General features: G+C 74.0%; 40 protein-coding genes and 3 pseudogenes. 23 read left to right on the top strand and 20 right to left on the bottom strand.

Annotated elements, in window-relative coordinates; genetic code table 11:
* Positions 1-119: 119 nt before the first annotated feature.
* Positions 120-1,778 (bottom strand): catalase, encoded by a 1,659-nt coding sequence (locus AB0G56_RS38365; protein ID WP_360979731.1) that lies wholly within the window; start codon positions 1,776-1,778, stop codon positions 120-122.
* A gap of 338 nt (positions 1,779-2,116) precedes the next feature.
* On the bottom strand, positions 2,117-3,040 hold the full coding sequence (locus tag AB0G56_RS38360) for a DMT family transporter (protein ID WP_360979728.1): 924 nt from the start codon (positions 3,038-3,040) through the stop codon (positions 2,117-2,119).
* A gap of 189 nt (positions 3,041-3,229) precedes the next feature.
* Here AB0G56_RS38360 and AB0G56_RS38355 point away from each other — a divergent pair, with 189 nt between their 5' ends.
* Complete coding sequence (locus tag AB0G56_RS38355) at positions 3,230-4,594, top strand: FAD-dependent oxidoreductase (protein WP_360979726.1); 1,365 nt, start codon at positions 3,230-3,232, stop codon at positions 4,592-4,594.
* A 107-nt stretch (positions 4,595-4,701) separates the two neighbouring features.
* On the opposite strand, the gene AB0G56_RS38350 is transcribed toward AB0G56_RS38355, so the two are convergent.
* Entirely contained in the window at positions 4,702-4,935 is a 234-nt protein-coding gene (locus AB0G56_RS38350) for a chaplin (RefSeq protein WP_360979723.1), read from the bottom strand.
* A 433-nt stretch (positions 4,936-5,368) separates the two neighbouring features.
* On the opposite strand from AB0G56_RS38350, the gene AB0G56_RS38345 reads away from it, so the two are divergent.
* From AB0G56_RS38345 to AB0G56_RS38330, 4 genes are all read left to right on the top strand, one after another.
* Positions 5,369-6,574: a hypothetical protein gene (locus AB0G56_RS38345; RefSeq protein ID WP_360979720.1), complete on the top strand. Its 1,206-nt coding sequence runs from the start codon at positions 5,369-5,371 to the stop codon at positions 6,572-6,574.
* Between the two features lie 184 nt (positions 6,575-6,758).
* The gene (locus tag AB0G56_RS38340; protein ID WP_360979717.1) at positions 6,759-7,298 is read left to right on the top strand and encodes a 2Fe-2S iron-sulfur cluster-binding protein; all 540 of its coding nucleotides are present in this window, start codon (positions 6,759-6,761) and stop codon (positions 7,296-7,298) included.
* The gene (locus AB0G56_RS38335; RefSeq protein WP_360979714.1) at positions 7,295-8,287 is read left to right on the top strand and encodes a xanthine dehydrogenase family protein subunit M; all 993 of its coding nucleotides are present in this window, start codon (positions 7,295-7,297) and stop codon (positions 8,285-8,287) included. Before AB0G56_RS38340 ends, AB0G56_RS38335 begins: the two co-directional genes overlap by 4 nt.
* A gap of 108 nt (positions 8,288-8,395) precedes the next feature.
* Entirely contained in the window at positions 8,396-10,495 is a 2,100-nt protein-coding gene (locus AB0G56_RS38330; RefSeq protein WP_360979711.1) for a xanthine dehydrogenase family protein molybdopterin-binding subunit, read from the top strand.
* A 100-nt stretch (positions 10,496-10,595) separates the two neighbouring features.
* On the opposite strand, the gene AB0G56_RS38325 is transcribed toward AB0G56_RS38330, so the two are convergent.
* Positions 10,596-11,726 (bottom strand): hypothetical protein, encoded by a 1,131-nt coding sequence (locus AB0G56_RS38325; protein WP_360979708.1) that lies wholly within the window; start codon positions 11,724-11,726, stop codon positions 10,596-10,598.
* A gap of 170 nt (positions 11,727-11,896) precedes the next feature.
* Here AB0G56_RS38325 and AB0G56_RS38320 point away from each other — a divergent pair, with 170 nt between their 5' ends.
* The 3 genes from AB0G56_RS38320 to tgmB all read left to right on the top strand — a co-directional run bounded on the left by AB0G56_RS38320 (position 11,897) and on the right by tgmB (position 13,532).
* A complete protein-coding gene (locus AB0G56_RS38320) occupies positions 11,897-12,247 on the top strand; it encodes a YkvA family protein (RefSeq protein WP_360979705.1) in 351 nt (116 codons plus the stop codon).
* Between the two features lie 121 nt (positions 12,248-12,368).
* The gene (tgmA, locus tag AB0G56_RS38315) at positions 12,369-12,560 is read left to right on the top strand and encodes a putative ATP-grasp-modified RiPP (RefSeq protein WP_360979702.1); all 192 of its coding nucleotides are present in this window, start codon (positions 12,369-12,371) and stop codon (positions 12,558-12,560) included.
* A 15-nt stretch (positions 12,561-12,575) separates the two neighbouring features.
* The gene (gene tgmB / locus AB0G56_RS38310; protein ID WP_360979699.1) at positions 12,576-13,532 is read left to right on the top strand and encodes an ATP-grasp ribosomal peptide maturase; all 957 of its coding nucleotides are present in this window, start codon (positions 12,576-12,578) and stop codon (positions 13,530-13,532) included.
* A 77-nt stretch (positions 13,533-13,609) separates the two neighbouring features.
* On the opposite strand, the gene AB0G56_RS38305 is transcribed toward tgmB, so the two are convergent.
* The 4 genes and pseudogenes from AB0G56_RS38305 to AB0G56_RS38290 all read right to left on the bottom strand — a co-directional run bounded on the left by AB0G56_RS38305 (position 13,610) and on the right by AB0G56_RS38290 (position 15,481).
* Positions 13,610-13,867 (bottom strand): DUF5133 domain-containing protein, encoded by a 258-nt coding sequence (locus tag AB0G56_RS38305; protein ID WP_360979696.1) that lies wholly within the window; start codon positions 13,865-13,867, stop codon positions 13,610-13,612.
* Positions 13,868-14,425: 558 nt separating this feature from the next.
* The gene (locus AB0G56_RS38300) at positions 14,426-14,590 is read right to left on the bottom strand and encodes a hypothetical protein (protein ID WP_360979734.1); all 165 of its coding nucleotides are present in this window, start codon (positions 14,588-14,590) and stop codon (positions 14,426-14,428) included.
* A 25-nt stretch (positions 14,591-14,615) separates the two neighbouring features.
* Positions 14,616-14,864, bottom strand: a pseudogene (locus AB0G56_RS38295) (ATP-binding cassette domain-containing protein); the annotation flags it as partial.
* Positions 14,865-14,935: 71 nt separating this feature from the next.
* Positions 14,936-15,481 carry a hypothetical protein gene (locus tag AB0G56_RS38290; protein WP_360979693.1) on the bottom strand — a complete coding sequence of 182 codons (546 nt, stop codon included), beginning with the start codon at positions 15,479-15,481 and terminating at the stop codon, positions 14,936-14,938.
* Between the two features lie 351 nt (positions 15,482-15,832).
* On the opposite strand from AB0G56_RS38290, the gene AB0G56_RS38285 reads away from it, so the two are divergent.
* Both AB0G56_RS38285 and AB0G56_RS38280 read left to right on the top strand, forming a co-directional pair.
* Positions 15,833-16,066, top strand: a complete 234-nt coding sequence (locus AB0G56_RS38285) for a DUF397 domain-containing protein (protein WP_360979689.1) — start codon at positions 15,833-15,835, stop codon at positions 16,064-16,066.
* 129 nt (positions 16,067-16,195) lie between these two features.
* Positions 16,196-17,116, top strand: a complete 921-nt coding sequence (locus tag AB0G56_RS38280; RefSeq protein WP_360979686.1) for a helix-turn-helix transcriptional regulator — start codon at positions 16,196-16,198, stop codon at positions 17,114-17,116.
* Between the two features lie 54 nt (positions 17,117-17,170).
* Here AB0G56_RS38280 and AB0G56_RS38275 read toward each other — a convergent pair whose 3' ends face one another.
* Positions 17,171-17,989: an SAM-dependent methyltransferase gene (locus AB0G56_RS38275; RefSeq protein ID WP_360979683.1), complete on the bottom strand. Its 819-nt coding sequence runs from the start codon at positions 17,987-17,989 to the stop codon at positions 17,171-17,173.
* 230 nt (positions 17,990-18,219) lie between these two features.
* On the opposite strand from AB0G56_RS38275, the gene AB0G56_RS38270 reads away from it, so the two are divergent.
* From AB0G56_RS38270 to AB0G56_RS38260, 3 genes are all read left to right on the top strand, one after another.
* The gene (locus AB0G56_RS38270) at positions 18,220-18,429 is read left to right on the top strand and encodes a hypothetical protein (RefSeq protein WP_360979680.1); all 210 of its coding nucleotides are present in this window, start codon (positions 18,220-18,222) and stop codon (positions 18,427-18,429) included.
* A 184-nt stretch (positions 18,430-18,613) separates the two neighbouring features.
* A complete protein-coding gene (locus tag AB0G56_RS38265; protein ID WP_360979678.1) occupies positions 18,614-19,501 on the top strand; it encodes a Gfo/Idh/MocA family oxidoreductase in 888 nt (295 codons plus the stop codon).
* Positions 19,502-19,591: 90 nt separating this feature from the next.
* Positions 19,592-20,713: a PP2C family protein-serine/threonine phosphatase gene (locus tag AB0G56_RS38260; protein WP_360979675.1), complete on the top strand. Its 1,122-nt coding sequence runs from the start codon at positions 19,592-19,594 to the stop codon at positions 20,711-20,713.
* A 644-nt stretch (positions 20,714-21,357) separates the two neighbouring features.
* Here AB0G56_RS38260 and AB0G56_RS38255 read toward each other — a convergent pair.
* Both AB0G56_RS38255 and AB0G56_RS38250 read right to left on the bottom strand, forming a co-directional pair.
* Positions 21,358-22,707 (bottom strand): annotated as a pseudogene (locus AB0G56_RS38255) (MFS transporter); the annotation flags it as partial.
* Positions 22,708-23,285: 578 nt separating this feature from the next.
* Entirely contained in the window at positions 23,286-24,794 is a 1,509-nt protein-coding gene (locus AB0G56_RS38250) for a helix-turn-helix domain-containing protein (RefSeq protein WP_360979672.1), read from the bottom strand.
* Positions 24,795-25,179: 385 nt separating this feature from the next.
* Between AB0G56_RS38250 and AB0G56_RS38245 the strand changes: the two genes are divergently transcribed.
* From AB0G56_RS38245 to AB0G56_RS38235, 3 genes are all read left to right on the top strand, one after another.
* Positions 25,180-25,800 (top strand): L-threonylcarbamoyladenylate synthase, encoded by a 621-nt coding sequence (locus tag AB0G56_RS38245; RefSeq protein ID WP_360979669.1) that lies wholly within the window; start codon positions 25,180-25,182, stop codon positions 25,798-25,800.
* A 274-nt stretch (positions 25,801-26,074) separates the two neighbouring features.
* Positions 26,075-26,833, top strand: coding sequence for a dienelactone hydrolase family protein (locus AB0G56_RS38240; protein ID WP_360979666.1), 759 nt, complete (start codon positions 26,075-26,077; stop codon positions 26,831-26,833).
* A 99-nt stretch (positions 26,834-26,932) separates the two neighbouring features.
* Positions 26,933-28,444, top strand: coding sequence for a metallophosphoesterase (locus AB0G56_RS38235; protein ID WP_360979663.1), 1,512 nt, complete (start codon positions 26,933-26,935; stop codon positions 28,442-28,444).
* Positions 28,445-28,515: 71 nt separating this feature from the next.
* Here AB0G56_RS38235 and AB0G56_RS38230 read toward each other — a convergent pair.
* A pseudogene (locus tag AB0G56_RS38230) lies at positions 28,516-28,749 on the bottom strand (TauD/TfdA family dioxygenase); the annotation flags it as partial.
* Between the two features lie 218 nt (positions 28,750-28,967).
* Here AB0G56_RS38230 and AB0G56_RS38225 point away from each other — a divergent pair.
* Positions 28,968-29,585, top strand: coding sequence for a DNA polymerase ligase N-terminal domain-containing protein (locus AB0G56_RS38225; protein WP_360979660.1), 618 nt, complete (start codon positions 28,968-28,970; stop codon positions 29,583-29,585).
* Between the two features lie 51 nt (positions 29,586-29,636).
* On the opposite strand, the gene AB0G56_RS38220 is transcribed toward AB0G56_RS38225, so the two are convergent.
* On the bottom strand, positions 29,637-30,110 hold the full coding sequence (locus tag AB0G56_RS38220) for a peroxiredoxin (RefSeq protein WP_360979657.1): 474 nt from the start codon (positions 30,108-30,110) through the stop codon (positions 29,637-29,639).
* Positions 30,107-30,487, bottom strand: a complete 381-nt coding sequence (locus AB0G56_RS38215; RefSeq protein WP_360979654.1) for a hypothetical protein — start codon at positions 30,485-30,487, stop codon at positions 30,107-30,109. The genes AB0G56_RS38220 and AB0G56_RS38215 overlap by 4 nt, the downstream gene beginning before the upstream one ends.
* Positions 30,488-30,656: 169 nt before the next feature.
* On the opposite strand from AB0G56_RS38215, the gene AB0G56_RS38210 reads away from it, so the two are divergent.
* Both AB0G56_RS38210 and hemC read left to right on the top strand, forming a co-directional pair.
* The gene (locus AB0G56_RS38210; RefSeq protein WP_360979651.1) at positions 30,657-31,640 is read left to right on the top strand and encodes an ATP-dependent DNA ligase; all 984 of its coding nucleotides are present in this window, start codon (positions 30,657-30,659) and stop codon (positions 31,638-31,640) included.
* Between the two features lie 54 nt (positions 31,641-31,694).
* A complete protein-coding gene (gene hemC / locus AB0G56_RS38205; protein ID WP_360979648.1) occupies positions 31,695-32,630 on the top strand; it encodes a hydroxymethylbilane synthase in 936 nt (311 codons plus the stop codon).
* 111 nt (positions 32,631-32,741) lie between these two features.
* Here hemC and AB0G56_RS38200 read toward each other — a convergent pair whose 3' ends face one another.
* The 4 genes from AB0G56_RS38200 to AB0G56_RS38185 all read right to left on the bottom strand — a co-directional run bounded on the left by AB0G56_RS38200 (position 32,742) and on the right by AB0G56_RS38185 (position 35,769).
* Positions 32,742-33,272, bottom strand: coding sequence for a hypothetical protein (locus AB0G56_RS38200; RefSeq protein ID WP_360979646.1), 531 nt, complete (start codon positions 33,270-33,272; stop codon positions 32,742-32,744).
* Positions 33,273-33,468: 196 nt separating this feature from the next.
* On the bottom strand, positions 33,469-34,329 hold the full coding sequence (locus tag AB0G56_RS38195; RefSeq protein ID WP_360979643.1) for an ABC transporter permease: 861 nt from the start codon (positions 34,327-34,329) through the stop codon (positions 33,469-33,471).
* Positions 34,289-35,170, bottom strand: a complete 882-nt coding sequence (locus tag AB0G56_RS38190) for an ATP-binding cassette domain-containing protein (RefSeq protein ID WP_360979639.1) — start codon at positions 35,168-35,170, stop codon at positions 34,289-34,291. Before AB0G56_RS38190 ends, AB0G56_RS38195 begins: the two co-directional genes overlap by 41 nt.
* A 107-nt stretch (positions 35,171-35,277) precedes the next feature.
* Positions 35,278-35,769: a MarR family winged helix-turn-helix transcriptional regulator gene (locus tag AB0G56_RS38185; protein WP_360979636.1), complete on the bottom strand. Its 492-nt coding sequence runs from the start codon at positions 35,767-35,769 to the stop codon at positions 35,278-35,280.
* Positions 35,770-36,144: 375 nt separating this feature from the next.
* Between AB0G56_RS38185 and AB0G56_RS38180 the strand changes: the two genes are divergently transcribed.
* Together AB0G56_RS38180 and AB0G56_RS38175 are read left to right on the top strand one after the other, a co-directional pair.
* Positions 36,145-36,936 carry a SigB/SigF/SigG family RNA polymerase sigma factor gene (locus AB0G56_RS38180; RefSeq protein WP_360979633.1) on the top strand — a complete coding sequence of 264 codons (792 nt, stop codon included), beginning with the start codon at positions 36,145-36,147 and terminating at the stop codon, positions 36,934-36,936.
* A gap of 130 nt (positions 36,937-37,066) precedes the next feature.
* On the top strand, positions 37,067-37,870 hold the full coding sequence (locus tag AB0G56_RS38175; RefSeq protein ID WP_360979630.1) for a VOC family protein: 804 nt from the start codon (positions 37,067-37,069) through the stop codon (positions 37,868-37,870).
* A 96-nt stretch (positions 37,871-37,966) separates the two neighbouring features.
* Here AB0G56_RS38175 and glgX read toward each other — a convergent pair whose 3' ends face one another.
* A complete protein-coding gene (gene glgX / locus AB0G56_RS38170; protein ID WP_360979627.1) occupies positions 37,967-40,084 on the bottom strand; it encodes a glycogen debranching protein GlgX in 2,118 nt (705 codons plus the stop codon).
* Positions 40,085-40,125: 41 nt separating this feature from the next.
* A complete protein-coding gene (locus AB0G56_RS38165) occupies positions 40,126-40,638 on the bottom strand; it encodes a pep a2 (protein WP_360979624.1) in 513 nt (170 codons plus the stop codon).
* A gap of 343 nt (positions 40,639-40,981) precedes the next feature.
* Between AB0G56_RS38165 and AB0G56_RS38160 the strand changes: the two genes are divergently transcribed.
* Both AB0G56_RS38160 and AB0G56_RS38155 read left to right on the top strand, forming a co-directional pair.
* Positions 40,982-41,323: a DUF5133 domain-containing protein gene (locus tag AB0G56_RS38160; protein ID WP_360979621.1), complete on the top strand. Its 342-nt coding sequence runs from the start codon at positions 40,982-40,984 to the stop codon at positions 41,321-41,323.
* Positions 41,324-41,496: 173 nt separating this feature from the next.
* The coding region (locus AB0G56_RS38155) for a maltotransferase domain-containing protein (RefSeq protein WP_360979618.1) at positions 41,497-42,088 on the top strand (592 nt) is incomplete at its 3' end.

Here is a 42,088-nt window from a genome sequence, read left to right as displayed (position 1 = left end):
CGGGGGCTTGGTGCGGGTGCCCGGCCCCGGGGGGGCCGGGGCGCCCCCCCCCGCCCGGGGGGCGGGGCCCGGCCCCCCCGGGGGGGGGGGGGGGCCCCCCCCCCCGGCCCCTGGTCGTGTCAGCGGGTCACGGCGTGCCGCTCGTCGGGGACGCAGTGGGTCATGGTCAGGCCCTCGACGTCGCGCGGCGGGTTCTTGCCCAGGTCGGACAGCCGCTTGCGGTCCTCATCCGTGAGGTCCTGGCCCGCCAGCGGCCCCAGGGCCGCCACGTCCTGCGGCGAGATGCCCAGCCCCTCGCCGACCTTCAGCCCCAGCTCGTTCTCGACCAGCAGGAAGTGCCACACCATGCGCTCCTGCACCGGCCGGTCGCACTGGGACAGCTGGCCGACGAAGTTCTTCACGAGGTCGTCGCGCTCCCACTGCTCCATCAGCAGGTAGCGCTGACCGGCCTGAAGGTAGTCGTTGGCGCGCGGGATGCGCGCGCGGGTCAGCCGGCCGCGGATCTCCGGCCCCTGTTCCTCGTGCGCGGGATAGGTCGCCTCGGGCAGGCCGCCGGTGATCGACGGCTCGTAGGTGACGATGGGGTTCACCCCGCCGCCGTCGATGTGGTACGTCATCTGGCCGTCGCGCTGGTTGGTGCGCACGGGGGCGTTCTTCGGCTGGTTGACCGGGAGCTGGAGGTAGTTCGGGCCGACCCGGTAGCGCTGGGTGTCGCTGTAGGAGAAGGTGCGCCCGACGAGCATCTTGTCGTCGGAGAAGTCCAGGCCGTCGACGAGGACGCCGGTGCCGAAGGAGATCTGCTCGTTCTCGGCGAAGAAGTCCTGGGGCATCCGGTCGAGCACCATCCGGCCCACGGCCCGGGGCGGGAAGTCCTGCTCGGGCCAGGTCTTGGTGTCGTCCAGCGGATCGAAGTCCAGCTCCGGGTGGTCGTGGTCGTCCATCATCTGGACCAGCAACTCCCACTCGGGGTACTCGCCGCGCCCGACCGCCTCGTACAGGTCCTTGGTCGCGTGGCCGAGGGAGTCCGCCTGGACGTTGGCCGCGTCCTCCTCGGTCATGCTGCGCACGCCCTGCTTGGGCATCCAGTGGTACTTCACCAGGACCGTGCGGCCGTCGTCGTTGACCCACTTGTAGGTGTTGACGCCGAAGCCCTGCATGTGGCGGTAGTCGGCGGGGATGCCGCGCGGGCTGAAGACGTTGACCAGCATGTGCATGGACTCGGGGGTCTGCGACATGAAGTCGAAGATCCGCCGGGGCTGCTGCTCGAAGGTCACCGGGTCGGGCTTGAGGGCGTGGATGACGTCGGGGAACTTGATGGCGTCCCGGATGAAGAAGACGCCGAGGTTGTTGCCGACGAGGTCCCAGTTGCCGTCCTCGGTGTAGAACTTGACCGCGAAGCCGCGCGGGTCGCGGGCGGTCTCGGAGGAGTCCCGGCCGCCGATCACGGTGGAGAAGCGCACGGCGACGTCGGTGCGCTTGCCGCGCTCCTGGAAGAGTCGGGCCCGCGTGTAGCGGCCGATGGGCTCGTCGCCCCAGGCGCCGTACGCCTCGAAGTAGCCGTACGCGGTCACGCCCCGCGCGTGCACGACCCGCTCCGGGATGCGCTCGCGGTCGAAGTGGCTGATCTTCTCCAGGAACTGGTAGTTCTCCAGCGTCGCCGGGCCCCGGGCACCGACGGTCCGCTGGTTCTGGTTGTCGTAGACCGGATGGCCCTGCCGGTTGGTGAGGACCTTCCGGTCGTCGCCCGGGGCGGGCCCCGCGCTGGCTGCGTCCGTCATGCCCGTGGACTCCTTCGACGTCGACTCGGCCCCGCGTCGCTCGGCGGGCTGTGCCCGGGATCGCCGTCCGGCACAGCGGGCGGCGGCCCGGCCGCACGCCGGCGCGTGCCCGGCCCGGCCCGCACCCACGCGGGTACGCCCACCTTCGCACCGTTGTGTCCACCTCACGGCCGGGGTTAGCCCGTTCGACGCGGCGCGGCCCGTTGGAGGCGGCGCGGCCCGTCGGAGGCGGCACGCCCCGTCGGAGGCGGCCCCGGCAGGCCTGCGCGGCTCCGGCCCGTTCAGCCGCATGCGGCGCCGCCTCCGTTCGAGGCCGGCCGTCGGTGTTCCTTGCGGCGTCAGCCGTCCGCGTGGCCCGGGGCGCCGCGGCCGGCCGTGCCGACGGTGTCGCCGGAGCGGGTCTCGCCGGCCAGGGTCTGCTGGGCGTGCGGGACGACGCGGATCAGCCGCAGGACGCCCCAGACGATGAGCCCGGCCCCCGCGAGTTCCGGCAGGAGCCACACCCCCGTGCGGATGTGCTCGCCGAACAGGGTGACGCCCAGCAGCAGGCTCACCGTCGCGTCGCCGATGGTCAGCGCCGGCTGCGAGGCCGCCAGCGAACCGGCCTGCAGCGCGTTCTCCAGGAGCAGCAGCGAACTGACTCCGACGACGGCGAACCCGTAGGTCTGCCAGGTGGTCAGGAAGGCGACGAAGCCGTCGGCGTCCAGGATGCCGCTGGCCGACTTGAGCATGGCGGCGGTCAGCGCGTTGCCGATGGCCGCGGCGGCGGCCAGGACGGCGGCCCGCAGCAGCGGGGAGCGCCGGGCCCGGGCCAGGACCACCGCCCCCGCCATCGCGCCGAGGCAGACGATCAAGGCGGGGACCCAGCGCACCATGGGTGCCTGGTCGTGGGAGCCGGAGGGCGAGGCCGAGACGAGGACGAGCGCGAGACCCCCGACCACTGCCGCGACGGCCCACCAGCCCGCGGCGGGCAGGCGCCGGTGCATGAGAGTGCCGGCGATGAGCAGGGCGAAGGGCAGTTCCATGATGAACAGCGGCTGGACGAGCGCCATCGGCCCGTTGACGAGCGCGAGCGCCTGGAACATGGCGGAGGCGATGACTCCGCAGATGCCCGCGAGCCACACCGGCCGCCGCGCCAGGGCGAGCACCAGGCGCAGACCGCCGCCGGTGGGCACGGTGGAGGCGGCCTTCCGCTGGAAGGCGGTGCCCACGGCGTTGCTCGCGGCGCCCAGGACGGCGAAGAACACGGCCAGCCCGATCACAGGTCCACCATGCCCGACGGACGGCGTCCCGTCCTGCCGCGGCACCCGACGCGCGGTCATCACGACCTCTTGGACTTGTCATAAGAGCGCCTTATGACCTCATAGGCCGGACCCGCGTACCCACTTAGGCTTGCCTTAGCTTAGGGTTGCCGACGAGTCGTACGTTCACCGCTCGAAGGGAACCTGATCATGCCGCGCCCCCTGCGGGTAGCCATCGTCGGAGCCGGCCCCGCCGGTATCTACGCCGCCGACGCCCTGCTCAAGTCCGGCGTGGCCGCCGAGCCGGGCGTGTCCATCGACCTCTTCGAGCGGATGCCGGCGCCGTTCGGCCTGATCCGCTACGGCGTCGCCCCCGACCACCCCCGGATCAAGGGCATCGTCACGGCCCTCCACCAGGTGCTGGACAAGCCGCAGATACGCCTGTTCGGCAACGTCGACTACCCCGGCGACATCAGCCTGGACGACCTGCGCGCCTTCTACGACGCGGTGATCTTCTCCACCGGCGCCACGGCCGACCGGGCGCTGTCCGTGCCCGGCATCGAACTGGACGGCTCTTACGGCGCGGCCGACTTCGTCTCCTGGTACGACGGGCACCCGGACGTGCCGCGCACCTGGCCCCTGGAGGCGGAGAAGGTCGCCGTCCTCGGCGTCGGCAACGTGGCCCTCGACGTGGCGCGGATCCTGGCCAAGACCGCCGACGAACTGCTGCCCACGGAGATCCCGCCGAACGTGTACGAGGGCCTGAAGGCCAACAAGGCGCTGGAGATCCACGTGTTCGGCCGCCGTGGCCCGGCGCAGGCGAAGTTCAGCCCGATGGAGCTGCGCGAGCTGGACCACTCCCCCAACATCGAGGTCGTCGTCGACCCCGAGGACATCGACTACGACGAGGGCTCCATCGCCACCCGGCGCGGCAACAAGCAGGCCGACATGGTCGCCAAGACGCTGGAGAACTGGGCGATCCGCGACGTCGGCGACCGGCCGCACAAGCTGTTCCTGCACTTCTTCGAGTCCCCGGCGGAGATCCTCGGCGAGGACGGCAGGGTGACCGGCCTGCGCACCGAGCGCACCGAGCTGGACGGCACCGGCAACGTCAAGGGCACCGGCACCTTCAAGGACTGGAACGTCACGGCCGTCTACCGGGCCGTGGGCTACCTCTCCGACCGGCTGCCGAAGCTGCCCTGGGACGACGACTCGGGCACCGTCCCCGACGAGGGCGGCCGGATCATCGGCGAGACGGGCGAGCACGTGCAGTCGGCGTACGTCACCGGCTGGATCCGGCGTGGCCCGGTGGGGCTGATCGGCCACACCAAGGGCGACGCCAACGAGACGGTCGCCAACCTGCTGGCCGACCACGCGGCCGGCCGGCTGCACACCCCGGCCTCCCCCGACCCTGAGGCCGTCGACGCCTTCCTCGCCGAGCGCGAGGTCCGGTTCACCACCTGGGAGGGCTGGTACCGCCTCGACGCCGCGGAGAAGGCCCTGGGCGAGCCGCAGGGCCGGGAGCGCGTGAAGATCGTCGAGCGTGAGGACATGCTGAAGGCGAGCGGCGCGTAAGGACCGCGGGCCCGCGGACAGAGGACACGCACGAGCCGTGCCGCCTTCGCGGTGGCACGGCTCGTGCGTCGTTCGCCGCCCGGAGGGGCCCGTTGCCGCAGGCGCCCCTACTTGTTCGCGCAGGCGTTCCCGGCGGCGGGGTTGAGCAGGCCGACCACGTTGATCGAGTTGCCGCACACGTTCAGGTCGAGGTCGATGGGGACCTGGATGACATTGCCCGAGAGCACACCCGGGCTGTTGGCCGCGACGCCTTCCGCGCCGGCGTCGGCGGCGGCGGTGCCCGCGCACGTCATCAGGGCCGCGCCCGCCAGGACCGCGGCAGCCGTCATTCGGATCCTCATGGAGAACTCCTGTCGTTCGAAGTGGTACGTGCCCTCCACAGTGAGGGCCTCCGGCGGCCCGGGGCAGGAGGCGGCGGCCGAACGGAGTAGCCATGTCAGCCTCCCCGGGTGCGGGTTGAGCCGAACGGGGCGCGGCGCCACCGCCGTACGGGGGGCGCCTCATGGCGCTCGTAGGGACGTCTCACTGTCCTACCGGCGCGTCAACGAGGCTTCGCCGCCCGCCGCGGGCACCGCGGCCGTCCCCGGCGCCGCCGGGCGGCAGCGGGGCCGGCCGCGCGCGGTCGCGCTGACCTCCCGCGAAGCCGGTCGCGGAGGGCGCAGCGGGGGCGGGCAGGCCGTCCGCGCCGCGCCGGTGGCGGGACCCCCCGCACCGATCATGATCCGGAGCGGTGATACTGGGGGACGAACGCCGTCCCCGCCCGCAGATTGGCCCATGTCGAACTCTCCCGCCTCCCGCCCCGCGGCACCGGCCACCGTGTGGACCGCCCGCGGCCGCCATCCCGGTCCTGCCGCGGCGGACGCCGTCCGGCGCCGCCTGGAGAAGCTCAAGGCCGACGACGTCCTGCACAGCCACGCCGAGCCGGACGACGTCGACCGCTCCCGCGAGCACGTCTTCGAGGCCCGCTGGCTCGCCCCCGGCGAGGTGACCGTGCGGGCGCGCCTCGCGCTCACGCCGCTGCGCGGCGCCGCCGAGGGACAGCAGTGGGTGCTGGTGGCGGAGGCGGAGCAGCCGTGGGAACCGCGCTGGCCCTCCCCCGTGTCCATGTTCTGGCCGAGCGAGCCCGGCCCCGGCGGCTGGGACCACGAGGCCGTCACCGGGCTGCGGCTCGGGAACGTCAACCCGCTGCCCGAGGACGACAAGGAGCTGCGACGCGTCCTGCGGCACGCGGTGCGCGACACCTGGTGCGTCCACGTCGTCGTGCACGAGGCCATGACCCCGGACGAGCGCGGCCGGTCGGCGCTGGTGCGCCTGCTGCCCGAGGGGCTGCGGCACCGGGTCGTCGAGCACCGCGCCGCCCCGCAGCGACTGCGGGCCGTCAACTGGGTGCTGGACGACTACGGGGCGCGGGTGCCGCGCGGCGGCGCCGTCGTCCTGCCCGGCTCTGCGGAGCCCCCCGGTTACGACGCGGAGCGGTTCTCCGTGCGCAGCGTCTTCCTGGACGGCAACGAACCGACGGAGGTGCTGGACGCCGTCCGGCGTTTCGACGCGCTGCCCAGGCCGCTGCCGGACGGCGGCGACCAGGCGCTGGCCGCGCTGCGTGAGCAGTGGCACCTGATGACTCTGGAGGAGCAGCTCGCCCACGCGCGCGAGCTGGTGGCCATGTACGCGGAGGCCCTGGACGCGATGACGAAGTCCCGGGACCTGTACCGGGACGCGGCCGAGCGTGCCAACGAGGCTCTTGCGGTCTACCGCGAGTCGGCCGGGCAGGGTGCGCTGCCCGGCCGCAAGCCGTCCGGTCCGTCGGGCCGCTCACCCTTCCAGCACCTGGCGCGCGGCCTCGAACGGCTCCGGGGCAGCGCCGTGACGCGCCGCCCGGACGCCACGGCGGAGTCCGCGCGGGAGTCCGCGCCCGCGCCGGAGAGCGGACCGGAGAACGGACCGGAGAACGGACCGCCCTCGGATCCGGCCGGAAGCTGATCCCCCGCCCTGCCCGGCTCGGGAGGGGAGGGCGGTCGGTCGAGCGCGGCCGGTCGGGCGCCGCGCCGGGCGCGGCCCGGGGTGCCGGGACGTGTCAGGTGCCGCAGTCTGGATACGCGGGGTGCACGGCATCACGGCCGTCCGCACCGCGCGCCCGCGCCACGCCCGTCCGGAAGGTCACGTCATGGGCAGCGACCAACACACCGGGCACCGTTCCGGAACGACGCTCCGGGTCAACGGCAAGCCCCACACCCTCGAACTGGACCACCGCCGGGTCCTGCTGGACGTCCTGCGCGAGGATCTCGACCTCACCGGGGCGAAGAAGGGCTGCGACCACGGCCAGTGCGGGGCCTGCACGGTCCTCGTCGACGGGCGCCGGACGAACAGCTGCCTGCTGCTCGCCGTCGCCCTGGACGGCTGCGAGGTGACGACCGTCGAAGGGCTGGCGGGCGACGGCGAGGAACTGCACCCGCTGCAACGGGCGTTCCTGGACCGGGACGCCTTCCAGTGCGGGTACTGCACGCCGGGGCAGCTCTGCTCCGCCGTCGGTGCCCTGGCCGAGGCCGCGGCGGGCCATCCGTCCCACGTCACCGACCCTGCCGCGCCCTCCGGCCGCCCCGTCGCGCTGGACGCGCGGGAGATCCGGGAGCGGATGAGCGGCAACCTGTGCCGTTGCGGCGCCTATCCGCGCATCGTCGAGGCCGTGGAGGACATCGCCCCGTGAAACCCTTCGGCTACGTACGCGCGGGCAGTGTGGACGAGGCGGCGGAGGCGTTCGCCGCGCACCCCGGCGCCCGCTATCTCGGCGGCGGCACCAACCTGGTCGACCTGATGAAGCTGGGCGTGGAGCGGCCGGACTTCCTGGTCGACGTCTCCCGGCTGCCGCTGGACGCGGTCGAGGAGCTGCCCGACGGTTCGCTGCGGGTGGGCGCCACCGTGCGCAACAGCGACCTGGCGGCGCACCCCCTGGTCCGGGACCGCTGGCCGGCGCTGTCCCAGGCGCTGCTCGCGGGCGCCTCCGGCCAGCTGCGCAACGCGGCCACGACCGGCGGCAACCTGTTGCAGCGCACCCGCTGCCCGTACTTCCAGGACCTGTCCAAGCCCTGCAACAAGCGGGAGCCCGGCAGCGGCTGCGGGGCCCTGGAGAGCGTGCACCGCGACCACGCGGTGCTCGGGTACTCCGAGCGGTGCATCGCCACCAACCCGTCGGACATGGCCGTGGCGCTGGCCGCCCTGGACGCGACGGTGGAACTGTACGGGCGGGAGGGCGCTCGCAGTGTCCCGGCGTCGGAGTTCCACCGGCTGCCCGGGGAGCATCCGGAGCGGGACACCGAGATCCGCCCCGGCGAGCTGATCACCTCCGTGGTGCTCCCGGCGGCCACCGCCGGGCTGCCCTCGGCGTACCGCAAGGCCCGCGACCGGGCGTCGTACGCGTTCGCCCTGGCGTCGGTCGCGGTGGTGCTGCGGGTGTCGGAGGGCACCGTGGCGTACGCGGGGATCGCCTTCGGGGCGCTGGCCCACCGGCCCTGGCGGGCCACCCGCGCCGAGGAGGCGCTGCGGGGCGGCCCGGCCACCGCCGGGGCGTTCGCGGACGCGGTGGACCGGGAACTCGCCGCGGCCCGGCCCCTGCGCGACAACGCCTACAAGGTGCCGCTGGCCCGCAACCTCGCCGTGGACGTCCTGACCCGGCTCGCCGCACCCGCCGCGGTCTGACTCCGCCGGGACGGGCACCCGCCGCCCGTCAGCCGTCAGCCGTCAGCCCAGCCATCACCCGTCACCTGTCACCCATCAGCCCCGACCGTCTTGTCACAGGAGGACTCCATGGCCGGCACCGGTACCGCGCTGGGCGCTCCCGTCGAGCGCCGCGAAGGGCGCCTGAAGGTCACCGGCGGTGCCCGCTACGCCGCCGAGCACCCGCTGCCGGGGCGTGTCCACGCCTGGCCCGTGCCGGCGGCGGTCGCCCGGGGCCGGGTGACGTCGGTCGACGCCGCGGCCGCCCTGGCCCTGCCCGGCGTCCTGGCGGTCCTCACCCCCGAGAACGCGCCCAAGATCGCCGAACCGGAGGACGCCGCGCTCGCCGTGCTGCAAGGACCCGGGGTGCCGCACCGCGGCTGGTTCGTCGCGCTCGCCGTGGCCGAGTCGCCGGAGGCGGCCCGCGCCGCCGCGGCGGCGGTCCGTGTCGGCTACGAGGCGGAGGACCCCGACGTCAGGCTGACGGAGAACCACCCGGGGGTCTACGAGCCGGAGACCGCGAACGGCGGCTTCCCGGGCCGCCGCGAACACGGCCACCCCGAGAGCGCGTTCGCCTCCTCCTCCGTCCGGATCGACGTCACCTACCGCGTGCCGCCGCTGCACAACCACCCGATGGAGCCGCACAGCAGCACGGCCCACTGGGACGGCGACCGTCTGATCGTGTACACATCCAGCCAGGGCGGCACGGCCGTACGTGACACGCTCGCCCAGCTGTTCGAGATGTCCGAGGAGCGGATCACCGTCGTCGCCGACCACGTGGGCGGGGGCTTCGGCTCCAAGGGCACCGCGCGCCCCGACGTGGTGCTCGCCGTGATGGCCGCGCAGGTGACCGGACGGCCGGTCACCGTGGCGCTGCCGCGCCGGTTCATGCCCGCTGTCGTCGGCCACCGCGCGCCCACCCTGAACCGGCTTCGCCTGGGGGCCGACTCCGACGGCCGCCTGACGTCCCTCACCCATGTGGCCACCACCTGGACCTCGCGCATCACGGAGTTCGTGGAGCAGGCCGCGGTGCCCGCCCGCGTCATGTACGCCGCGCCGCAGAGCCTCACCACACACCGGGTGGTGCCCCTGGACGTGCCCTCCCCCTCCTGGATGCGCGCGCCCGGCGAGGCGCCCGGCATGTACGCGCTGGAGTCCGCCATGGACGAACTGGCCGACGCGCTCGGCATGGACCCGGTGGAACTGCGGGTGCGCAACGAGCCGGACCGGGAGCCGGACAGCGGCAGACCGTTCAGCAGCAGGCACCTCGTGGAGTGCCTGCGCGAGGGCGCCCGGCGCTTCGGCTGGCAGCGGCGCGACCCGCGGCCCGGGTCGCGCCGGGAAGGCCCCCTGCTGGTCGGCACGGGCGTGGCCGCGGCCACCTACCCGGTGTACGTGCAGCCCTCCGCCGCGCAGGCGCGGACACTGCCCGACGGGACGTTCGTGGTGGGGATCAACGCCACCGACATCGGCACCGGGGCCCGGACGGTCCTCGCGCAGGTGGCGGCGGACGCGCTCGGCGTGCCGCTGGAGTCGGTGCGCATGGAGGTGGGCGACAGCGACCTGCCGCCCGCGTCCCTGGCCGGCGGATCCTCGGGGACCGCGTCGTGGGGCTGGGCCGTGCACGAGGCGTGCACCCGGCTGGCGGCGCGCCTGGCCGACCACGCGGGGCCCCCGCCCGGGTCGGGGCTCAGCGTCCGCGCGGACACCACCGGGCAGGCCGACGCGGAGAGCTCCTACGCGCGCCACGCCTTCGGGGCGCACTTCGCCGAGGTCACCGTCGACACCGTGACGGGCGAGGTCCGGGTGCGCCGGCTGCTCGGCGTCTTCGCGGCGGGCCGGATCCTCAACGCCCGTACCGCGCGCTCGCAGTTCATCGGCGGGATGACCATGGGGCTCGGCATGGCGCTGACCGAGGGCAGCACCATGGACCCGGTGTTCGGCGATTTCGTCGAGTCGGACCTGGCGTCCTACCACGTTCCGGCGCACGCCGACGTGCCCGCGGTGGAGGCGCACTGGATCGAGGAGACCGACACCCGGCTCAACCCGATGGGGAGCAAGGGGATCGGCGAGATCGGCATCGTGGGCACCGCCGCCGCCGTCGGCAACGCCGTCCACCACGCGACCGGGGTGCGTTTCCGTGAACTGCCGCTGACCCCGGACAAGGTGCTCGGCGGCCTGGCGGGCTGACGCACGGCCCTTCCGGGACACCCCGTGCGGAGTGCCCCGGTTCGTCCCGCAGGCGCCGGTATAGCCGGGTTCCTCCCACGGGCGCCGGTGCGGCCGGTGGTCAGGCCTCGGGCTGGGGTGCCGATGCCTCGGGCAGCGACGCCGGTGCCTCGGGGCCTGGCCCCGGGTGCCGTTCGGCCACCTGCACCATCAGCAGCAGGGCCAGGGCCGCGAGCGAGGCCAGCGCGGCGCACACGGCGGTGAGCCCGGCGCTCGACGGCGGAGCCACCGTGACGGCGAGGGCCCGGGACAGGGCGGCCGGGGCGAACCTGCCCTCGACGTAGCCGAGCGCGGCCAGCGCCGCCGGCACCACCGAACCCGCGACCAGGACCGCCACCCCGGCGCGCAGGACCAGCGCGAGCGCCAGGGCGCCGCACAGGCCCGACACCGCGAGGGCGGCGCCGTGGGCGAGGGCGGACGTGCCGTCGCGGCGCAGCGGGAAGTGGGCCGCGCCGCACACCACGAGAGCCGCCGCCGCGACCCAGCCGGGCCAGAACACGAGCCGCGGGTGGGCTCGTTCGCCGTCGTCGTCCCGTGGGACCGGCAGGCCGGCCGCCTCGAAGCCGACGGGGCACTCGGCAGCGGCGTCGAGGGGGCCGCCCGGGCGGCCGGGCGGTGCTTCCGCGTCGGTGGCGGCGGCTTCCGCGTACGGCTGTTCGAAGGCGAGGGCGGGCGCGAGGGCGCTCTTGCGGGTCAGGCCGCCGATGAGGTCCGCCAGTTCCTCTGCGGTGCGGGCGCCGACCGCCGCCCGGACGGCCTCCCGGGCGCAGTGCGGCTGCTGCGGTGCCTCGTGCAGCAGCGCCACCAGGCGGGTGACCTCGTCGAGGTCGCGGTGCTCGACGGCGGCGCGGATCGTGGCGTCGGCGCTCTCGGCCGGCCGCGGTGGCCGGGTCAGCTCGGCGACCAGCCGGGCGACGTCCTCCACCGGGCGGTCCAGGGCGGCGGCGCGCAGCACCCGCCCGGCCGTGTCGGCGTAGTGCGGGGACTTCTCCAGGAGGGTGACGAGCCGGACGACCTCCTCCAGGGGCCGGCCGCCCACGGCGTAGCGGACCGGGCGATGGGCGGGCTCGCCGTCCGCACCGTCCGTCCCACCGCCGCCGGGAATCCCGCCGGGCGGAGCGGCCCGGTGGATCTCCTCGGTGAAGGCGATGACGGACGGGTTCGGCTGGGGTGGTGAAGAGCGGGTGGTCATCTGGGCTCCATGGCAGGCATGCGGCCGCTCCTGTGCCCCCGAGGTGCGGCACGCGACTTACCCTGACCATTACTAGAGCGGACTGCGAAGCGGCGCCACCCGGGCGCGGCACGGGAGTGACGGCGTCCCGGGACGCGCGCCCCGGGACGAGGAGGAGGGAGACAGGAACGGTGGACTCCACCACGACGGTGATCCTGGTCACCGCCGTCCTCGCGGGCGCCGTGCTCGCCGGGGCCGTCGCCGTGCTCGTACGCCTGGTGCGCGCCCGGCGCGCGCTGCGCCGCGCCGGACTGCCGACGGGCCCTCGCTGGGTTTTCTGGGGCGCCGTCCTCTACCTGGTGCTGCCGGTCGACCTGGTGCCCGATCCGGTGTACCTCGACGACATCGGTGTCCTGCTCCTGGCGCTGCGCACGCTGCACGGCGCGGCCGGCGGTGCCGATCTGCGCGGGGTCCTGCCGGGGCGCCGAGCGGGGCGTTCGGGCTCGCGGGGGCTGCCGGACGCCCATGATTACGGTCCGTAAGGAAACCATTCACCCGTTCGATTCGTATAAGTCTCCGGAACCCGAAACAAAGTCAGCGGGCCAAGCGACACCGCAAGGATGACCACCGCTTGATCGCGGCTGCACCGACAGGGGAGAGACGATGCAACCGTTCGCGCTCAACTACGCACGTCCGGCCGTGGAGTGGGAGGCCGGTACGCCGTACGTCTACGACTCCGGACTCCAGTTGAACGTGCTGCCCGACGGCAGGATCGCCGCGTGCGACCAGGCACTGCTGAGGGAGCTGGGCACCACCACCTCGACGGCGGGCTCCAAGACGCATTTCGACGACTGAACACGGTCGGCGACGATGACCGTTCTGATCCTCACGGGCGAGGAGGATGTGACGGCGGACATGGTGGTGGTCCACCTGAACGCCTCCTCGGTCCCGGTGGTCCGGCTCGATCCGGCCGACCTGACCGCGGGCGCCGCGCTCTCGGGCGAGTACGTGCACGGCTCCTTCCACGGCCATCTGTCGTGCGCGGGACGGCTGGTGGGCCTGAGCGGGCTGCGCTCCGTCTGGGTGCGCAGGCCCGGCGCGCCGGCGGCCCGTGCGCCGCAGCCGTCGGCCTGGCTCACCGAGGAGGCGGCCCAGGCGCTGTACGGCATGCTGCGCGGCAGCGGGGCGCGGTGGATGAACCACCCCGACGCGGCGCGCCGTGCCCGGGTGAAGCCCTGGCAGTTGCGGCTCGCCCAGCGCTGCGGGCTGCCGGTGCCCGCGACGCTGATCACCACCTTCCCACAGGCCGCCCGGGAGTTCGCCGCGCGCTTCCCGGACCTGGTGGTCAAGCCGGTCTCCGGCGCGCATCCGCAGGAGCCGCCGCGAGCGGTGCCGACCAGCCGGGTGGCCCCGGACGCGGACTTCGCGGCGGTCGCCTTCGGCCCCACCCTGCTGCAGCGGCGCGTCGCCAAGCGGGCCGACATCCGCCTCACCGCCGTAGGGGACGCGCTGCTGGCCGCGCGCAAGGCGACCCCCGCGGACGCGGACCCGGACGAGGTCGACGTCCGCTTCGCCTCGGCCAGGACGCCCTGGCGGCCGGTCGAGGTGCCCGCGCGTACGGCCGCGGCCGTTCGGCGCTATCTCCAGGAGGCGGAACTGGCCTACGGCGCTTTCGACTTCGCGGAGGACGCCGACGGCGTGTGGTGGTTCCTGGAGTGCAACCAGTCCGGGCAGTTCGGGTTCGTCGAGGTGGAGACCGACCAGCCGATCGCCCGTGCGATCGCCGAGTGGCTGGCCCGCCCGGGGACGTCCGTGGCCGAATCGTGACCTACGTGACCGCCTCGCGTGTCGGCACGCAGTGCCAGGACGTACCGCAGGCGTCCCCACCCCCGTGTCCGGGGAGTTCAGACGGCCAGGGACAGCCCGCTGTCGCCGTCCGCGTCCGTGGCGACGTCCGCCGCCCGGCCGGTGGCCAGCAGCAGCGCGTCCGCCCGGACGATCGCGTCGTGGACGCTGGTGGTGCCCATCATGACGCACAGCGTGTAGCTCACGTCCTCCAGCTCCCGAGCCGTCTCGGCCCGCTCCCTCTCCGCCTGCGCGATCTTCAGTGATGCGTACCGAGTCAGCAACGTCCTGACGATCTTCGGGTCCGGAACCAGCACGGAGCGCCCCTCTCTCGATTTTTGCTGCGTATGCCCCAGGCACGCCGTGCCATGCATGCCGACCACCTCGCGAGACATGATTGACCAGATTCAGTCGATTTCCGGTGGATCACCCGTGGATCGACGGCGGGGCCCGCTGGCCGTCACCGGCCACCGTCCCCGGCCCTGGGGCGCGCACGGGCGCCGGTGGCACACCGCGCGGGCCCCGCGTATCCGGCGCAGTGACAGGACGCCTTCCCCGAGGGGGAAGAACGATTCGGGATCCTCGAAGCGGCACGTGCCGCGCTCGATTCGCTGGGTGACGCTCACCGGGGCCTCCGCCGCACACTCGGCCGCACCTGCGCGGACAGCCCCCGTCCACGGCGACACGGCGCCGCACGGCCCGGCAAGGTAGAGGCAATATAGGTGCTTTTCCGGCCTACGGCCAAGATTGGGCGAGCGGCGCGCACCGGACACACCGGAGAACAGGGCGTCAGGAGCGGTTCCGGGCGGAGGGCTTGCGGCCTCGAGGGGGGACCGGTAGCGGATCCTTCGGGCGCGTGGCGTGATTCGGGCCGATCAGATCCGGCCGTACGCGGCGGAGGCAGGGGCAACCAGGGCGGACACCCGGTTCCCGCACGCCTCGCGTCGGGCGGCCTGGCCGCTGTCCGGCACCGTGTGATCCCCGCCGTGGGGCAGGAGTTCGCCGTGGGTGCCGATCTCCTCGATCCGGCCGTCCGCCATGGCCAACCGCTGCGGCTGACCTCCGGAGAGCCAAGGCGACGTTCTCCCGGATCGCGCCGTCGAACAGGACCGGCCCCCGGGGCACGACGGAGACGAAGCGGCGATAGGTGCGCAGGTCGAGCGTGCTCATCTCGGCGCCGTCGAGCAGCAGTCGGCCCGTGGCGGGACGTGACAAGCCGATGACCGGGTCGAGCAGGGTGGACCTGCCGGCGCCCGAGGCGCAGACGAGGGCGAGGGTCTCCCCCGGTGCGACGGCGAGGGTGAAGTCGCGCACCGCCGGGCGCCCGTCGTCGTGGGCGAGGCCGGCGCGGTCGAAGGTGAGGGCGCCGTGTCAGGAGACACCCTTCATTCGGCGAGCGCGTCGGCCAGTTCCGTGGTGGCCCGGGTGATCTCCCCGTCCTGGTCCGCGAGCAGCGTGCTCAGGGCACCGGACCGGGCGCGGACCGCCTGCCGCGCCCGCCGCTCCCACACCACCGGGTTCTCCCGGTGGTTGAGGAGTTTGGGGTAGACGGCCGCCACGCTCTCCCACTGGCGGGCGCCGGCGATGTTCCTGAGCAGCTGGATGATCTGCGGCCGGCAGGTCACCTGCGGGGTCTGGGCCAGCTCCCACAGGAACGGAACGGCGGCGGCGGTCGCCTGCTCCACCACGAAGCCGTACTGGCAGATACGCCTGCGCAGGTCGTCCAGGGCGGCGCGGGCGGCGTCGGCGTCGCCCCCGGCCATCCTGCGGAGCAGCTGGGGGACGCCGGCCGCGGAGCCGGTGGAGTCCCTGATGTCGCTCCAGGGCACCTGCCCGAGTGCGGAGAGGGGCGTGGTGGCGGCCACGCCGGTCGTGGGGGTCGCGCGGTCGGTGCGCTGTGTGCTCGGCTGCTCCGTCGGTGCGGTGCGCATGGCGTCGGGCCTTTCCGCGGCGGTCGTATGGGGGGAGGGTCCTTCAGCGGGGCGGGCGCGTCGGCGGCTCCACGGCCCCGGGGGCGACAGCGGTACTCGCGCCCGGCGTGCTGAGCGGGAGGCTCGCAGGTGAGGACATGGCCGCTCCCTGAGACGACGTCACCGAGGCGCGCTGACCCGGGGGTTGACGCTCCGGCTATTATCCACGCTGTCAGCGTCCGCGTGCAATTGCACGCGAAATTTCTCGTGAAAGTGCGCGGAAGAGGGAAGGATCCGGAAGGGACGCCGCCGGAACCCGACGGCGCTCCGCGCACAGCTTGCGACGGAACCGGGAACAGCGAGGAGACTGCGGTGCCACCAGTGCCGAACGGAGTGCGGGCCAGTTCGTTGGACGCCCGCTGGGTCAAGAGCAGGCACAGCAACGCCGAGGGGAACTGCGTGGAAGTCGCCGCGCTGACCGGCGGAGGCATCGCGGTGCGCAACTCCCGCGATCCCGACGGCCCCGCCCTGGTCTACACCCCGGCCGAGGTGGCTGCCTTCCTGGCGGGCGCCAAGGACGGGGAGTTCGACCACCTTCTGTGGTGATCCGCGCCCATCCACGCTGAAGCGGAGGGGAGTTGGCGAGTTGCCGATACGTGCTCGGACGGATGCCCTCCGCAGCGGGCCGGTGCGATAGTGTAAGTCTCAAGTCTGCCGGTCCACTGGGGAGTCAGGATGTCCGCCGAGCCGCATCGCCTCTCCCGCCTGGAACCCTATCTCGACCGTTCCGAGCCGGCGCCGACTCTGCTGAAGATGCTGGTCGGCGTCCAACTGGCCGGTTTCCGCGAGGACGCCGGGATGTCCCAGGAGCAGGCGGCCCGCGGGCTCGGCTTCAGCACCGCGAAACTCTCGCGCATCGAGTCGGGCAAGGGCCGCCGGCCTCCCACAGAGGGCGACGTCCGCGCTCTGCTGGGGCTGTACGGCACCGACGACTACGAGTCCTCGGTGCTGCTGAAGCTGCTGCAGCGGGCCGGGGAACCCGGCTGGTGGCAGCGCTACGACAAGCGGCTGATGCCCGAGTGGTTCGACCGCCTCGTCGGTCTTCAGGAAGCCGCGACCGCGATCCGCACCTTCGAGATCCAGTACGTGCCCGGACTGCTGCAGACCCAGGCGTACGCGCGGGCGGTGGTGGAGCGCGGTCTGCCGACCGCCTCCGCGAGCGAAGTGCGCCGCCGCGTCGAACTGCGGACGCGACGCACGGAGTTGCTCACGCGCGAGGACGCGCCGCAGGTGTGGGCGATCATGGACGAGTCGGTGCTGCTGCGCGTGCTCGGCAGCCGCGAGACCATGCGGGAACAGCTCGACCGCCTGGTGGAGCTGGCCCGGCTGCCGCACGTGACCCTGCAGATCGTGCCGCTGGACGTGACGAACGCGTCGGCGCCCGCGATACCCGTCACCTACCTGCGCTTCGGCGGACTGGACCTGCCGGACGTCGTCTACCTCGAACACATCAGGAGCGCCAACTTCCTGGAGGACCGGGACGAGACCGAGGAGTACCGGATCTCCCTGGACCGGCTGGCCGACGAGGCGCTGACGCCCCTGGAGTCCATGGCGCTGCTGCACAGGACCATGGACGAGCGCTACCCGGCGCCCTGACCGGGACGCACGCGGACATGGACGCGGCGCCGGTCCGCTACCGGACGACGTCCGCTACCGGACGACGCCTATCCCACCGAACTCCACCCACTCGTGCGTGAGCTGACGCGGCGCCACCTCGGTGTCGGGGCGCCAGGTCGAGACCTCGACCAGGCCCGGTTCGAGGATCTCCAGACCCCCGAACCACTCGGCGACGTCCTTCTCCTCACGCACCCGGCCCCAGTGACCCTGGGTGGCCTGGGCCATGAAGTCGGTGACGAACGTCCGCACCTCGGGGTCTTCGCTGACCAGTTGGCACATCAGCATGATGCTGCCGGGTACCAGCCGCTCACGGACCCGCTCGACCACCGCGAGCGGGCCGTCGGTGTCACTGTCCGGGATGCAGTGGAACACCGAGTTGAACAGCACGGCCACCGGCTGGGAGAAGTCGATCAGCCGCCGCGTGTCCTCGTGGGCGAGGATCTGGTCGGTGTCCCGCATGTCGGCGTGGATGACGGCGGTGCGCTCGTCCTGCTGCAGGAGGGCGCGGCCGTGCACCAGCACCATCGGGTCGTTGTCCACGTAGACCACGTGTGTGCCGGGGTCGATGCGCTGGGCGACCTGGTGGACGTTGTCCTGGGTGGGCAGGCCGGACCCGTGGTCCAGGTACTGGCGTATCCCGTACTCCTGCGTGAGCGTTCTGACCGCCCGCTGCAGGAAGCGGCGGTTGTTCAGGGCGAGCCGGCGCGTGCTGGGAACGACCTTGTCCAGTTCCTCGCACGCCACCCGGTCCGCCGTGTAGTTGTCCTTGCCACCGAGGTAGTGGTCGTACATGCGGGCGGCGGTCGGCACGTTCATGTCGATCTTCGTGGACAGCTGGTTCTCCGTAGGCATCGATCCCCCAGATTCGCCGAATCCACCGCGCCAACTGGGCCGGTTCGACTGAGAGTACATCCTGGGGAACCCGTGTTTGCCCGAACCTGTCCACGGCTGATCGCAGGGCCCGCGACCCGGTGTCCGATCGTCCCGATCGGCCCGATCCTCACAGATTCTTCACGTCGTCGGGCCCATCGACGTCGCGGTTCGGAGCACCCGCCTCCCGTGTCGGAGAAGGAGGCGTCGTGGTGCTCGTCGCTGTTCTGCTGCTGCCGCTCATGGGTGGGCTCCTGCTGGTCATGGACCGGATCGAGGACCGGATGTCCGGCGCTGCCGCGGCCCGTGACCGGCCCACCCGGCACCGCAGGCACCTGCGCCTGATCCCGGGCGGCCGGCGGGACGGCGCGCGGCAGCCCGGTCCGGCGGCGGAGCCGGCCGAGCAGGAGGAGGCGGCCTGAGCGGCGCCCGCGCCGCCGCTTCGGGCGTCCCGCCGGGCGGGCCTCTCCCGGCGCCCGGCCTGTGTGAAACCCTCGGCGAGGCCCGGCCCAGCGCGGGCCCCGGTCGTCGTCCTGGTCGATGTTCGACGCGGACACAGGCACGGATGCCCGGAACGGACGTTCGATACAGCGGAGAGGCAGCGGCATGCGCATCGGACTGCTCGGTACCGGTCCCTGGGCCCAGATGGTCCACGCCCCCGCCCTGGGCGGGCACGACGGACTCGACTTCGCCGGGGTGTGGGGGCGCCGCCCGGCCGCCGCCGAGGAGCTGGCCGCGCGCCACGGCACCCGTGCCTACGCCGACGTCGACGCGCTGCTGGCGGACGTGGACGCCGTAGCCGTCGCCCTGCCCCCGGACGTCCAGGCCGAACTGGCGGTGCGCGCCGCCCGCGCCGGCTGCCACCTGCTGCTCGACAAACCACTCGCCGCGGCCGTGTCCGCGGGCCGGGCCGTCACCGAAGCGGTCCGTGCGTCCCAGGTGGCCTCGGTGGTCTTCTTCACCACCCGGTTCCAGAGGGCTCCGGAGGCGTGGATCGGCGAACAGGCCGCCCGGGGCGAATGGTTCACGGGGCGGGCCGAGTGGCTCGGCGCGGTGTTCACCGGCGACAGCCCGTTCGCGGCCTCCCCGTGGCGGCGCGAGAAGGGCGCCCTGTGGGACGTCGGCCCGCACGCGCTGTCAGTGCTGCTGCCCGTCCTGGGCGACGTACGGCGGGTGTCGGCCGCCGCGCCCGGGCCCGGGGACACGGTGCACGTGGTCCTCGACCACGTCGGCGGCGCTTCGGCCACCCTGACCCTGAGCCTCACCGCCCCGGCCGCCGCCGCGGGGGCCACGGTGGAGTTGCGGGGCGCGGCCGGGGCCACCGTCCTGCCCGAGGGGCCCGAGGAGGCGGTCGGATCCTTCCGCCGGGCGGCGGACGCGCTGACCGAGGCCGCGCGCACCGGACGAGCGCACCCGTGCGACGCCGCCTTCGGACTGCGGGTCACGGAGATCCTGGCCGAGGCCCAGACGCTGCTGGGCCGCGACGCCGGCTGAGGCGGGACACGCCCGCTCCCCCGCCGCGGCCCCCGCCGCACGCGGCGGTTCCGGGGTGCGGGACCCGGGGCGGCGTAGCAGCGTGGTGGTGTGGTGAAGACGCTTGCCCCGGTATCGCGCCGGGACCCGCACCGGCGTGGCTGGCTGCGGGGTGCCCCGCCGCCGCGCTGGGTACGCGTCCTGCCGATCGCGCTGGCCGTCGCCGTCTGCGCGGCGACCCTGCTGAGCCCGAACCCGCTCGACATCGGGTTCCTGCTGGGCGCCATCCCGCCGCTCGCCGTGCTGTCGTACGGGCCGCTGACCACCGCGCTGCTCGGCGGCGCGGTGGTGGCCCTGCTGAGCGTGCCGGCCTTCCAACTGGACCACCCGGGCAACACCGACCTGGAGACGGTGTGCTTCGTCGCCGTCCTGAGCGTCCTCCTGTCGTACGTGCGCAGCCGCCGCGACGCGCAGCTCGACCTGGAGCGCACCGTCGCCGAGGCGGCGCAGCGGGCGGTGGTCCCGCCGCTGCCCGAGCAGGTCGGGCCGGTGTGCTGCGCGGGGCTGTACCGGGCCGCGCAGCGCGGCACGCTGGTCGGCGGGGACTTCTTCGACGTCCGCCGCGGGCCCCGTGGCGTCCGGGCGGTCATGGGCGATGTGCAGGGCCACGGGCTGGCCGCGGTGTCCACGGTCGCCGCGCTGCTGGGCAGTTTCCGGGAGGCGGTGCTGGACCGGCCGGGCCTGGCGGAGATCGTGGCGGCGCTGGACCGCCGGCTGGTGGTGGACTCGGCCGAGGTGCGGCACGCGGAGCTGTTCGCGACGGCCGTCCTGCTGGAGTTCGCCCGCGACGCCCGGTCGGTGCGGTTGATGACGTGCGGGCACCCGCCCCCGATCCTGTTGCGGGACGGGACCGCGAGGGAGATCGCCGTGACCCCGTGGACGCCCCTCGGCCTCGGCCTCTCTGACGGGCTCCCGCCGCAGGACGGCCACGTCGAGCGGCTACGGCCGGGGGACGTGCTCTTCCTGGCCTCGGACGGGGTCACCGAGGCCAGGAACGCCGAGGGCACGTTCTACCCGCTCCTCGACCGGCTGCCCCGGCTCGCCGACCACGAGCCGGCCGTCCTCGCCGACCACGTGCTGGCCGATCTCCTCGCGCACTGCGGAACGATCCGCGACGACGTGACGATGCTCGTCCTCACCCCGTGCCCGCCGGAGGTGAGGGAGGCGGAGTGAGGCGGGCTAGGCGGGCAAGGCCGGTGGGGAGGCCGGGGCAGGCGGTCTTCGGTCGCGGCTGGGCCGCGGTGCCCGCGGTGCCGTCGTGCCGCTCAAACTTCTCGAGCGCACCCGGCGGTGCAGAGGCCGTCGTGGCCGCTGGTCGTGCAGCCGGGGGCGGCGGACCGGGCGGGGGCCCGCCGCGGCGACGGCAGGACCAGGTGGACGGGCGCTCCGGGCGCCACCCGTACGACCGGCCGCGGCGCGGGCGCGGACGGTGGCACCGAGGCTGACGCGGGGGCGAGGACGGACTCCGGCGCTGCCCCGAGGACGAGCGCGGGCTCAGGCGCAAGCGCCGGCGCAGGGGCGGGAGCGGACCCGGACGCCAGTGCGGACCCGGACGCCGGCGCGGGCGCGGATGCCGACGCGGGGGCGAGGACGGACTCCGGCGCTGCCCCGAGGACGAGCGCTGCCCCGAGGACGAGCGCGGGCTCAGGCGCAAGCGCCGGCGCAGGGGCGGGAGCGGACCCGGACGCCAGTGCGGGCTCGGATGCCGACGCGGGGGCGAGGACGGACTCCGGCGCTGCCCCGAGGACGAGCGCGGGCTCAGGCGCAAGCGCCGGCGCGAGGGCGGGCGCGAAATCGGGCGCGAGATCGGGCGCCGGTGCGGGATCGGACGCTGGTGCAGGGGCGGGTCGTGCTCCGGCACCGGGCGCGGGGCGTCGGCGGCGCTCGCGCAGGACGGTGCCCGCGCCTATGGTCCCGGCGATGAGGACGCCGCCGATCACCAGCGCGCCCCGCGCGCCCACGGTCTGCATCAGCAGCCCGAGCAGCGGCGGGCCGACCAGGCTCCAGCCCGTGCTCGCGGTGCGCCACACGCCGAGGACGCGCCCCCGCATGTGCGGCGGCGGATCGGTCTGCAGGACCGTCGTGCCGGCCGTGTCGGAGACCGACTCCACCACGGCCATCGGGGCCACGAGCAGCAGCAGGATCCACAGGGCCGGAGAGAGACCGGCGGCGATCTGCAGCACCGCGCCGGCCGCGGCGAGGGCGCCGACCAGGCGGACGGAGGGGCTGCGCAGGCGTCCGGCCAGCACCGCACCGGCGACGCCGCCGACGGCCAGGACGGTGGAGACCGTGCCGAACGCCCCGGCGGCCCCGCCCAGCGGACCGGTCACCAGCACCGCGAGGGTCAGTCCGTAGTTACGGCCGAAGACGCTGCTGATCGCGGTGATTCCGGCCAGGGCGACGAGCCGCGGACGGCGCAGGAAGAAGCCGAGTCCCTCGCGGGCGCCGGTGCCCCGCCGGGCCGGTGCCGGGGCGGCGGGCCGCCGCGGCGAGGCCGGTGGGGCCGGTACGGCGGGCGCCTCCTGCCCGGCTTCGGGGTGTGGGCGCAGGAAGGGGATCACCGCGGCGACGGCGAGGAAGGAGATGCCGTTGGCGGCGTACGCGGCTCCGGGCCCCCACCAGCTGACCACCACCCCGGCCAGAGCGGTGCCCCCCACCCGGCCCGCGCCGCTCACCACCGAGCCCAGCGCGATGGACGACGGCACGTCCTTCGGGGGGACGAGGTCGTTGCCGAGCAGGGCACAGGCGGGCGCGTCGACGGTGGCGATCAGCCCGGTGACGGCGGCGAGCACCATCAGGACGGGCACGGTCAGCTGATCGGTGAGGACGAGCGCGGCGGTCGCGAAGCCGACCACGGCGAGCAGGGCCTGGCTCAGCGACGCGGTGAGCCGCCGCGGCCAGGCGTCGACCGCCGCGCCGCCGACGAGTCCGAGCAGGAGACCGGGCGCGGCCTGCGCGGACAGGGACAGGCCGGTCGCGGCGGCGGAGCCGGTGAGGTGCAGGACCAGGAGGTTCTGGGCGGTCAGCTGCATCCAGGTGCCCGCGTTGGACACCAGGTTGGCCGCCGACCACCAGCGCATGCTGTGGTGGCGCAGGGCCCGCCAGGGGGCACGGTCCTCTCCCCCGGCCGGGCGGCGCGCCGGGCGGCGGGGGGAGGGCAGGACCACTCGGCGGGCAGCGGTCGCGGGCACGGGTGAGGAAGCAGAGGGGAATGAAGCAGCAGGGGATGAAGCAGAGGGGGATGAAGCCACGGAAGGACGCTTTGCGTGAGAGACCGGACGACTTGCCGTGCTGTGCCGCCGGGGGCGGCTCGACGGTGAGACGTGGTCGGGCACAGCGGCTGCCCATCATCACAGACGGGACGGCACGGTCGGTGCGGGCGACGGCCCGCGCGGTCCGCGAGGGAGCCCAACTCGGCTCCGGGGTCGCCCGGTTGCGGGCGCGGTGGTGTTCCTCACAGGAAGCCGGGGGCGCGGGGCCCGTACCGTGCGCCGACCGGACCGGTCCCCCGTTCCGGTCCGCCCGCGCACGCGGTCCCCGCGTAACCCCGCGGCCCGTTGAACTTACGTGGCGCTTACGGGCGTCAAAACCGCGTCGGTGCCCTTTCGGGCAACCGGAGGACTCACCCGTGCACAGGTGAGTCCGTAATGCCCCTGTTGAGCCTCCCCGGCCCTTCGGATCAAGCCCCGTCCGGGGTCGGCTCCGCCCGGATCGAGCCCTTGCCCGGCGTCGGCTCCGCCTGAATTCAGCCGCGGGCGGGTCCGTCGAGGGACGGCGGGTCGAGGTCGCCCGCCGCCATCTGGGCCAGGACGACCTCGTAGAGGTCGCTGCCGACGGCCAGGAGCTGCCGTTCGAGGACCGGCTCCACACCGCGCACGTGTTCGCGCACGGTCTGCGCGTGCACGCCGAGCAGCTGGGCGGCCCGCTCGGCGTTGCCTCCGGCGGCCGTCCAGGCGCGCAGCGTGCCGCGCAGGTCCCGGGTGTCCGCCGCCAGGCGCCCGAGGAGTTCCCGCGCCCAGGTGCGCAGCGCCGGCCCGGTCAGCAGCTCGCCGAAGCCGGCCCGGTGGGCGCCCGCCACCGGTCCGGCGGCCGGTTCGGGGGCGATACCCGCCTGCGTGTTCAGGGCGAGGTGGACGGCGGCCCGGACGGTCAGCAGTGAGAAGTCCGCGCCGAGCAGTCCCTCCACGCGTTCCATCCGGGCGCGGACGGTGTTGCGGCTCACCCCGAGGATCCGCGCCGCGCTGACCGCGGTGAACTCCAGGCCCAGCCGGGTGGTGGCGACCAGTTCGGCGCGGGTGTGGTGGGCGAGGGCGTCCAGGGGGCGCAGCAGCCGTCCCGACCAGGCGCGCAGCGCCTCGTGGTCCATCAGGCGCTCGGGGTGGGTGCGCTCGGCGTACACGGCCGTACCGTCCGGGCGGAAGCGGGCGAGCGCGAGGGCGCTGATCGCCTGTCCGTAGGCCGTGGCCGTCCGGGCGAGGCTGTGCCGGACACTGCCGCCGAGGAAGGTCCGCGGGCGCGCTCCGGCGAGCGCGCGCAGCTGCGGGCCGGTGTCCTCGGCGGGGGCGATGACGATGACGTGGCCGTCCACCGCCGGGCAGCGGACGACCAGGGCCTGCCCGCCGGTCGCGTCCAGGCACTCGGCGGTCAGCCGCTCGCGCTCGTCGTGGTGGACCTCCAGGACGTAGACGTGCGCGGTGTCGGTGTCGAGCAGGCCGGGCCACAACCCCGCCGCCACCCGGCGGGCCGAGACGATGTCCTCCACCATCAGCAGTTGCAGGATGGCCAGACGCAGGGCGGACGTGGCCTGTTCGAGGCGGCGTCCGGCCTCGCTGGTCTCGTCGGCCCGCAGCAGCAGTTCGACCACGCCGGCGGTGCGGGTGAGCATCTCCGCGGTCCGCCGGTCGAAGGGGGCGGCCCGGGACACGGCGAGCACACCGGCCGCGGGCTCCTGCGGGCGTCCCACGCGCACGGCACGCACATGGCGCCCCTCGTCCTGGAGCGCGGCCGAGGCGAACCGGCCCGCGAGGACGTCCGCGAGCACGTCGGCGGCCAGCGGCACCGGGGCTCCGGCGAGGAGGGTGCCCGCGCCGTCCAGGAGGCAGACCGTCCCGTGGGCGGCGGCGGCGAGCCAGGCCACCACCTTGCGGACGTCGCGCCCGGTCGGCCGCAGCTGGTCGAGGAGTTCCTCGGCCCACGTCGCGTGCCCGCTGTCCCGGTCGTCCGCCGGGACGGCCCCGTCCTGTCGGCCGGCCATGTCGGCGCTCTCCTCCCGCTTCGTACACCGCACTGACCTCGGCGTTCTTGGTCCGGGACGTTACCAGCGACCACTGTCGCCGTCCTGTGAAAGGCCGCCACGCACGGGTGCGCACGACAGAGCCCGGACGGTAGCGGGCGGACGGAAAGGGGCGGCTTCGCCGGTGGGTCACGGGGGGGGGAGGTGAGCGACCGGCGAAGCCGCGCGCCCGGGGCCGGGGGGACAGCTCCCGAGCGGTGTACAGCTCTGGTTCCCCGCCTTTCGCCGGGTACGCCCACGAAACTCGCCGAATTCACGGGCCGCCCCGGGACGGTCCGCAGGGGCGCCGTCGCTCCCCCACGGCACCTGTGCGGCGGGGTCCTGGTGGACGGCATAAGCTCGGCGGATGGCGAAGTACTTCGACGTGCACCCGGACAACCCCCAGCCCCGCGCCATCCGGCAGGTCGCCGACGACCTGCGCGAGGACGCGTTGATCGCGTATCCGACCGACTCCTGCTACGCCCTGGGCTGCCGGCTGGGCAGCCGCGACGGCGTCGACCGGATCCGGTCGATCCGCCGCCTGGACAACCGGCACCACTTCACGCTGGTGTGCCAGGACTTCGCGCAGCTCGGCCAGTTCGTACGGATCGACAACGACGTGTTCCGCTCGATCAAGGCGGCCACACCCGGCAGTTACACCTTCATCCTGCCGGCGACACGTGAGGTGCCGCGCATGCTGCAGCACCCGAAGAAGAAGACCGTCGGGGTGCGCATCCCCGACCACGCGGTCACCCAGGCCCTGGTGGCGGAGCTCGGCGAGCCGCTGCTCTCCAGCACCCTGCTGCTGCCCGACGAGGACGAGCCGATGACGCAGGGCTGGGAGATCAAGGACCGGCTCGACCACGTGCTGGACGCGGTGGTCGACTCGGGCGACTGCGGCACCGAGCCGACCACTGTCGTCGACTTCTCCGGCGGGGAGGCCGAGATCGTCCGGCGGGGGGCCGGGGACACGTCACGGTTCGAGTGAGTCCCGGTCCGAGCGAGTCCTCGATCCGCCGAGTCCCGGTCCGAGCGAGTCCTCGTCCCGGCGAGTCCCGGTCCGGGTGAGACCTGGGCCCGCGTGGCCGGGGCCGTCGGCGCGGGCGCGGACGGGCGTGTCACCATGACCATGATCCGCCCGCCCCGCCTCCCGGCTCCGGACGCCCGGCCGGCACCCCCGGCTCCGTTCGGGCAGGGCGCCGCGGGCACCCCCCACGGCCGGTGATGCCCTCGCCGGCGAGCGCGTAGGAAGGCAGCTCCCCATGACCTCCGTACAGGGACAGGCCGTCGAGATCCCCACCGAGGACGGCACGGCAGACGCCTATCTGACCCACCCAGGGGACGGGCGCCCCCATCCGGCCGTCCTGTTCTACCCCGACGCGTTCGGCCCGCGTCCTCATGTGGAGGGCATGGCCGACCGGATCGCCGCGGCCGGTCACACCGTGCTGGTGCCCAACGTGTTCTACCGTCACGGGCGGGCGCCGGTCGTGGAGTTGCCGGAGTTCATCGACCTGTCCCAGCGCCCGGAGATCTTCGGCCGGATCATTCCGCTCATGCAGTCCCTGACGCCGGAACTGACGCGGCGTGACGCGGGTGCGTACCTCCGGCTGCTCGCCGACCACCCGCTGGCGGCCGACGGGCCGGTGGCCGTGACGGGCTACTGCATGGGCGCCCGGCTGGCCCTGCTGACCGCGGGCGCGTACCCGGACCGGGTCGCGGCGGTGGCCGGGTTCCACGGCGGCGGACTGGCCACCGACACCCCCGACAGCCCGCACCTGGCCGCCGCGGACATCACGGCGGAGCTGTACTTCGGGCACGCGGACAACGATCCCTCGATGCCGCCCGAGCAGATGGAGCGCCTGGAGAACGCGCTCACCGAGGCGGGCCTCCGGCACCGCTGCGAGGTCTACCCGGGTGCCTCGCACGGCTTCACGCAGGCCGACACCGACGCCTACGACGCGAAGGCGGACGAACGGCACTGGACGGCCCTGCTCGACCTGCTGGGGCGCACCTTCGGGTGACCGACGGGCGGTCAGTTCGCTTGCGCGGCCGGTCGGTTGACGGGAAGGACCCGTACCCGCCTGCCGTGCGCGGTGCACCGGGTTGTTACGGTGCACCGCGTGTCTGACTCCTCACGCGATACCGTCGAAGGCGCCGGCTGGACCGACGCCGAACGCGGCACCTACGGCCGGCTGATGCCGGGCCGGGTCGAGAAACTGTCGTGGCTGAACCCCCGGACCCTGTGGGCCGCACGCAACGGCGTGGCCGCGTCCTGGTTCGGGGACCCCACGGGGCAGACCCGTTCCCGCTGGGTGGCGCAGCGGGCGGCCGCCGGCGCCCCGGCGGACAAGGTGATCCGGCGCACGGAGGCGGACCGCTTCTCCTTCATGGTCATCGGGGACACCGGCGAGGGCGGCGAGTCGCAGTATGCCGTCGTGCCGGGTTTCCTGAAGGCCTCTCAGGGCACGTCGTTCGCCGTGCTCGCCAGTGACGTGATCTACCCGGTGGGCTGCACGGACGACTACGGAAGGAAGTTCTTCCAGCCGTACCGCGACTATCCGGCGCCCATCTACGCGATACCCGGCAACCACGACTGGTACGAGGACCTCGGCGGTTTCATGCGCGTCTTCTGCGACGACGCCCCGCCGCTGCCGCCGGCGCCCCGTCACCGTCCGCCGGGCCGTGCCTGGTGGCGGGCGCTGCTGTGGCACCGGCCCCGCCCGGCGGACGAGCAACGGCTCGCCGAGGCGCGCAAGTTGCGCTCCGCCCCGGGACAGCAGGCCGTCCAGCCGGGCCCGTACTGGGCGATCGACGCCGGGCCGGTACGGATCGTCGGCATCGACACGGGTCTGCTCGGCACCCTCGACGCCGAGCAGGGCGCATGGCTGCGGGAGGTGTCCCAGGGGCCCCGCCCGAAGATCCTCGTCACCGGTTCGCCGCTGTACGTGGACGGCGAGCACCATCCCTGCGCCATCGAGGGCGGCGGCACCGTCGACGACATCGTGCGCGACCCGGCCCACCACTACGTGGCGGCGATCGGCGGCGACATCCACAACTACCAGCGCTATCCGGTGGACGTGGACGGCCGCACCGTCCAGTACGTCGTCTCCGGGGGCGGCGGCGCGTTCATGCACGCCACGCACACCATTGCGCGGGTGTCGGTCGCCGGCGTCACCGAGTCCGACTTCCGCTGCTATCCGCTGCGCGGCGACTCCCTGGCGTTCTACAGCGCCCTCTACGGCCGGCGGCTGCGGCTGCGCCGTTTCTTCACGCTCACCGAGGCCGAGGGGATGGCCGTGATAGCCGAGCGGCTGGGCATGCCGCCCACCCGCGCGCCGGGCGGCCCGGTCCGGGTCACCAGGCGGGTCCGCCTGGTCGCGAGCCTGCTGGGCGCCGGCCGCCGCCCGGACCGCCGGGCCCGCCTCCGCCTGCCGGTGCGCAAGATCTACACCCGGTTGTTCTCGCCGGGCTCGGTCACCTACAGCCCGCCGTTCTTCAAGTCGTTCCTGCGGCTGGACGTCACCCCCGAGGAGGTCCGGCTGCGCTGTTTCGCGGCGACCGGCAACCGTGCGCAGGAGGTCGACCCGCCGGTCGAGGACGAGGTGGTCATCCCGCTGACCGCCGCCGTCTGAGCGGCCCCTGCCGGCGGGACATGCGTCACCGGCGGGCCCGTACGCCACCCGCGGCCCGCCTCACCAGCGTCCGGTGCGCTGCCGGTGAGCGGTTCGCAGGGGCGGCCGTCCGCCCCCACCGGTACGTCGCCACTCGGCATCACCCGGTGCGTGATCCGCGGGGAGCCGAGGCGGGCGGTCTCGCCGGGCGCCAGGTGGATGGCGGCCCGGTTGTCGCAGAAGGCCACGCTGCCCGGCTCCCAGCGGGAACGGACCGGGTACTCGGGCCGTACGGCCTGATCGAGGAACATCTCCAGGAGGGCCCGTCATCCGCTCCGATGCTCCACTGCCCGCCCGTCACGTCCTGGGGGAGATCGTGAGAGGCCTCGCGGCGGACGGCGTCAGGGCCTCGCGCCGTGAACTCCCCTGGTAGGGCGTTCCGCAACGCCGGACGCGGGCCCTGCCGTGCTAGGGCCGCTCCGGCGGGGGTACCCGGCCCCGGTGGGCGCGGGCGGACGGTCCGGGCGAGGGCGAGGAGGTCCAGGTGGGTACGGACGAGCGGCTGCGGGAGTATCGCGGCAAGCGCGACTTCGGGCGGACCCGGGAGCCGTCGGGCCGACGCAACGGTGCCGGGTCCGGCCCCCGGTTCGTGGTGCAGATCCACGACGCCCGCCGGATGCACTTCGACTTCCGGCTGCAGGTGGACGACGTACTGAAGTCCTGGTCCGTCCCCAAGGGCCCCTCCGGCGACCCGCACGACAAACGGCTCGCGGTGCCCACGGAGGACCATCCGCTGGAGTACGAGCACTTCGAGGGCGTGATCCCGAAGGGCGAGTACGGCGGCGGCACCGTGATCGTCTGGGACCGCGGCACGTACGAGCCGCTGAGCCACGACCGGCGGGGGCGGCCCGTGGACTTCGCCGAGTCGCTGGAGCGCGGGCACGCGACGTTCCGGCTGCACGGTGCCAAGCTGCACGGCGAGTACGCCCTCACCCGCTTCCGGGACGGCCGGGACGCCGGCGAGGAGGAGGCCTGGCTGCTGGTGAAGAAGGCCGAGGGCCGCGCCCGGGGCGGGCACGGCACCCCCGATCCGCGCCGGGCCCGCTCGGTGCGCACGGGCCGCACCCTGGCGCAGGTCGCCGCGGAGGGCGGCGAGGAGTGAGCGGGGCCTGCCGCGTCGGCCCCCGGGTCCCCCGCCCGCCGCGTGGCCGGCTCAGGCGCGGTGGGCGCGCAGGGCGGCCAGGGCGCGATCGGCGTGGGTGTTCATGCGCAGTTCGCTGCGGACGACCGCGAGGACGGTGCGGTCCTGTGCGATGACGAAGGTCGCCCGTCTGGTCGGGGCCAGGGCCAGGCCGCGCCGCACGCCGAACCGTTCGCGGACGGTGCCGTCGGGGTCGGACAGCAGGGGCATGCCGAGGCCGTGCCGTCCGGTGAACTCCCGCTGGCGCTCGACCGGGTCCCCGCTGACGCCTACGGGCCGCGCGCCGACCTCGGCGAACTCCGCGGCGAGGTCCCGGAAGTGACAGGCCTGCGCGGTGCAGCCACGGGTCAGCGCGGCCGGGTAGAAGAACAGCACCACCGGTCCGTCGGCGAGCAGCGCGGACAGGGCCCTCGGGGTCCCCGTCTCGTCGGGCAGGGCGAAGTCCGCGACGGTGTCGCCCTCCCGCACCGCGCCGCGCCCGGTCATGCGGCGCGCTCCGCGCCCCTGGCGACGCCACGGGCCCACAGGACGAGCGGGACTTGCAGGGGCAGCCGCCCGAAGGCCACGGCCTGCTGCCGGGCGGGCCGGTGGCGCCGGTCCACCGCCATCTTGACGTTGGCGGGGAAGACGCCGACGAAGAAGGCGGCCGCGGCCGGCGCGGCGGCCTTCCGGGTCCGGGGCGCGGCGAGGCCCGCCGCCAGCGCGAGTTCGGCGACGCCGCCGGCGTACGTCCAGGCGCGGGGGGTGCCGGGCAGGGCGCCCGGGACGATCGCGTCGAACTGCCGGGGGGAGGCGAAGTGGGCGGCACCCGCGGTGGCCAGCAGGCCGGCCAGCAGCAGGGGGGAGCGTTCGGACCGGGACACGGTTCCTCCATCAAGGACCTGCGCAGATCCGCGGCAGACCTGCGGCGCGATCCTACTGGAGAGTAGCTACGGCGGGGAGGGCTCGCCCGGCCGGTGGAAGCAGCGCCCGAACAGGGGAAAGCGGCGCGCAGGGGGCGTGCGGCACGGCCCGGCCGTCGACACCTCAGCCGTGACCCTGCCACTGATCGCACCCATGCTGGCCACGCCCGGCACCCTGCCGCCCGCCGCGCAGGACGCGCGCTGGGCGTACGAGACGAAACAGGACGGCCAGCGGGCCGTGGCGTACCTGCCGGGCGACGGGTCGGTGCTGCTGCGGGCCAGATCCGGTGAGGACATCACGGCCGCCTACCCCGAACTGGCTCCGCTCGGCCGGGCCCTCGGCGCCACGCCCGCCGTGCTGGACGGGGAGGTGCTGGCGCTGGACGAGGAGGGCCGCGCGAGCTTCCAGCTGCTCCAGGGCCGGATGGGGCTGGCCCACGCCCCCGCCGTCGCCGCGCGCCGGGCGGCGCGGGTCCCCGTCCACCTCGTGCTCTTCGACGTACTGCGCCTGGGTCCCGACTCGTTGCTCGCCCTGCCCTATGTCCGGCGCCGGGAGCGGCTGGAGGCGCTGGACCTGCACGGCCCGTACTGGTCCACGCCCGCCGCCGTGGTCGGCCACGGTGCCCGCGCCCTGGCCGCCACCCGGGAGCACGGGCTGGAGGGGCTGGTCTGCAAGCGACTGGACTCGGTGTACGAGCCGGGGGTGCGCTCGCGCGCCTGGATCAAGATCCGCAACATGCGCACCGAGGACGTGCTGGTGGGCGGCTGGCTGCCCGGCAAGGGGCGGCTCACCGGTCTGCCGGGCGCCGTGCTGGTGGGCCAGCGCGGCGGCGGGAGGCTGCGGTACGTGGGCAGCGTGGGCACCGGCTGGAGCGAGGCCGAGCGGACGGAGCTGGCCGGACTGCTCGCCGCGCTGGCCACGGACGTGTGCCCGTTCGACCCCGTCCCGGCCGCGCGGGAGGTGCGCTGGGTCCTGCCCCGGCTGGTCGGCGAGGTGCGCTACAGCGTCCGTACCCGGGCGGGCATGCTGCGCCAGCCGTCCTGGCTGCGGCTGCGCCCCGACCTCGCCCCCGAGGACGCGGCGGCCGACCTGCCGGACGACACGCGGCCGTGAGGCGCGCGCGGGGCCCGGGTCCGGAGGACGTACGGAAGGTCTATCGTGTCCCGCATGTCCGTGCCCGAACTGATCCGTATCGTCTCCCGCGACTCGCCCATGGCGCTCGCTCAGGTGGAGCGTGTCCGCGCCGAGTTGGCCGTCCTGCACCCCGGTGTGCGCACCGAGGTGGTGCCGGTGAAGACCACCGGTGACAAGTGGCTGGGCGAGCTGGCGAAGGTCGAGGGCAAGGGGGCGTTCACCAAGGAGGTCGACGCCGCCCTGCTGGCCGGTGCGGCGGATCTCGCGGTGCACTGCCTGAAGGACGTGCCCGCGGACCGGCCGCTGCCGGCCGGCACCACGTTCGCCGCGTTCCTGAAGCGGGACGACATCCGCGACGCCCTCGTGCACCCCGGCGGGCTCACCCTGGACGAGCTGCCGCCCGGCACCAGGATCGGTACGTCGGCGGTGCGCCGGATCGCGCAGCTGGCCGCGTCCCACCCGCACCTGACCTGCGTGCCGTTCCGCGGCAACGCCAACCGGCGGCTGGAGAAGCTGGCGGCCGGTGAGGCGGACGCGCTGCTGCTGGCCGCGTCGGGCCTGGAGCGCATCGGACGGCAGGACGTCGTCAGCGAGGTGCTGTCCGCGGACGCGATGATGCCGCCGATCGGCGCGGGCATCCTCGCCCTGCAGTGCCGCGAGGACGACGACGAGCTGATCGGGGCGGTCAGCGGGCTCGGCGACGGCGACACCCACCGCGCGGCGAGCGCCGAACGCATGTTCCTGCACGTGTTGCAGGGCCACTGCAACAGCCCGATCGCGGGGTACGCGCAGGTGGACCGGAGCGGTGAACTGTCCCTGCGGGCATGTGTGTTCACCCCGGACGGCAAGACCCGGCTGAACGCCCACGAGTGGGCCGGCCGGCTGGACGCCGCGACGCTGGGGACCTCGGTCGCCGTGGCCCTGCTGCGTCAGGGCGCCCGCGACATCATCGACGGCATCCCCCACTGACACGAGGCCCGGCGCTCCCCGAGGGCCGGCGCTGACCCGAGGCCCGGCGCTGACCCGAGGGCCCCGCGCTGCCGCGAGGGTCCGGCGCGCGAAGCGTGCCGGGCTGCCGGGTCAGCCGGCGGCGCCCGGCTCCGCCTGGTCGCGCAGGAAGACGCTGACCTGGTGCGCCAGGCCGCCCTGTCCGCCCGGGCAGCACGCGCCCGCTCCGACGGGCCCCTCGTGCACATCGACGCCGCCGCTCCACAGGCGGCGGTCGGTCCACTCGTCGTCCACGCGCAGCTGCACCTGGACGTCGACCCGGGTCAGGAACTCCTCGGGGCCGGCCGCGTACAGCACGGCGGTGGCCCGACGCAGCGGGTGGACGTCGTAGCCCTCGATGAACTGGGAGTTGCGCCAGTCGACGAACGCGCCCTCCCCGTCGGGGCCGATCCGCACGTCGATCTGGCCGTCCTCCAGGTGGATGCCGAAGTGCTCCGTGCCGCGGTTCTCGACGGTGGCCCGGATGCGGAAGTACGTCAGTCCGTCGGCGGCGTCGTCACGTCCTCGGGGCGGCTCGGCCAGCTCCAGTCGGTGGACGCGGACGCGCAGGCCGGCATGCTCGTCGTACTCCTGCCAGTCCCCGACCACGTTCGGCTCGTACACGGTGCACCTCTCGACTACCAAGAGCTGCTTCCTATCTGTGCGCCGAGCGCACTGTCAAATGCACGTAATGCGCCGTGGCCAGGGAATTCCCGCGCTTTGATCGGTGATCAAGCCGTGCGCTGGAGAAATCCCCGGGCGGCCGCTCGCGGCGGTCGTCGCGAGCGTGCCGCACATCACGTCCGGCCGGGGTACCCCGTCACCGGGCCAGCCGGCCGACGAGGGCGGAGGCGGCGGCGACACCGGCCGCGGCGGCCACCACGAGGACGGTGAAGTCGAGCGCCAGGTGCGAGGGGGTGCCGAGCAGCAGACCGCGCAGGGCGTCGACCTGGTAGCTGAGCGGGTTGACCTTGCTGACGACCTGGAGCCAGCCGGGCATGACGGCCACCGGGTACAGGGCGTTGGAGCCGAAGAACAGCGGCATGGTGATGGCCTGTCCGATGCCCATCAGGCGGTCGCGGTTGAGCACGATGCCTGCGATGGTCATGGACAGGCAGGAGAAGAACGCCGAGCCGAGGACCACGGCAGCGGCGACGCCGAGCAGCCGGAGCGGGTTCCAGGTCATCGCCACCCCGAGCAGCGCGGCGATGACGACGACCACGAGGGCTTGGATCAGCGACTTCACCCCGGCGGCGAACGCCTTGCCGGTGACCAGCGCCGAGCGCGGGGTGGGCGTGACCAGCAGCTTGTTGAGGACGCCCGCGTCGCGCTCCCAGATGATCTGGATGCCGTAGAAGATGGCGATGAACATGGCGGACTGGGCGATGATGCCGGGCGCCATGAAGTCCAGGTAGGGCAGGCCGCCGGTCGGGATCGCGTGGATCCGGCTGAAGGTCTGACCGAAGATCAGCAGCCACAGGGCGGGCTGCACGGCGCGGGTGTACAGCTCGGTGCGGTCGTGGCGCAGTTTCTGGAGCTCCACCGCGCACATGGCCGCGACGCGGGCGGGCAGCAGCCGCCAGCCCGCGCGGGCCCTCGGGGGTCGCACCAGCAGGCCGATGCCGTCCGCGAAAGCGGGGTCAGCCGACCCGGTGGGCGGTGCGGCGGGTGTTTCGGACATCGCGGAAATCTCCTGAGCTGTCGTCGAGACCGCTGCCGGCCACGTCGCGGAAGACGTCCTCCAGGGTGGGCGGCGCGGCCGCGGCCGGGCCGCCCTCGGCGCGGCGCCGCTCGCCGAGCCCGTGCCGCAGCTCGGCCGGGGTGCCGAGCGCCCGGATCCGGCCGCGGTGCATCAGGCCGACGCGGTCGCAGTACTGGTCGGCCTCGTCCATGTAGTGCGTGGTGACCAGGACCGTCATGCCGGTGGCGGCGCGCACGGCGTTGATGTGCTCCCACACCCCGGTACGGGCGATGGGGTCCAGGCCGATGGTCGGCTCGTCGAGGATCAGCAGGCGGGGCGCGCTGACCAGTGCCTGGGCCAGTTCGAGGCGGCGGACCATGCCGCCCGAGTAGGTCTTCGCCAGCCGGTCGGCGGCCTGCGTGAGGTCGACGGCGGCCAGTGCCTGGGCGACCCGTGCGGCGCGTTCACGGCGCGGGACGTCGAAGACGCGGGCGAAGAGGGTGATGTTCTCCCGGCCGGTGAGGGCGGCGTCGGCGGACAACTGCTGGGGGACGTAGCCGAGCAGCCGGCGTACGGCCATCCGGTCGCGCGCCGGGTCGTGCCCGAAGACGCGGACCATGCCGGCCGGGACCGGCAGCAGGGTGGTGACGCAGCGGATGGCAGTGGTCTTTCCGGCGCCGTTCGGCCCGAGCAGCCCGAACACCTCGCCCTGCCGCACGGCCAGGTCCAGACCGTCGACGGCCTTGGTCCCGCCGAAGGCGTAGGCGAGGCCGGTGCAGGTGACGGCGTCGGGGGCCGGGCCGGCATCGCGGGCCGGTGCGAGCGCGGGACCCGATCCCAAAGCGCGACCCGGCCCGGTCCCGGGAACCGGTCCGGTCTCCGGACCCCCTCCGGCGGCCTCGGGCGTGGGCGGGTCTGTCATGGGCGGGTCCGTCATGCGCGGGTCCGTCATGGGCGGTCGGCCTCCTCACGCAGGTTCTCGGTCAGGCCGCGCAGGGCCGGGATCGCCGCGCGCAGCGCGTCCCGGTCGCTCTGCTCCAGCCGGTCGAGCTGGTCGCGGACCAGGGCGGCGCGGCGCGTCCGCCAGTCCCGCAGCCGCGCCCCGGCCGCCTCGGTCAGCAGCAGGCGGGCGGCCCGGCGGTCGGCGGGATCCGTCTGCCGGACCAGCTGTCCGTCGCGGACCAGCTGGTTGACCAGCGTGGAGACGGAGTTGCCCGCCAGGTGCAGTTCCTTGGCCGCCTCCGTGACACCGATGCCGGGGCGGGACTCGACCAGGCGCAGCAGCTCGACCTCGGCGCCGCGCAGCCGGGTCACGGTCAGCCCGGCGCGCAGCCGGCGCCGGATCAGCCGCTGGAGCCCGACGAGGGCGTCGGCCAGTTCCTCGGCGTAGGCGTCCGGCTCCGGCGCCGGCTGCCGCGCGGGCGCCGGTTCTGCTTCCACGCTCCGACATTACCTCTGTCACAGAGGCAAGTACCCCCAAGGTTCGGTCAAGTGAAAGCCGACGGTCACGGAACCGGCGCGGAATTATTGTTTTCCGGCCCGTCACACCCTGGTTGGTTGAATGCGCAGATTTTCTTCCGATGGAATTCTCCGGCCGTTCGGCGACGAATGAGAATCGCCCGGTCGCATACCGTCACCGCATTCCAGGAATTGTTTCGGAATGCCCGGCCCCGGGAATCCGCATTTCAGTGCTTCGGACCGGAGGCACGCCCGTGGGAGCCGGCGCGCCGGGGCCCGACGCCTTGCGAGCAAGACGTTGCCCCGCGCCTCCCGTGGTGTCCGTCCATCCAGCACCTGCTGAGGGAGGCGCAGCACATGCGTACCACCGGCAGAACGAAGACCCACCCGCACGACGACGCGCCCGACACCGCGGCGGCGTTCGAACGGCTCGCGGGGCTGCCCGAGGGAGCCGAGCGCAAGGCGCTGCGGGACGATCTGGTCCAGGTGTGGCTGCCCATGGCCGAGCGGATCGCGGTCCGGTTCAGGGGACGCGGCGAGGCCCTGGAGGACCTGTACCAGGTGGCGGCGCTCGGCCTGGTCAAGGCCGTCGACCACTACGATCCGGCGCGCGGCTACGCGTTCGAGGCGTACGCGGTACCGACCGTCACCGGCGAGATCAAGCGGCACTTCCGCGACCACATGTGGACGCTGCACGTACCGCGCCGGGTCCAGGACCTGCGCAACCGGGTGCGGCGGGCGGCCAAGGAACTGGCGCAGACGACGCCGGGCCGGGCGCCGACCGTCGAGGAGATCGCCGCGTACACGCACCTGAGCGTGAGCGACGTGCGCACCGGCATGGAGGCGCTGGACTGCTTCGCCGCGCTGTCGCTGGAGGCGGAGGTCCCCGGCACGGACGGTTACGCGCTCGGCGACGGCCTCGGCGAGCCCGACCCGCGCTACGACCTGGTGGTGGACCGGGTGGCCGTGCGGCCCTGCCTGGAGGCGCTGCCCGAACGCGAGCGCATGATCCTCTACCTGCGGTTCTTCGGGGGCATGACACAGAGCCGGATCGCCCAGCAGCTCGGCATCTCGCAGATGCACGTCTCGCGGCTGCTGAGCGGGTGCTTCGCCCAGTTGCGCGAGGAACTGCTCGCCGAGACCGGCTGACCGGCCTGCCGGGGACCCACCGGTGCCGTTTCGGCGGTACGCGGGGGGTACTCGGCAGGCGCCCTTGGGGGTTCCGGTCGGACACTGGTGACAGACCGGTGGCCACCGGTCGACGAGACCAGGACGTGCCATGGACCACGACACGACACCCGCCCGACCCATGACCGGCCCCGTCTCCACGCAGACGGTGTGCGGCGCGCCCTGCTGGGTCAGCCTGACCAGCCGTGACCTGGAGGCCACGGAGGACTTCTACCGGGCCGTGCTCGGCTGGGAATGGCGTTCGGCCAAGCTCGGCGACCGCTTCCGCATCGCGCTCGCCGACGGCGCGCCGGTCGCGGGGATCGCGGCGGTGGCGGCCATGTGGCAGATGGCCGTGGCCTGGACCCCGTACTTCGCGGTGCCCAGCGCCGACCGGGCCGTCTCCCGGGTGCAGGAGCGCGGCGGCACATCGGCGGTCGGCCCGATCTCCCTGCCGCCCGGCCGGGCGGCGCTGCTCGCCGACCGGGACGGCGCGACCTTCGGGATCTGGGAGGGCGAGCTGTTCACCGACTGGGAGACGTGGCGCAAGGCCGCGCCCGCCTTCATCCGGCTGCACACGCGCGACGCGTTCGACGCGGCGATCTTCTACGGCGAGGTCCTGGACTGGGCCTCGGAGCGGCCCGGCTGCTGCGAGGTCCGCTACGAGGGGAACGAGGTCGTCCTGCGCAGCCACGGGGAGGTCGTCGCCCGGATCGAGTCGGGAGCCCTGGAGGCGGCGCCCGACCCCACCATCCGGCCGCACTGGCAGATCCACTTCCGCGTCGCCGACGTGGCCGCGTGCGCCCGGGCCGCGGAGAGTCACGGCGGCAGTGTCCTGCGCGAGGGCGCCGAGGAGGCCGTGCTGCGCGACCCGGACGGCGCGCAGTTCACGGTGACGTCCCGCAGGGAAGCCTGACCGCCGCCCCCGGTCGCACGCCGCGGCCCCGCCCCTCCGACGGATCGACGCGAGGGGCGGGGCCGCGGCGCGAGGGGCGCGGCCCCGGTGTGGGGATCAGCGGGCCGTCTTCGGGGGCCGGGAGAGCAGGACCAGGCTGCGCCGCTGCACGCACAGCTCGCCGGAGGCCTTGTGCTCGGCCTCGTCCGGCGGCCCCTGGGGCTCGGCGGTGTCGACGAGCGTGGTCCAGCGCTCGCCGTAGGCGCCGCCGGGCAGGCGGAAGTCGACCGGTTCCCAGTAGCCGTTGAGCAGCAGCAGGAACGAGTCGTCGACCACGGGCCGGCCCTGCGGATCGGGCTCGGCGATGGCGTCGCCGTTGAGGAAGACCATGACGGAGTGCGCGTCGGAGCGCTGCCAGTCCTCCTCGGCCATCTCCCGGCCGTCCGGCAGCATCCACACCAGGTCGGGCAGCGGCTGGTCGTCACGGGTGGCCGTCTCGCCCTGGAAGAAGCGGCGCCGGCGCAGCACGGGGTGGGCGGTGCGCAGGCCGATGACGTACCGGGTGAAGTCCGCCAGCTCCCGCTGCTCGCGGGTCAGCCGCCAGTCGATCCAGGAGACCTCGTTGTCCTGGCAGTAGGCGTTGTTGTTGCCGCCCTGGGTGCGGCCGAGTTCGTCACCGTGGCAGAGCATGGGGATGCCCTGGGAGAGCAGCAGGGTGGCGATGAAGTTGCGTTGCTGACGCGCCCGCAGTTCCAGGACCGCCGGGTCGTCGGTGTCCCCCTCCGCCCCGCAGTTCCAGGACCGGTTGGTGTTCTCGCCGTCCCGGTTGCCCTCGCCGTTGGCCTCGTTGTGCTTGTCGTTGTACGACACCAGGTCGCGCAGCGTGAAACCGTCGTGCGCGGTCACGAAGTTGACGCTCGCGCGCGGGCGGCGCCTGTTGTGCGCGTACAGGTCGGAGGAGCCGGTCAGCCGGGACGCGAGGTCGCCGAGCGTGTGCTCCTCGCCGCGCCAGAAGTCCCGTACGGCGTCCCGGTACAGTCCGTTCCACTCCGACCACAGCGGCGGGAAGTTGCCCACCTGGTAGCCGCCCTCGCCGACGTCCCAGGGCTCCGCGATCAGCTTGACCCTGCTGATCACCGGGTCCTGCTGGATCAGGTCGAAGAACGCGGAGAGCCGGTCCACCTCGTGGAACTGCCGTGCCAGGGTGGCCGCGAGGTCGAAGCGGAAGCCGTCGACGTGCATCTCGGTGACCCAGTACCGCAGCGAGTCCATGATCAGCTGGAGCACGTAGGGGTGGCGCATCAGCAGGCTGTTGCCGGTGCCCGTGGTGTCGTAGTAGTGCGCCCAGTCGCCGTCGACCAGGCGGTAGTACGAGGAGTTGTCGATGCCCCGGAAGGACAGCGTCGGGCCCTTCTGGTTGCCCTCGGCGGTGTGGTTGTAGACCACGTCGAGGATCACTTCGAGGCCGGCCGCGTGCAGCGCCTTGACCATCGCCTTGAACTCGGCGACCTGCTGGCCGCGGGTGCCGTGGGCGGCGTAGTCGTTGTGCGGCGCGAAGAAGCCGATCGTGTTGTATCCCCAGTAGTTGGACAGGCCGCGGCCCTGGAGCACGCCGTCGTGGACGAACTGGTGGACCGGCATCAGTTCGACGGCCGTCACACCCAGCGAGGTCAGGTGCTCGACGATCGCGGGGTGCGCCAGCCCGGCGTAAGTGCCGCGCAGTTCCGGCGGGACGTCGGGGTGGGTGCGGGTCAGGCCGCGCACGTGGGCCTCGTAGATCACCGTGTCGGCGTAGGCCCGCCGGGGCGGGCGGTCCCCGCCCCAGTCGAAGGCCGGGTCGGTGACCACGCCGAGCAGGGTGTGCCCGGCACTGTCGGCCGGGTCGGGTCCGTGCGGGGCGCGCTCGTAGAGCGAGGGGTGCTCGTCCATCCGCCCGTCCACGGCCCTGGCGTAGGGGTCCAGGAGCAGCTTCCTGGGGTTGCAGCGGTGGCCGGCGGCCGGGTGCCAGGGGCCGTGCACCCGGTAGCCGTAGCGCTGGCCCGGTCCGACACCGGGCAGGTACCCGTGCCACACGAACCCGTCGGCCTCGGTCAGCGGCACCCGGCGGTGGGCGCCCGCGTCGTCGACGAGGACGAGTTCGACGTGGTCGGCGACCTCGCTGAACAGGGCGAAGTTGGTGCCCTCTCCGTCGTACGCGGCCCCCAGGGGGTAGGGGTACCCGCTCCACACGGGCACGGGCACCCCTTTTCCGCTCTTTGCGCGGCTCGTGCGCCGGGTCACCGGGCCCCCTCCAGAACGCCCTCGGGCCGGCTGAGCGGTGAGGCGAGCGCGGCGACCGGCAGCGCGCGGGGCGGCTTCAGGCCCTCGCGCAGGGTCGGGGCCGGGGCCTTCGCGACCAGCGGGACGCGTACCCCGGCGCGGGCCCGCTGCGAGAACCAGATGATCTTGCTGCCGGTCTCGGCGGCGCAGCAGCCCCAGCCGTCGCTCGTCGCCGCGATGCGGGCCAGGCAGCTGCGCAGGTCCTGGTCGGGGCGCAGGTCGTGGTTGTTCTCCCCGACCGCGGTGATGAGGTGCTGGCCGGTCCACCACATCTCGATGGACGTGTGCTTGTCCCGTGCGTGCTCGTCGATGGCTTTCAGCAGCATCTCGGCGCCGCCGCACACGGGGTCGACGAGGTCCTCCAGGTCCCAGAACCTGAGGTGAGCGGCCAGGATGCGCCTGACCTGTCCGACCCGTTCGGGGCTGACTTCCACGTCGAGGTGGTAGTAGCAGGGCACTGCTGTCTTCATCGTCGTTCGCTCCTCACCGGCGAGGCCCGCGCTCCTTTTCCGCCCTTGCGGGCCGGATCCCCGAGCACGAAGCGTGAGCATGTTTTGCCTCTGAGTCAGATCCACACTGCGGGCGCTACGCCATTCGTGCAACACGAGCGGGTGGCGCACGGACGGCGCACGGGCGGCGATCCGGAAGGGTGAGCTGGTTGAAGATCCAACAGGACGGTATGTCGTTGAACGTGCACCATGAGTGAAAGTCTCGAGCGCCGTGAACGGGACCGCGTGCCTTCGCGTGCGCGGTCACCGCCCCGATCGTCGGGGAAACGTGCCCATCGAGCGCTCCCGAAAGGTGAACGGCGCCATGCTGCTACCTGCCAAAGCCGAAGTCGCCCGGCATCTGCGGCACTACCGGTCGTGGGAACGCGCGATGCTCGCGTCTCCCGACGACCGCCGGGTGCGGGCCACCTTCGAGGACGCGGGCTACACGCTGTGCGTGCTGATGGGCAAGCGGTGCGCGCGGGAGGCGGCGGACGCCGCGGAGCGCTACCTGCGGACCACTCTCGTCACCTATCTGCGGGAGCAGGGCGCCGGCCGGCCGCACGTGGGCGTCGTCGCCCGGCGGGGCCGGCGCGGGGCCGGGGAGCGGCGCCGGGCCGAGGACCGGCTGACGGCGAAGGACCGGCGCTCCCCCGCCGGGACGTAGGGCTCACGCCCTCCCCCGCGCCGTCCCGCGAGGCGACACCGTTCCGAGAGCCCCCATGGGCAGCACCGCTGCGGCAAGCGTCCGCGAGGCGGCGCCGCTTCGAGAAGCACCGAGCAGTACCTGGTTCCCGGCCGGGCGTCAGCCCGGCCTCAAGCACGGTGGAGGTGACACCCATGAGTTCGACCCCGAGTCATACCCGGGCCATCGGCCGCATCCCCGTGCGGGACGTGCGCCCGGCCGTGGAGAGCGGCAGGCGACCGGCCAAGGCGGTGGTGGGCGAGACGTTCCAGGTCACCGCCACCGTGTTCCGTGAGGGCCATGACGCGGTCGCGGCGAACGTGGTCCTGTGCGACCCGCAGGGGCGGCCGGGGCCGTGGACGCCGATGCGCGAGCTGGCGCCCGGCACCGACCGCTGGGGCGCCGAGGTCACGCCGGGCGCGACCGGACGCTGGGCCTACCACGTGGAGGCCTGGAGCGATCCCGTCGCCACCTGGCGCCACACGGCCCACATCAAGGTTCCGGCCGGGATCGACGCCGGGCTGGTGCTGGAGGAGGGCGCGGACCTGCACGCCCGGGCGGCGGCGGGGGTGCCCGAGGGGCCCGAGCGGGACACCGTGCTGGCCGCCGTCCGGGTGATGAACGACGACGCTCTGCCGGTGATGACCCGGTGGGCGGCGGCGTTGACGCCGGAGGTGGACGCGGTCCTGGCCCGCCACCCCCTGCGCGAGCTGGTCACCGCCTCGGACCCGCTGCCCCTCCAGGTCG

The organism is Streptomyces sp. NPDC021356 (genome assembly GCF_040641015.1).
GTDB lineage: Bacteria > Actinomycetota > Actinomycetes > Streptomycetales > Streptomycetaceae > Streptomyces.
Note: the sequence above shows the minus strand (reverse complement) of the source record. Positions and strands in the feature narration are given on the sequence as shown.

Coding starts and splice junctions, on each gene's coding strand:
- AB0G56_RS38365 (WP_360979731.1), bottom strand. CDS start 1,778: ATGACGGACGCAGCCAGCGCGGGGCCCGCCCCGGGCGACGACCGGAAG.
- AB0G56_RS38355 (WP_360979726.1), top strand. CDS start 3,230: ATGCCGCGCCCCCTGCGGGTAGCCATCGTCGGAGCCGGCCCCGCCGGT.
- AB0G56_RS38350 (WP_360979723.1), bottom strand. CDS start 4,935: ATGAGGATCCGAATGACGGCTGCCGCGGTCCTGGCGGGCGCGGCCCTG.
- AB0G56_RS38345 (WP_360979720.1), top strand. CDS start 5,369: ATGTCGAACTCTCCCGCCTCCCGCCCCGCGGCACCGGCCACCGTGTGG.
- AB0G56_RS38340 (WP_360979717.1), top strand. CDS start 6,759: ATGGGCAGCGACCAACACACCGGGCACCGTTCCGGAACGACGCTCCGG.
- AB0G56_RS38330 (WP_360979711.1), top strand. CDS start 8,396: ATGGCCGGCACCGGTACCGCGCTGGGCGCTCCCGTCGAGCGCCGCGAA.
- AB0G56_RS38325 (WP_360979708.1), bottom strand. CDS start 11,726: ATGACCACCCGCTCTTCACCACCCCAGCCGAACCCGTCCGTCATCGCC.
- tgmA (WP_360979702.1), top strand. CDS start 12,369: ATGCAACCGTTCGCGCTCAACTACGCACGTCCGGCCGTGGAGTGGGAG.
- tgmB (WP_360979699.1), top strand. CDS start 12,576: ATGACCGTTCTGATCCTCACGGGCGAGGAGGATGTGACGGCGGACATG.
- AB0G56_RS38300 (WP_360979734.1), bottom strand. CDS start 14,590: ATGGCGGACGGCCGGATCGAGGAGATCGGCACCCACGGCGAACTCCTG.
- AB0G56_RS38290 (WP_360979693.1), bottom strand. CDS start 15,481: ATGCGCACCGCACCGACGGAGCAGCCGAGCACACAGCGCACCGACCGC.
- AB0G56_RS38280 (WP_360979686.1), top strand. CDS start 16,196: ATGTCCGCCGAGCCGCATCGCCTCTCCCGCCTGGAACCCTATCTCGAC.
- AB0G56_RS38275 (WP_360979683.1), bottom strand. CDS start 17,989: ATGCCTACGGAGAACCAGCTGTCCACGAAGATCGACATGAACGTGCCG.
- AB0G56_RS38265 (WP_360979678.1), top strand. CDS start 18,614: ATGCGCATCGGACTGCTCGGTACCGGTCCCTGGGCCCAGATGGTCCAC.
- AB0G56_RS38250 (WP_360979672.1), bottom strand. CDS start 24,794: ATGGCCGGCCGACAGGACGGGGCCGTCCCGGCGGACGACCGGGACAGC.
- AB0G56_RS38245 (WP_360979669.1), top strand. CDS start 25,180: ATGGCGAAGTACTTCGACGTGCACCCGGACAACCCCCAGCCCCGCGCC.
- AB0G56_RS38240 (WP_360979666.1), top strand. CDS start 26,075: ATGACCTCCGTACAGGGACAGGCCGTCGAGATCCCCACCGAGGACGGC.
- AB0G56_RS38220 (WP_360979657.1), bottom strand. CDS start 30,110: ATGACCGGGCGCGGCGCGGTGCGGGAGGGCGACACCGTCGCGGACTTC.
- hemC (WP_360979648.1), top strand. CDS start 31,695: ATGTCCGTGCCCGAACTGATCCGTATCGTCTCCCGCGACTCGCCCATG.
- AB0G56_RS38195 (WP_360979643.1), bottom strand. CDS start 34,329: ATGTCCGAAACACCCGCCGCACCGCCCACCGGGTCGGCTGACCCCGCT.
- AB0G56_RS38180 (WP_360979633.1), top strand. CDS start 36,145: ATGCGTACCACCGGCAGAACGAAGACCCACCCGCACGACGACGCGCCC.
- AB0G56_RS38175 (WP_360979630.1), top strand. CDS start 37,067: ATGGACCACGACACGACACCCGCCCGACCCATGACCGGCCCCGTCTCC.
- AB0G56_RS38165 (WP_360979624.1), bottom strand. CDS start 40,638: ATGAAGACAGCAGTGCCCTGCTACTACCACCTCGACGTGGAAGTCAGC.
- AB0G56_RS38160 (WP_360979621.1), top strand. CDS start 40,982: ATGCTGCTACCTGCCAAAGCCGAAGTCGCCCGGCATCTGCGGCACTAC.